Annotated in this window: 46 protein-coding genes and 1 tRNA gene; 17 read left to right on the forward strand and 30 right to left on the reverse strand. The window is 71.8% G+C overall.

The genetic code is table 11. The features are described from left to right. Positions 1–69: 69 nt before the first annotated feature. The 13 genes from katG to ACFT41_RS20685 form a co-directional block, all read right to left on the reverse strand. Positions 70–2,346: a catalase/peroxidase HPI gene (gene katG, locus ACFT41_RS20625; protein WP_377590282.1), complete on the reverse strand. Its 2,277-nt coding sequence runs from the start codon at positions 2,344–2,346 to the stop codon at positions 70–72. Then, positions 2,343–2,819, reverse strand: coding sequence for a Fur family transcriptional regulator (locus ACFT41_RS20630; RefSeq protein WP_377590280.1), 477 nt, complete (start codon positions 2,817–2,819; stop codon positions 2,343–2,345). The genes katG and ACFT41_RS20630 overlap by 4 nt, the downstream gene beginning before the upstream one ends. A gap of 160 nt (positions 2,820–2,979) precedes the next feature. Continuing rightward, positions 2,980–3,255: a hypothetical protein gene (locus ACFT41_RS20635; RefSeq protein WP_377590278.1), complete on the reverse strand. Its 276-nt coding sequence runs from the start codon at positions 3,253–3,255 to the stop codon at positions 2,980–2,982. Positions 3,256–3,489: 234 nt separating this feature from the next. After that, positions 3,490–6,954 carry a CHAT domain-containing protein gene (locus ACFT41_RS20640; RefSeq protein ID WP_377613953.1) on the reverse strand — a complete coding sequence of 1,155 codons (3,465 nt, stop codon included), beginning with the start codon at positions 6,952–6,954 and terminating at the stop codon, positions 3,490–3,492. Next, complete coding sequence (locus ACFT41_RS20645; RefSeq protein ID WP_377589417.1) at positions 6,951–7,103, reverse strand: hypothetical protein; 153 nt, start codon at positions 7,101–7,103, stop codon at positions 6,951–6,953. The genes ACFT41_RS20640 and ACFT41_RS20645 overlap by 4 nt, the downstream gene beginning before the upstream one ends. Before the next feature lie 66 nt (positions 7,104–7,169). Beyond that, entirely contained in the window at positions 7,170–8,798 is a 1,629-nt protein-coding gene (locus ACFT41_RS20650) for a hypothetical protein (protein WP_377589416.1), read from the reverse strand. Positions 8,799–8,801: 3 nt separating this feature from the next. Further along, positions 8,802–11,243 (reverse strand): GTPase-associated protein 1-related protein, encoded by a 2,442-nt coding sequence (locus tag ACFT41_RS20655; RefSeq protein WP_377589415.1) that lies wholly within the window; start codon positions 11,241–11,243, stop codon positions 8,802–8,804. Continuing rightward, a complete protein-coding gene (locus tag ACFT41_RS20660) occupies positions 11,240–12,457 on the reverse strand; it encodes a hypothetical protein (RefSeq protein ID WP_377589414.1) in 1,218 nt (405 codons plus the stop codon). Before ACFT41_RS20660 ends, ACFT41_RS20655 begins: the two co-directional genes overlap by 4 nt. 4 nt (positions 12,458–12,461) lie before the next feature. Next, positions 12,462–15,158 (reverse strand): hypothetical protein, encoded by a 2,697-nt coding sequence (locus tag ACFT41_RS20665; protein ID WP_377589413.1) that lies wholly within the window; start codon positions 15,156–15,158, stop codon positions 12,462–12,464. Between the two features lie 4 nt (positions 15,159–15,162). Then, positions 15,163–16,836 (reverse strand): Hsp70 family protein, encoded by a 1,674-nt coding sequence (locus ACFT41_RS20670; protein WP_377589412.1) that lies wholly within the window; start codon positions 16,834–16,836, stop codon positions 15,163–15,165. Positions 16,837–16,888: 52 nt separating this feature from the next. Beyond that, on the reverse strand, positions 16,889–17,596 hold the full coding sequence (grpE, locus tag ACFT41_RS20675) for a nucleotide exchange factor GrpE (RefSeq protein ID WP_377589411.1): 708 nt from the start codon (positions 17,594–17,596) through the stop codon (positions 16,889–16,891). Positions 17,597–17,651: 55 nt separating this feature from the next. After that, positions 17,652–19,232 (reverse strand): CATRA conflict system CASPASE/TPR repeat-associated protein, encoded by a 1,581-nt coding sequence (locus tag ACFT41_RS20680; protein ID WP_377589410.1) that lies wholly within the window; start codon positions 19,230–19,232, stop codon positions 17,652–17,654. Then, positions 19,210–19,560, reverse strand: coding sequence for a CATRA system-associated protein (locus ACFT41_RS20685; protein ID WP_377589409.1), 351 nt, complete (start codon positions 19,558–19,560; stop codon positions 19,210–19,212). Before ACFT41_RS20685 ends, ACFT41_RS20680 begins: the two co-directional genes overlap by 23 nt. Before the next feature lie 271 nt (positions 19,561–19,831). Here ACFT41_RS20685 and ACFT41_RS20690 point away from each other — a divergent pair, with 271 nt between their 5' ends. Further along, positions 19,832–21,055 (forward strand): macro domain-containing protein, encoded by a 1,224-nt coding sequence (locus ACFT41_RS20690; protein ID WP_377613954.1) that lies wholly within the window; start codon positions 19,832–19,834, stop codon positions 21,053–21,055. A gap of 104 nt (positions 21,056–21,159) precedes the next feature. Here the strand turns inward: ACFT41_RS20690 and ACFT41_RS20695 are convergent, their stop codons facing one another. Together ACFT41_RS20695 and ACFT41_RS20700 are read right to left on the reverse strand one after the other, a co-directional pair. Then, positions 21,160–22,932, reverse strand: coding sequence for a CATRA conflict system CASPASE/TPR repeat-associated protein (locus ACFT41_RS20695; RefSeq protein WP_377588014.1), 1,773 nt, complete (start codon positions 22,930–22,932; stop codon positions 21,160–21,162). Next, entirely contained in the window at positions 22,910–23,272 is a 363-nt protein-coding gene (locus ACFT41_RS20700) for a CATRA system-associated protein (protein WP_377588015.1), read from the reverse strand. The genes ACFT41_RS20695 and ACFT41_RS20700 overlap by 23 nt, the downstream gene beginning before the upstream one ends. Before the next feature lie 67 nt (positions 23,273–23,339). Here ACFT41_RS20700 and ACFT41_RS20705 point away from each other — a divergent pair, with 67 nt between their 5' ends. Next, entirely contained in the window at positions 23,340–23,540 is a 201-nt protein-coding gene (locus tag ACFT41_RS20705; protein WP_377588016.1) for a hypothetical protein, read from the forward strand. A gap of 46 nt (positions 23,541–23,586) precedes the next feature. Here ACFT41_RS20705 and ACFT41_RS20710 read toward each other — a convergent pair whose 3' ends face one another. After that, positions 23,587–24,702, reverse strand: coding sequence for a ricin-type beta-trefoil lectin domain protein (locus tag ACFT41_RS20710; protein ID WP_377588017.1), 1,116 nt, complete (start codon positions 24,700–24,702; stop codon positions 23,587–23,589). Positions 24,703–24,737: 35 nt separating this feature from the next. Beyond that, positions 24,738–26,054 carry a cellulose binding domain-containing protein gene (locus tag ACFT41_RS20715; protein WP_377588018.1) on the reverse strand — a complete coding sequence of 439 codons (1,317 nt, stop codon included), beginning with the start codon at positions 26,052–26,054 and terminating at the stop codon, positions 24,738–24,740. Between the two features lie 634 nt (positions 26,055–26,688). On the opposite strand from ACFT41_RS20715, the gene ACFT41_RS20720 reads away from it, so the two are divergent. Both ACFT41_RS20720 and ACFT41_RS20725 read left to right on the forward strand, forming a co-directional pair. Next, positions 26,689–27,942, forward strand: coding sequence for an alpha/beta fold hydrolase (locus ACFT41_RS20720; RefSeq protein WP_377588019.1), 1,254 nt, complete (start codon positions 26,689–26,691; stop codon positions 27,940–27,942). Between the two features lie 31 nt (positions 27,943–27,973). Further along, positions 27,974–29,206, forward strand: a complete 1,233-nt coding sequence (locus ACFT41_RS20725) for an alpha/beta fold hydrolase (RefSeq protein ID WP_377588020.1) — start codon at positions 27,974–27,976, stop codon at positions 29,204–29,206. Between the two features lie 194 nt (positions 29,207–29,400). Here ACFT41_RS20725 and ACFT41_RS20730 read toward each other — a convergent pair whose 3' ends face one another. From ACFT41_RS20730 to ACFT41_RS20740, 3 genes are read right to left on the reverse strand one after another with little or no spacing between them, the layout of a single operon-like run. Further along, the gene (locus ACFT41_RS20730; protein WP_377588021.1) at positions 29,401–29,649 is read right to left on the reverse strand and encodes a hypothetical protein; all 249 of its coding nucleotides are present in this window, start codon (positions 29,647–29,649) and stop codon (positions 29,401–29,403) included. 3 nt (positions 29,650–29,652) lie between these two features. Beyond that, complete coding sequence (locus ACFT41_RS20735) at positions 29,653–30,855, reverse strand: helix-turn-helix domain-containing protein (RefSeq protein ID WP_377588022.1); 1,203 nt, start codon at positions 30,853–30,855, stop codon at positions 29,653–29,655. Beyond that, entirely contained in the window at positions 30,842–31,036 is a 195-nt protein-coding gene (locus ACFT41_RS20740; RefSeq protein ID WP_377588023.1) for a hypothetical protein, read from the reverse strand. The genes ACFT41_RS20735 and ACFT41_RS20740 overlap by 14 nt, the downstream gene beginning before the upstream one ends. Positions 31,037–31,241: 205 nt before the next feature. On the opposite strand from ACFT41_RS20740, the gene ACFT41_RS20745 reads away from it, so the two are divergent. The 3 genes from ACFT41_RS20745 to ACFT41_RS20755 all read left to right on the forward strand — a co-directional run bounded on the left by ACFT41_RS20745 (position 31,242) and on the right by ACFT41_RS20755 (position 34,530). Next, complete coding sequence (locus ACFT41_RS20745; RefSeq protein WP_254909802.1) at positions 31,242–31,457, forward strand: winged helix-turn-helix domain-containing protein; 216 nt, start codon at positions 31,242–31,244, stop codon at positions 31,455–31,457. A gap of 76 nt (positions 31,458–31,533) precedes the next feature. Next, positions 31,534–33,363, forward strand: coding sequence for an ATP-dependent endonuclease (locus ACFT41_RS20750; protein ID WP_377588024.1), 1,830 nt, complete (start codon positions 31,534–31,536; stop codon positions 33,361–33,363). A gap of 272 nt (positions 33,364–33,635) precedes the next feature. After that, a protein-coding gene (locus ACFT41_RS20755) for an IS5 family transposase (RefSeq protein ID WP_377588025.1) occupies positions 33,636–34,530 on the forward strand; the annotation gives its coding sequence in 2 pieces (ribosomal slippage) (positions 33,636–34,208 and positions 34,210–34,530; 894 coding nt in all). Between the two features lie 560 nt (positions 34,531–35,090). On the opposite strand, the gene ACFT41_RS20760 is transcribed toward ACFT41_RS20755, so the two are convergent. Both ACFT41_RS20760 and ACFT41_RS20765 read right to left on the reverse strand, forming a co-directional pair. Next, positions 35,091–35,162 (reverse strand) — tRNA-Val (locus ACFT41_RS20760). A 50-nt stretch (positions 35,163–35,212) separates the two neighbouring features. Next, a complete protein-coding gene (locus ACFT41_RS20765; RefSeq protein WP_377588041.1) occupies positions 35,213–35,767 on the reverse strand; it encodes a TIGR02611 family protein in 555 nt (184 codons plus the stop codon). Between the two features lie 296 nt (positions 35,768–36,063). On the opposite strand from ACFT41_RS20765, the gene ACFT41_RS20770 reads away from it, so the two are divergent. Beyond that, on the forward strand, positions 36,064–36,495 hold the full coding sequence (locus ACFT41_RS20770; protein ID WP_007075525.1) for an SsgA family sporulation/cell division regulator: 432 nt from the start codon (positions 36,064–36,066) through the stop codon (positions 36,493–36,495). Positions 36,496–36,577: 82 nt separating this feature from the next. Here ACFT41_RS20770 and ACFT41_RS20775 read toward each other — a convergent pair whose 3' ends face one another. Continuing rightward, positions 36,578–37,354: a glucose 1-dehydrogenase gene (locus ACFT41_RS20775; RefSeq protein WP_377588026.1), complete on the reverse strand. Its 777-nt coding sequence runs from the start codon at positions 37,352–37,354 to the stop codon at positions 36,578–36,580. 152 nt (positions 37,355–37,506) lie between these two features. On the opposite strand from ACFT41_RS20775, the gene ACFT41_RS20780 reads away from it, so the two are divergent. The 4 genes from ACFT41_RS20780 (at position 37,507) to ACFT41_RS20795 (ending at position 40,105) form a co-directional block, all read left to right on the forward strand. Continuing rightward, positions 37,507–38,463 (forward strand): helix-turn-helix transcriptional regulator, encoded by a 957-nt coding sequence (locus tag ACFT41_RS20780; protein ID WP_377588027.1) that lies wholly within the window; start codon positions 37,507–37,509, stop codon positions 38,461–38,463. A gap of 21 nt (positions 38,464–38,484) precedes the next feature. Continuing rightward, complete coding sequence (locus tag ACFT41_RS20785) at positions 38,485–38,940, forward strand: RrF2 family transcriptional regulator (RefSeq protein WP_377588028.1); 456 nt, start codon at positions 38,485–38,487, stop codon at positions 38,938–38,940. Positions 38,941–39,306: 366 nt separating this feature from the next. Next, entirely contained in the window at positions 39,307–39,435 is a 129-nt protein-coding gene (locus tag ACFT41_RS20790) for a hypothetical protein (RefSeq protein ID WP_377588029.1), read from the forward strand. 184 nt (positions 39,436–39,619) lie between these two features. Further along, a complete protein-coding gene (locus tag ACFT41_RS20795) occupies positions 39,620–40,105 on the forward strand; it encodes a potassium channel family protein (protein ID WP_377588030.1) in 486 nt (161 codons plus the stop codon). On the opposite strand, the gene ACFT41_RS20800 is transcribed toward ACFT41_RS20795, so the two are convergent. Next, complete coding sequence (locus ACFT41_RS20800) at positions 40,071–41,003, reverse strand: hypothetical protein (protein WP_377588031.1); 933 nt, start codon at positions 41,001–41,003, stop codon at positions 40,071–40,073. The genes ACFT41_RS20795 and ACFT41_RS20800 overlap by 35 nt on opposite strands. Positions 41,004–41,071: 68 nt before the next feature. Next, entirely contained in the window at positions 41,072–41,593 is a 522-nt protein-coding gene (locus tag ACFT41_RS20805; protein WP_377588032.1) for a VOC family protein, read from the reverse strand. A 49-nt stretch (positions 41,594–41,642) separates the two neighbouring features. Here ACFT41_RS20805 and ACFT41_RS20810 point away from each other — a divergent pair, with 49 nt between their 5' ends. Both ACFT41_RS20810 and ACFT41_RS20815 read left to right on the forward strand, forming a co-directional pair. Continuing rightward, on the forward strand, positions 41,643–42,101 hold the full coding sequence (locus ACFT41_RS20810) for a MarR family winged helix-turn-helix transcriptional regulator (RefSeq protein WP_377588042.1): 459 nt from the start codon (positions 41,643–41,645) through the stop codon (positions 42,099–42,101). Positions 42,102–42,161: 60 nt separating this feature from the next. Beyond that, positions 42,162–43,964 (forward strand): tetratricopeptide repeat protein, encoded by a 1,803-nt coding sequence (locus ACFT41_RS20815; RefSeq protein WP_377588033.1) that lies wholly within the window; start codon positions 42,162–42,164, stop codon positions 43,962–43,964. A 6-nt stretch (positions 43,965–43,970) separates the two neighbouring features. On the opposite strand, the gene ACFT41_RS20820 is transcribed toward ACFT41_RS20815, so the two are convergent. Further along, positions 43,971–44,597 (reverse strand): SGNH/GDSL hydrolase family protein, encoded by a 627-nt coding sequence (locus ACFT41_RS20820; protein ID WP_377588034.1) that lies wholly within the window; start codon positions 44,595–44,597, stop codon positions 43,971–43,973. A 226-nt stretch (positions 44,598–44,823) separates the two neighbouring features. On the opposite strand from ACFT41_RS20820, the gene ACFT41_RS20825 reads away from it, so the two are divergent. Continuing rightward, a complete protein-coding gene (locus ACFT41_RS20825) occupies positions 44,824–47,040 on the forward strand; it encodes a HelD family protein (RefSeq protein WP_377588043.1) in 2,217 nt (738 codons plus the stop codon). A 142-nt stretch (positions 47,041–47,182) separates the two neighbouring features. Here the strand turns inward: ACFT41_RS20825 and ACFT41_RS20830 are convergent, their stop codons facing one another. After that, on the reverse strand, positions 47,183–47,590 hold the full coding sequence (locus ACFT41_RS20830) for a hypothetical protein (protein WP_377588035.1): 408 nt from the start codon (positions 47,588–47,590) through the stop codon (positions 47,183–47,185). 264 nt (positions 47,591–47,854) lie between these two features. Between ACFT41_RS20830 and ACFT41_RS20835 the strand changes: the two genes are divergently transcribed. After that, positions 47,855–48,250: a hypothetical protein gene (locus ACFT41_RS20835; protein ID WP_377588036.1), complete on the forward strand. Its 396-nt coding sequence runs from the start codon at positions 47,855–47,857 to the stop codon at positions 48,248–48,250. A 70-nt stretch (positions 48,251–48,320) separates the two neighbouring features. On the opposite strand, the gene ACFT41_RS20840 is transcribed toward ACFT41_RS20835, so the two are convergent. From ACFT41_RS20840 to ACFT41_RS20850, 3 genes are all read right to left on the reverse strand, one after another. Then, positions 48,321–49,319, reverse strand: a complete 999-nt coding sequence (locus tag ACFT41_RS20840) for a sporulation protein (protein WP_377588037.1) — start codon at positions 49,317–49,319, stop codon at positions 48,321–48,323. Between the two features lie 101 nt (positions 49,320–49,420). Continuing rightward, positions 49,421–50,194: a DeoR/GlpR family DNA-binding transcription regulator gene (locus tag ACFT41_RS20845; protein WP_377588038.1), complete on the reverse strand. Its 774-nt coding sequence runs from the start codon at positions 50,192–50,194 to the stop codon at positions 49,421–49,423. Further along, complete coding sequence (locus tag ACFT41_RS20850) at positions 50,160–52,199, reverse strand: beta-galactosidase (RefSeq protein WP_377588039.1); 2,040 nt, start codon at positions 52,197–52,199, stop codon at positions 50,160–50,162. Before ACFT41_RS20850 ends, ACFT41_RS20845 begins: the two co-directional genes overlap by 35 nt. Positions 52,200–52,485: 286 nt before the next feature. Here ACFT41_RS20850 and ACFT41_RS20855 point away from each other — a divergent pair, with 286 nt between their 5' ends. Further along, positions 52,486–53,817 carry an ABC transporter substrate-binding protein gene (locus tag ACFT41_RS20855; protein ID WP_377588040.1) on the forward strand — a complete coding sequence of 444 codons (1,332 nt, stop codon included), beginning with the start codon at positions 52,486–52,488 and terminating at the stop codon, positions 53,815–53,817. Positions 53,818–53,907 lie beyond the last annotated feature (90 nt).

Below are 53,907 nucleotides of genomic sequence, written 5' to 3' on the forward strand. Positions count from 1 at the left end.
CTGGCGATCGACCGGGGCCCGCCGGTTCGAGAACGGATCAGGCTCGGAGCAATTCAGGCTCGGAGCCGGTCAGGCGAGGTCGAACCGGTCGAGTTCCATCACCTTCGTCCAGGCCGCGACGAAGTCGACCACAAACTTCTCGCGCGCGTCCTCGCTGGCGTAGACCTCCGCGAGGGCCCGCAGCTGGGAGTTGGAGCCGAAGATGAGGTCGACCGCCGTGGCGGTCCACTTCACCTGGTCGGTGGCCAGATCCCGGATCTCGTAGACGTGCTCCTCGGACTCCGACGCCTTCCACCGGGTGCCCGGGGAGAGCAGGTTGGTGAAGAAGTCGTTGGTGAGCACGCCCGGCCGGTCGGTGAGCACGCCGTGCGCCGTGCCGCCCACGTTGTTGCCGAGGGCGCGCAGGCCGCCGACGAGGACGGTCATCTCCGGCGCGGTCAGGTCGAGCATGTAGGCGCGGTCGACGAGCAGCACCTCCGGCTGGGTCTTCTCGCCCGGGCGCAGGTAGTTGCGGAATCCGTCGGCGCGCGGCTCCATGACCCGGAACGACTCGACGTCGGTCTGCTCCTGCGAGGCGTCGGTGCGGCCCGGCCGGAACGGCACGGTCACCTCGACTCCGGCGTCCCGCGCCGCCTTCTCGACGGCCGCCGAGCCGGCCAGCACGATCAGGTCGGCGAGGGAGATCTTCGAGCCCCCGGCGGAGTTGAATTCCTGCTGGATGCCCTCCAGGGTCGCCAGGACCGTCGCGAGCTGCTCGGGCTGGTTGACCTCCCAGCCGCGCTGCGGCTCAAGCCGGATCCGCGCCCCGTTGGCGCCGCCGCGCTTGTCGGTGGAACGGAAGCTCGCGGCCGAGGCCCAGGCGGTGGAGACGAGCTGGGCGGTGGTGAGGCCGGACTCCAGGACCTTCGCCTTGAGGGCGGCCACATCGGCGTCGCCCACGAGGCCCTGGTCGACGGCCGGCACCGGGTCCTGCCACAGCTGGGCCTCCGGGACCCACGGCCCGAGGAAGCGGCTGACCGGGCCCATGTCGCGGTGCAGCAGCTTGTACCACGCCTTGGCGAACGCCAGCGCGAACTCGTCCGGGTCCTCCAGGAAGCGGCGCGAGATCTTCTCGTACGCCGGGTCGACGCGCAGCGACAGGTCGGTCGTGAGCATCGTCGGCTTGTGCTTCCTCGCCGGGTCGTGGGCGTCCGGGATGATCGCCTCGGCGTCCTTCGCGACCCACTGCTTCGCGCCGCCGGGGCTGGTGGTCAGCTCCCATTCGTAGCCGAACAGGATCTCGAAGAAGCGGTTGCTCCACTGCGTGGGCCGGTCGGTCCACGTCACCTCGAGACCGCTGGTGATCGCGTCCCCGCCCTTGCCGCTGCCGTGGGTGCTCAGCCAGCCCAGGCCCTGCGCCTCCAGCGGGGCGGCCTCGGGCTCGGGGCCCACGTGGTCGTCGGCGACGCCCGCGCCGTGCGTCTTGCCGAAGGTGTGGCCACCGGCGATGAGGGCGACGGTCTCCTCGTCGTTCATCGCCATCCGGGCGAAGGTCTCGCGAATGAAGTGCGCCGCCGCGGCCGGGTCCGCGTTGCCGCGGGGGCCCTCCGGGTTGACGTAGATGAGACCCATCTCGGTCGCACCGACGCCGGGCGTCATCTCTTTCTCGGAGGCGTAGCGCTCGTCACCGAGCCAGGTGTCCTCCGGGCCCCAGAAGATCTCCTCGGGCTCCCAGACGTCCTGGCGGCCGAAGCCGAAGCCGAAGGTCCTGAAGCCCATCGACTCCAGGGCCACGTTGCCGGCGAGCACGAGCAGGTCGGCCCACGAGACCTTCTGGCCGTACTTCTGCTTGACCGGCCAGAGCAGCCGGCGGGCCTTGTCGAGGTTGGCGTTGTCCGGCCAGCTGTTGAGCGGGGCGAACCGCTGGCCGCCGTCACCGGCGCCGCCACGACCGTCCTCGATGCGGTAGGTGCCCGCCGCGTGCCAGCTCATCCGGATCATCAGGCCGCCGTAGTGGCCGAAGTCGGCCGGCCACCAGTCCTGGGAGGTGGTGAGGACGTCGACGATGTCCCGCTTGAGGGCTTCGACGTCGAGCTTGGCGAACTCCCGGGCGTAGCTGAAGTCGGCCCCCAGCGGGTTACCCTTGGGCGACTGGGTGTGCAACACCGACAGGTCGAGCTGGTTGGGCCACCAGTCCCGGTTGGTGCGGGGACGACCGCCCGTCCTCGGCGTCGGCGAGTCGATCGCCGGGTTCTCGCTCTCGCTGCCCTGCGCGGTCACGGAGTCGTGCGCGACCGGGCAGCCGGCCGCCTCCTTCTTGTCCACGCCCTGCGCGCTGACGGGCGCGTTGTCCTGGGTGTCGCTCATCGGTTTCCTTCCGGACTGGCTGATCGCTGGGAGGTGCGTTCGGTTCGCGGGGAGGTGCGTTCGGCCGCACAGCCGGGGCAGGTGCCCCAGTAGACGACCTCCGCCTCGTCGACGGCGAAGCCGTGATCGTCGGAGGCGGTGAGGCAGGGAGCATGGCCGACGGCGCAGTCGACGTCGACGATCGCGCCGCAGGAGCGGCACACGACGTGGTGGTGGTTGTCCCCCACCCGGCACTCGTACCGGGCGGTCGCGCCGGCGGGCTGGATGCGCCGCACCAGGCCGGCATCGGTGAGCGCCCGGAGCACGTCGTAGACCGCCTGGTGGGAGACCGTGGGCTGGTCCGCCCGGACCAGGGCGATCACGGTGTCGGTGTCGACGTGCGGGTGGTCGCGCAGCGCGGCGAGCACCGCCAACCGGGGCCGGGTCACGCGCAACGAGACCGCCCGGAGCTGGGTCTCGAAGTCGGGCGTCACCCCCCGAACCTAGCCCACTCTTCTGGAATCAATCAAGTTTTCCGCAAACTCAACCCGCATAATTCGCCGCAGATCCATCCGCCGGCCACTCGCCCCGCCTCGACGCGCCCGGCGGCGTCGCCACTGCGGGAGCCGCCGTCGTGGATGTCGACGGCCCGGCTCACCGACCGCCGATGCCGTGCTGGCTGGCCAGGTGCCGGACGTAGACGAGCACCCCGGCCAAGAGCCCGATGTCGTCCAGGTAGATCGGATCCGGCAGCACGTCCAGCGGGCTCAGGGCGTAGATCACGCCGGTCCAGAAGGCGATCTTTCCCCTGACCGGCATCAGGTCGTTCCGGATCAGCGATCCGATCCGGACCAGCTTCACGAACAGCACTATCGACACGACCAGCAAGGTGATCAACGTGATCGCCAGCGCGATCAGCAGCAGCGCCATCGACGTCCGCACAGTCCCTCTCCCCTCGTGGGCTCTGTGACCATCCGATCCGACGCCCGGCTTCCCGCGAAAGGCACGCCATGCTGCGATTCCGCTTCCGGGCCGCTTCCGGTGGCCGGCGTGCCGGGTGCCGGATGCCGGGTGCCGGGTGCCCCGGAGCGTCCGCCCACGGACGGCGTCGACCGCCCCCGGCCGCCGAGCGGTCCTGCGCCGACCGGGCCCGGCGCTGCCGGCTCAGCCCGACGTGGCGCCCAGGTGGATGAAGCCCGACCAGGCGAACGGCTTGGCCCAGCGCGGTCGCATGCTCAGCTCGCGCAGCTTCGGGGGCATGGTGCTGGGGGCGAGACGGTCAGGGTCCAGCATCCACAGCTGGGTGGCCCGCAGCGCGGCGGCCGGGGGCAGTCCCCGGTCGCGGAGAAAGTGATGGATCATGAACATGGCGAGCGAGGTGGCGTCGTCGTAGACGGCCCAGAGGCTGCCGACCACCGACCGTGCGCCAGCCACCAGGAAGGCGGTGGCCAGGCTGAACGCCTCGTCGTAGTCGGCACCGGTGAGGCCGGTCTCGCAGGCGGCGAGCAGCACAACGTCGACCAGAGCCGTCCGGTCCCGGCCGAGATCGAGCAGTTGTCCCGCGGTGAGGTGCTCGCCGCCGGCCAACTGGAGCCGCGACTCCCACGGCCGTTCCGCCTCGACCGTGCCGTGACAGCCCAGGTGCAGCAGACGCCGCTGCCCGTCCGCCGGTCGGACCAGCCAGTCCCGCAGGCGGGCGACGGAGGCGTCCGGCCCCACGTGCAGCGGCAGACCCGGGTAGAAGGCGTCCCGGACGGCCCTTGCCTCCCCGCCGACGCCCTGGTCTCCACCCGGATCGCCGATCATCAGGGCATCGGGGACCCGACGGTGGTGACCACCGGTGATCGTCTCCGCGCCCTGGCACAGCAGGCGGGCCGAGGGGACGTAGGAGATCTCCAGATCCTGCACCGCGTAGTGCGGCACGCCCCGTTCGAAGCGGCGGGCGGCGTGCCAGGGCACCACCGCGAGCGGGCCCATCGGCACCAGACCGATCCGGGGCACCGGTCCGCCCCGCTGCCGGCGCAGGTGTCGCATCAGCGGGTCTATGGCGGCCCGCCACGCCCAGTCGCAGAGCAGCTCCAGGTGGTCCCGCCAACGGAGGGCCGCCTCGGCGCTTCGCTCCTCCGGTGCGCTCTGGCGTTCCGTCAGCGCTCGCAGATAGTCCCGCAGTTCCCCGGCACCGCTGCCCAGTTCCGCGCTGCGCAGCACCGTGACCGCGCCTTCCGCCGGCACCAGCACCATCAGCCCGGCCTGCCGGTCCTGCGCGGGGACGAGGTAGACCAGCAGGTCGAGCCGCTGCGCGCGCAGAGCAGCGCGGATCTCCGTCAGGGAAGGCGGGTCGAGCAGGGCCACGGCGGCGCCGGTCGCGGCGCCCGACCGGCGGGAACTGGCCACAGCCTCGCTCCCCGCCGGCTGCTGACCCGGCTCGATGCCGGTCAACACCCGTAGCACCTGGTGTCTCAGGTCGTCCGGAACGATCCCCGCGTCCAGCGCGCCCGCACCCACGACAGCGGCTGCCGCGTCGGTCGCCCGGTCCGCCTCGCCCCATCGCCGGGCCAGGTCGGTCCGGCCGGCCGCCCGCAGCATCGCCGGCACCGACCGCGCGGCGGTGCTGGCGTAGAGCACCAGACCTCGCCCGGCGTCCAGGGCCCGGACCGCGTCGTCGAGGGCGCCGTCGTGGACGCACTGCACCGCCGTGTACACCGCCTCCGCGGCAGCCCGCGCCGCGGCGGTGACGGCATGCTCGGTCCGCGACTGCAACAGGGTCTGCCAGGCGTACCCGCGCAGCACGGCCAGTCCCAGCTCCCGGGCCCGGCGTCGGTCCGCGTCGACCCCCCGGGAGCGCAGGCGCAACGCCTCGGCCAGCCGCCGGACGACGCCCGGCCAGCGGGCGGCGTACGGCCCGCCGACGACGGTGAGCGCCCGCTCGCTCTGGCGCACCGCTTCGGCGGCGTCGGCGCGACGCCGGGTGAGCCGGGCAAGGTCCAGCCGTATCTCGGCGAGAACCTCCACGGCCGGTTCGATCACCGCGGTGCCGGCGGTCGGTTGGTCGAGCAGCCGCTCCAGCTCGACGGCCAACTGCCGCAACGTGTCGGGGTCGTTGCGGTTGGCCATCCAGCGGCCGGCCAGCGACGAGAGGATCATCGCCTGGCCGAGTAGCGGCACGTCGAGTGCCGAGTACGGGCTGGCGGCCCCAGCTGGTCCCGGGCCGGCGACCGCCGGATCGGTGCCGACCGGCCGCGGCAGGCCGCCGCGTGCCGCCGACCCGCCCGGGTCCGAGGCGGCCCGCACCCCGTATGCGGGCAGCAACGACTCGAACATGTCGACCAACAACCGGATCAGTTCGTCGGCGGGATTCTGCTCCGCTAACCGCCGGACGTCGTCCAGGATCCGGCGGGCCGACTCGGGGCTCCGGCTCTGGTTGGCCCGGCGCGCGTCCGGCAGCATGGCACCCAGTTGACTGACGACCGGGTCGGCGCTGTCGGCCAGCGCCGCCTCGGCCCGGTGCAGCGCCGCCAGGTCGCCGGAGCGGTGGGCGTCCAGGAGGACCAGAAGCGGCAGCAGCTGTCCCGCCAGGCCGGAGAGATCCCGCCCGAGCTCGGCGGATCCGCCGGTGGCACCAGCCCGCACCAGACGGTCCAGATCGTCCGCGCCAGCGTACGGATCAGGATCGCCGGGGACGACGCCCATCGCATCGAGCAACCGCTGACCGGTAGCCAGGCCGAGCTGGGCGGTCCCCGGCAGACCCTTCGCCCGGCGGCCCTGCTCGTACAACTGCCGCCAGACCGACGGCGCGAACGGCGGACGCCCCGCGGACCAGGCCGGGAGGGCCGCCAGCGCCAGCACGGCGGCCAGCCAGTCGCGCGGATCGGACGGCTCGGCCGCCAGCCATGCCCGGTACGCCTCGGTGACCGCTTCCGGCCGGGCCCGCAGCAGCGTCTGCCAGTCGGGGCCCGAGAGCATGAGGGTGAGCCGCCAGAAGTGCAGCTCCAGGACGACCTGCGGCTCGACCCCGGCACCGGCCAGCCCGGCACCGGCCAGCCGGATACCGGCCTCCCGCAGCTCCGGTCGGCCGGTGCGGCCGTGGCGTTCGCCGCAGAGCTGGGCCATGAGCTGGGCGTACCGCACCCGTTCGGCCGGCTCGACCAGCATCAGGGCCCGGTCGACCGCAGCCAACAGCGTGGGGCCCTGCGGCGGAGCGCCGATCAGCACCAGCGCCCAGGCCAGCCGCGCAGCACCGAGGGCGACCACCGGCTCCGGTGGCAGGGACCAGACCGGGCCGGCCAGCAGCTCCACCGCCGGGCGCAGATCCTCCGGCCGGTCGCTCTCGGCCAGGACGAGCCCGAGGTGAAGGGCGGCGGTGTCCCGTTCGGGTCCGGCGGGCAGAGCGGCGCAGGCGCTGCGGTATCCGAGCAGCTCCGCGCGGAGCGCTGCGGCCTCGGTGGCGTTGTCGTCGGCCAGGGCGACGTAGCGGTGGAACAGGTCGACCACGCCGGCCAGGAGGGTGGGCCCGTCCTGAGCCGGGCCGGTCGCGCCCGAGCCGGTGGTGTCGCCGGGCGGTGGGGAGTCTTCGCTTGCTGTGGTGCCCAGCTCGATGCCGAGCGGGACGCCGGGGTCATATCCGGTCACGGCGTGCCCGCCGACGTGTCGGCGGACTGCACCACCTCGACGGCGAGCCAGGCGGTGAGCGCCACCAGGGCGAGCAGGGTGAGGACCTGGACGACGATGAGCACGGCCCGGCCGGCCCGGTAACCGGGTGGGATCGGTTCGGTGGACATGTCAGCTCCTGTGGTTGGTGCGGGTCGACCCTTGGTCGTCAGAGGCCGGGCCCGCGATGGTTTCCGTCAGGTCAGAGCGATCCGTTCCCGGCTCAGCAGCCAGCCGATCGGAGCCAGTGCTCCCTGCCGGCCCGTGTCCTTCCCGTTGATGCAGAAGTAGCGGACCTCGGCGAAGTCCCGTTCTGCGGTGAGCAGCAGGTTCTCCATCTGCCGGTCGACCAGCCAGCGGCGCACCGCGGCCGGGTCGTCGTGGCCCGGTTCGATGCCGGCACCGACCGGCAGCTTGGCCAACAGGTCGCCCTTGGTGAGCACGAACGCAATCCGCTGGCGCTCGGTGGCCACCCCGTAACGACGCAGTCGGTTGACCGTGCTGTTGTAGGAGTCCTCGGCATCGTGCTGGGACGCGTTGGCCTGCCGCTCGGTCTCCGGGAAGGAGGACAGTTGCTCGCCGACCTCCGGGATGGCGAACGGGTCGAGGACGAAGACCAGCGTGCGGGCGAAGTCCAGATAGCCGTACGCGGCGTTCCTGGTCGGGTCGGTCAGGTTCTCGCCCGCCGCGTCGAAGAGATGCAGCAGCGCGTCCCGTCCCCGGTGGCGCAGGAGCAGGGTGGTGGCGAAGGGCACCCAGTCGGTACTGGTCTTGTGCACTGCGGCCGTCCCGTTGACGATCTGGACGCTCTGTCGGTAGGTCCGCTCGCTGTCGCGATCGGCCAGTTCGACCACGGTGTCCCGGGTGCCGGAGAGCGCGGTGAGCCCGACCAGGGTGCTCGTCAACAGTTGGGTCTTGCCCGAGGAGGTGGCGCCGAAGACCGGGATCCGGACGTCGGTGATCGCCGCCGCCCCCCGGTGCAGCGGATGGCCGCAGAGCTGGCAGAGGGCCGTCAGCTGCTGGCTGGCCCGCCCCCGGGTGACCGGTAGCACGGTGCCGCAGTCGCAGGTGCGCCGCAGCAGTCCGAGCCGGCCGGGGCGCAGCGCTCGGTGCAGGTTGCCGCCCTGCGGATGCGTTCCGGGGCAACGGTAGGCCGGCAGCCGGGACACGTGGTAGCAGGCCGGGCAACTGGCGGCGGCGCGCAGCCGCAGCTGCCGAAGCCGCTCGTAGAGCCGCAGCAGCCCGGTGGTCACCACGCCGAGCAGCAGCATGACCGCGGTGGCGAGCAGGTTGACCGTCACGGCCAGCACCACCCCGAGCGTCATGCCGATCCCGATCCCGATCGCGCCGAAGATCGCGAAGAGGGGCCAGAGCAGCAGCAGCTTCTTGCGGTTGCGGACGTCGAGGCGTCGCCCGGTGAAGCGCATCAGCGGCAGCAGGTCCCGGACGACCCAGCGGATCGCCTCCCACTGGTCGATGAACACCTGGCCGACCCAGTAGCTGGGCCAGGCCGGGTCGACGGTGAGGTACGGCCTGCGCTGCCGACGCCGGGCGGAGCGGGCCGCCTCCCGATCCGGGGTGAAGATCGGCACTGGGCGTCGTCCCGCGAGCAACGTGATCGTGCGGATGATCGCCCAGCCGGCCCCGCCGGCCATCAGCACGGGTACGGCCACGGCGGTGAACTGGGACAGGGCGAGGAAGAGCAACGGTAGGCAGAAGAGCAGATAGACGCCGATCGCCGCGAGGATCATCAACCACTTGACGGTCTCCCCGTCGAGGAGCGGACGGCGGTAGAAGGGGTCATAGGGGTCGTGGTGGTAGCCCATCGGTCACCCTTTCCGATGCCAGAGTCGGGACAGCAGGCCCGGTTTGCGGGCGTCGGCGACCAACTGCTTCCACCGGCTGGTCAGCCGGTGGCGGCGCAGCCCCGTCACGAGTTCTTCGGCGGCGGCCAACGGCCGCTCCTCGGCCCTACCCAGCCAGCGCCGGACGCCCCGGGCCAACTGGAGCCGGAGATCGGGCTCCAGCTCGGGCAGCGCACCGGAGTCGGCAGCCAGCGCGAAGGCGACCGCCACGTGCCACGGCTCCCCGGGCCGGCGGACCAGGGCGAGCAGGCGCTGCGCGTAGGCCGCGGTCAACTCCGGCAGTGCCGTCAGGTGCTCCAGCACCCCGGCCGGGTGGCGGTTCGTCAGCAACGCGGAGAGCAGTTCGGTGTCGTGGGCACGGACCACGGCGCGGGGTAACGCGGCCAGTCGGGACCGCAGCCGCACGTCGGATCCGCGTGCTCGGGCCAGGGCAGCCGCCAGCTCGTCGACGGCCTGTTCGGCCTTCAACAGCTCGGCCAGCTTCGGATCCGGCGGCAACAGGCCTCGGCGCAGCAGCCGCTGCGCCAGCGCCAGTTCCTCGGTCGGCAGTCGTTGGGCGGTCAGCAGGCTCTCGCGCAGCCCGGCGACCGCCTCGGCCGGCAGCACGGTGCCTGGCGGCGCCTTGCGCGCCAGCAGCGCCAGTTCGTGCGGGTCCGCCGTCGCCCGCCGGAACAGTATCCGGGCCAGCCGTTCGACGGTGCCCGGTCCCCGATCTGCCGCGCCCCGGAGGAAGTGGTCGACCAGTTCGTGCCGCTGCGCCGCTGGCATGTGCCGGACGGCGGCGGTCACCACCGCCTCGTCCAGCCGGGTCTCGATCGCCGTCAACCTGGGTTCCAGCGTCCGCCACCAGGCGTCGCCGATCGCGTCGGCCCGGTCCGGGTCGCGCTCCACCCGATCGCGCAACACGTCGTTGCGAAGGTCCACCAGGAGCTCCCCGTCCGGCCAGCCGCCCGGGTCGTACCCGTGTTCGGGGTGCTCGGCCCAGTCGACGGCGAAGGCGTGGGCTGCCTGGCGAATCTCCGGCAACGGCACGGCGAGGCCGCAGCGTCGAGCCGCGCGCAACAACGCCTCGAAGGCCGTCGGGTCGGCCCGGCTCAGCTCCTCGGTCAGCAGCCGCTGGGCCGTTTTCTGATGTGCGCCGGTCCAGACCCGCGGCGGCAGCGGGTCGAGCTGGCCGCCGGGCACCTGCCCGGTGTCGACGGCCCGGCGCAGCTCGGCGGCGACCAGGGCCTGCCGGACGGCGGCGACCCGGTCGGCGGCCCACACCGGGCTGCCCGGGTCGGCCCGGTTCCCGGTGTGGGCGGTCTCGTCGAGCAGGACCAGCGCCTCCGCCGGCCAGCGGGTCACCTCGGCGGTGAGGGTGTCCAGCACCGGGCCGCCGTAGTCGCGTACCTGCCGGGTCGGGCCGCCGCGCAGCCAGCGGACCAGCGGTTCGGCCTCCTGCGGGGTCGGCGGCTGTCCCAGCACCGCCACGGCGGCGACCGCGGTGGCCTGCTCGGGCGGCAGCCCCGAGGCGGCGGCGGCCTCGACGGCGTCGACCACGTCGTACGGGTCCGCGGTGAGGAAGAGGTCGGCCCAGCGGCGGGCCGTCGGAGTCGCGTCGACCGGGGTACGGGTGTCGCGGGTCAGGTCCACCACCACGAAACCCTGGTCGTTGCCGACGGCGGGGTAGGGGTTCTCCCACTCCGGATGCACGGCGAGCACCGGTTGGTTGGCGTGCATCGGTCGGGTGGTGAAGACCTTGAAGCCGATCGTCAGCGCCACCCGCTGCGGCAGCAGCAGGGTGGCGGCCGTGATCCAGCCCAGCACCAGCGCCGGATCGGGGCAGACGAAGAGCACCCGGGCGGCGTCGGGTCGGTCGAGCCGGCCCAGGACGGTGACCAGGTCGGCGAGCAGGTCGCGCCCGCCGGGGGTGGCGCGGACCAGGTCCCGGACCCGGGCGGCGTCCAGCGGCCCCGGCTCCCAGTCGTCGCCAGGTGGCGCGCAGCTCGTGGTGGGGGCCGGCTGCCGGGTCCAGCAGGAGGCGCCGAACAGTTGGGCGGGACGTACCGGCCCGTAGGCGTCCGGGTCCGTCGTGAGCAGGGCGTGGGTGAGCTGGTTACCCTCCCGGTTCCCGTTGGCCTCCCGGCCGAGATAGCACCCGGCTGCCGTGGCGTAGCGGTGGCCGTCGTGCACGTGGGACAGGGACGGCGGGTACCGGTCGGCGGGGCGACGTTCCCCCATCCAGTTCGTCGGGGCCTCGTAGAGCAGGTTTCCCTCGACCAGGGCCATGTCCTGCTGGTCGGCTCCGGGGGAGCGGGCCTGGAACTGGAGTCCGGCGGTGCCCTGCAATCCCTGGCCGGGACGGCAGTCGGTGTAGACGAGGGCCTCGAAGCCGCTCTCCGGCGGCGGGGGGTCGGGGGTCATCGACGCCTCGCCTCGGGGCGGACCACGCCGAAGCGGCTCAGCAGCCACAGCAGCGGCTCGGCCACCCGGAAGGGGCGCACCCCGCCCGGGTCCACCTTCTGGTTGGCGTAGTCCGGCGGGGCGCCGAGCGCCGAGACCACGAAGTAGCGGAAGTTGGTGTAGTTGGTGCTCAGGTGGCTGTCGATCTCGTCCCCGCCGAACTCGTGCAGCAGCGCCCGGACCTGCTCGTGCGTGTCCCGGCCGGCGGTCTCGTCGTAGTGGGCGGTGGACTCGTCCGGGGCCTCGAAGAGCCGGTTGTCGCCGCCGAGCACGTCGAAGAACGCATCGATCTTGGCGAATGCCACCGCCACCGGCAGGCGGATCGGCTTGTCGCCGGGGATGCGCCGGCTCTCCCGCAGCGTGTCGGTCACGTTGCCGAGCACGGTGATGGCCGGTTCCCGGGTCCCTTCCTGGTCGTCGGGCGCGGTGATCCGGTCTGCCGCCTGCGGCAGGGTGAACGGGTCCAGGAGCACGATCAGCGCGTCGGCGGCGTCGAGGTACTTCAGGGTCCGGGACCGGCCCTGGCTGCTCAGGTCCTCACCGGCGGTGTCGTAGAAGGAGAGGTACGTGGTGCGGAAGCGCAGCCCGGTCAGGGTCCGCCGGCCTGCCTGCCGCCACTCGAAGACCAACGCCTCCTGCCGGCCGTCGCTGCCCGCCGAAGCGGTCTGCGCGAACAGCTGCCCCCGCTGGTAGACCTGGTTGACGTTCTTCTCCAGCCAGCGCAGCGGGGACTCGGCACCGCCCTGGGCGTCACCGGTGAACCGCACGTCGGCGTGGAAACGGCGGCGCAGCGTGGTGCGTAGCTCGTTGGCGAGCACGGTCAGGTAGACCGTCTTGCCGGTGTTCTTCGCCCCGATCATCGCGATCAGCGGGCTGCGGGACCGGTCGAAGCCGACCGGGAGCGGGGTGTGGCAGCGGGGGCAGACCCGGATGCCGGTCAGCGATCCGCAACCCGGGCAGCTGGCCTGGCGGGGGAAGACCGGCCGCACCCGGTGCCAGCCGGGGCGGAAGGACGGACGGACGATCCCCTTGAACCCGGTCCCGCTCTCCCGCGCCTCGTCACGGATGGCCGGACAGCCGGGGCGGTTCACCGAGCCACGGCCGTTGCACTGGTACCAGAACCGTTTGGCGGGGATCCGGTGGTAGCAGTAGGGGCAGGAGGTCTTCCGGCGCATCACGTCACACCTTCAACTGGTCGACCGGCGGGTCCCGCAGGACCGCGCCGGAGGGGGGATCGACGAAACACCTGATCCAGTACGGACGGGACAGCTCCCTGGGCAGGTCGAACTCGAACCGCCGGGTCTGCCCGGCCCCGAACTCCACATCGGAGACGCGCAGCAGTTCGCGGCCCTGGTCGGGCCGCACCGGCAGCACCGGACCGGCCCGCGCCACCACCACCAGGTGCGCCACGGCGCAGTCCCGCTCGGCGGTGACCGCGAGCGCCCGCCGCGGGGAGAACCGGTTGCGCAGCCCCGCCAGCCGCTCGACGGTGTACGCGAGCCGGCCGGGACGGCCCGGCACGTCGCAGCAGACCGCCGGGGACCGGGACTGTCCGGCCGGACCCACCGCGATGCCGACCACGGCGACCCGTCCGGGTCGATCGTCGGCGGTCAGCCGGCAACCCTTCTCGTGCAGGTAGCGGCTCCTGCTGACCTGGAACACCTCGTCCGGGGAGCCGTCGCGGGCGTGGGTCACCTCGGCCAGGCTCACCGCGTCCGGCCACACCCAAGAGATGCTCACCTGGTCGCCGGCACGCTGCGCACGCAGCCGCTCCACCGGCGCGGCCGTACCCTGGGTCACCGGCCGGCCGGCGAGCACCCCCTCCCCGCCGACGGCCAACGGCAGGTAGACGTGGAAGCCCTGGGGCACGTCGGCCTCCAGCACGCACCGTCCGTCGGCCTCGGTGGGAGCTCCGGTGACCTCGGCGCCGTATCCGTCGAGCGCCGGCTCGTGCACCGTGGCCCCGACCGGCCACGGTGGCGGGGTGCCGGCCCGGCGGATGCGGACCTGTATGCCGGGTTGGGACAGCCAGGAGATCCGGACCCGGACCCGGTTCCCGATCACCCGGACCGGTTCGACGGCGAGCGACTCGACCGGGCGGGCCCGGGGACGCGGTGCCGCGGTGACCACCACCATCGCTGAGGTGACCTGCTGGCCGGCCGGCCCCCGGTAGACCGCGACCAGGCTGTAGTGGTAGTCCCGGCCCTGTTGGACCGCGGCGTCGGTCAGCCCGGTCAGCTCGGCGCGGATGGGCGTGCCGTCGTCCGGGGAGCCGGGGCGTCGGGACTCGGTCCGCCGCACCCGCACCGCCACCGTCGCCGGGTGCGGACGCCAGGTGAGGGTGACCTGTTGCTGGGTCGCGAGCACCGTCACCTCCCCCACCGGTGGGGTGAGGACGGCGGTCGCGGTCACCGCCCGGGACCAGGCGCCCGACTCGCTCGCGGCGAAGACGGCGTAGCCGCAGCGGGTGCCGACCGGCGGCTCCGGGTCCGCCGCCGTCGGCTCGGTGGTTTCGGCGACCAGCGTTCCCGCCTGCGGGGTCTCGGGCGGGCTACCGTCGCCGCGGACCACCCGATAGCGCAGATCGGTGCGCTCGGTGGCCGGCCGTGCCCAGCTCAGCACAGTCGGCGCGCCCGGCCGCACCCGCAGGTCCTGCGGTGGCGGTGGCCGCAGCCGGCGCAGCCGGGAGTCGAGGGCGTCGTCGTCGGTGGCGGCGGCCAGCGCCTGCCGCAGGAGTTGCTCCGCCGCCTCCTCCCGGTCGGCGGCCAGCGCCTGGTCCACCTGATCCAGCAACTCGACGACCCGCTGTTCGGCGGCGGCGATCTCCCGGCGCAGCGTCTCCCGGTCCGCGTGCTCGGCCGGCACGGCGGCCAGCCGCTGCGCGGCGGTCCGCAGCTCACCCCGGCCGAGCAGCTCCCGTACCTGGTCGGCCGGGGTGGCCGCAGCGGCGACGGTGGCGGGCATGCTCAGCACCAGCAGCTCGGCGTCCTCCGGGGTCAGACCGAGATCGACGGCGGCGCGTACCAGCAGCCGGTCCGCCAGCCCGGCGGCCCGCCCCTGCCGCAGCTGCTCGGCCGCCTGGAACAGCGCGATGCTCGCCAGCGCGATGCCACGATCGGCGGCGGTGCGGAGCGCGACCAGCGCCGCCTTGCGGGCCCGCACCACCGGCGAGTCGGCGGCGGCGTTCTCGGCGACGCTGCGGGCCCGCACCACCTCGGCTGTCAGCGCCAGTTCGGGTCGGCCGGGCACGGCGAAGCCGGCGCAGAGCCGGAACGGCTGCCGCAGGTCGGGATGGAGCAGGTGCACGATGGTCTGCGCCCCGGCGATGCCCAGGTTCTCGGTGAGGGTGCGGTAGGCGGTCCGCTCCATCCCGCTGTCGGCGGGCAGTTCCACCGGCTCGACCACGACCAGCTTGGCCTGGCGGACCGCCTGGTCGAGCTGGTCGCGGTCGAACGTGGCCTGATGATGGGCGACGATGGCGGCGAGCTGCCCCGGGGTGACCCGGCCGGAGCCGCCGTAGGAATCGCGCAGGTCACGGACCAGCCCGTCGAGGGCGCCCCGGGCGCGCTGCCGGTACGCCGTCGCCTGCTGTTCCCACCAGGCCGGGTCGAGCATGGCGCTGCCGGCCGTGCGCTTGAGCTCCTCGTCGGCGGCGAGCAACCGCTTGCACACCCCGGTCGCCGCCTGCGCGGCCGGCCCACTGGCCTTCTGGTTCCAGTAGGTGCGCACCTTTCGCAGCCGCTGTTCGAGGGCCGCCCGGTCCATCCCCGGCTCGACGGCGTAGCGCACCCGAAGGTCACCGTCGGGCAGCCGGCCCCGGCGCCCGCGCAACGGGCCGATCACCTCCCGGTCGTACCGGGCGGGGTCGAATTCCATCGACTCAGGACCTCACCGAGATCGCCGACACCTTCGCCCGCAGTTGGGGGATCTCCTCCTCGGACAGGACGCTGACCCGGACGGCGATGGTCAGGTCCTTGCCGGAGGTGGGCTCGACGGCGTGCACGGTGAGCAGGCCGTTGTCGTCCACGGTCATGCTGATGTTGATCGCAGCGCCCTGCGGCATCGGCGGCAGCCCGGTGATGGTGCCCGCGCCACGGTCCACCGCCTTGTTGGCGAACAGCTCGGCGCTCTCCACCGTGCCGGCCTGTTCGTAGACCTCGATCTTCAGTTCCTGCTGGTTCTCCACCACGGTGCCGGCCACCAGGGGGTGCGGCCCGGAGGGCAGCGGGTCGTCGGCGTGCACTAGGTGCTCGACGTAGGAGGCGGCCTCGGTGTCCTCCTCCCAGCCGGGCTTGCTGGTGTCGACCAGCTTCACCCCGAACGCCTTGGGCAGCACGGTGGTGATCCGCTTGCGGGAGACCTCGGCGATGGACTCGGCGCTGAGCCCGGTCAGGTTGGCCAGTTCGTTGACCCGCTCGGCCCGTTCCTCGGCGGTCGGGGCGGACTCGGCCGCCGGGTCGGCCGACTGCCAGACCGCGCGGCTGAGCGCGTAGCGGGCCGCACCCTTGGCCACCGCCAGGTCCGGGTCGTGCAGTTGCGGACGCCAGCCGTAGGTCTCGGCGAGCCGGGCCGTCACGGCGGGCATCTTGGTCGAGCCACCGACCAGCAGCACCTCGTCGACGAGCTGTCGCGGATCGCCGCCGAGCTTGTCGCGGAGCTTGTCCAGCGTACGGTCGGTGATCGCGATCGTGTTGTCCAGCAGGTCCCGGGTGATCTCCTCGAAGGTCTGCCGGGTAATGGTGATCATCGCCGAGGCGCCGGCGAAGCGCAGCGGGACGGTTCGCGAGGTGGCCTGGGAAAGCTGCCGCTTGACCTGCTCGGCGGTGAGGTAGAGGTCCTGCATGAACTGGGCGTCCTCGGCCGGTTCCTCGGTCGGCCCGGCCGCGGCGACGAACTCCTGGAGCAGGTGCTGGGCCAGGCGGTCGTCCCAGTCGGCACCGCCGAGTTCCTGGTCACCGTCGGTGCAGATCACTTCCACGGCGTCCGCGCCGACCCGGATCACGGTGGTGTCGAAGGTGCCACCACCCAGGTCGTAGACGAGCACGGTCCGCTCGGCGGCGCCGTCCATCAGGTCGTACTGCAACGCGGCGGCCACCGGTTCCGGCACGATGCCGAGGACGTCCAGCCCGGCCAGCACCCCGGCGTTGCGGGTGGCGTCGCGTTCCAACATCCCGAAGTACGCCGGCACGGTGATCACCGCCTGTCGCACCTCACGCTGGGTGTACTCCTGGGCGTACTCGGCGAGTCGGCGCAGGATCAACGCGGAGATCGACTCGGGGGTGTGCGTCTCGCCGAAGAACTCCCACTGCCGTTCCCGGCCCATCTGGCGCTTGACCCGCTCGACGACGTGCTCGGGGTCGACCCGGGCCATGTTGCGCGCGTTCGCCCCGACCACCACGTTGTCGGCGCTTTCGAAGTAGACCACCGAGGGCATGGTGTCGCTCTCGGCGATGAGGTCCCGGATCACGGTCGGGCGGCCCGTCTCGTCGATGTAGGAGATCGCCGAGTAGGTGGTGCCCAGATCAATGCCAAAGTAGGTGAGCTGCTCAGTCATCTCTCTCCCCTTGTCCTCGAAGCCCTTCGTGCGGGCTGTTCGTTGGTCGACGTCAGTGCGTCGGGTCCACCGGGCCGGCCGGTGCCGGCGGCGTCGGGGTACGCACCGGCACCGGGGTGGCGGACCGGCGGCACACGACGACCGAGGCGGGCAGGAGCACCCGGTCCGAGACGACGTCCCGGTAGCCGTCGGCGACCGGCTCGGCCACCGTGCCGTCCTGTGCCGGATCGTCCGCGGGGACCACCCGGGCCACCCGATGGGTTCCCGGTTCGAAGGGGGCCCCGGCCGCTGCGCGCAGCACCCGGACCCCGGCGCGTTCCAGGGTCAGCTCGATGCTGTAGGCGAAGCTGCCCAGCAGCTCTGCCACGGTCGGCACCGCCAGGGGGGCACTCAGGGTGGCCGCCTGCCGCAGCAGGTCGTTGCGGAGGCTCTGCAGATCGGTGACGAGCGGCCGGGTCACCGACCGGTACTCGCCGGACCGTAGCCGTAGGTTCTCCTCGTGCAGCCGGTCGATGACCCGCTCCCGGGCCGCCGCCCGTTCGTTCTGTCGGGCGAGTTCGTGCTGGATCGCGGTGAGCGCCGCGCCGATCTCCCACAGCCGGTCCGCGGTGGCCTCGGCCGGCTCCCCGTCGGGCAGTTCCTCCTCCACCTCCTCCACCGACCGGATGTCCTCGTCGCCGCCGGCAGTCGCCTGGATGCCCGGCCTACCGCCGGCCGGTTCGTCCGCCGGGTCACTGCTGTCGTACGGGTCTCGCGTCATGGTCTCCACATCCGTCTCGGAGGCTTTCGTGGCCGGGTTGGCAGCCGGTCGGCGATCATTCCGTCGCGGACCGGCGGCCGGATTCGGCCCGTCGGCGCCGGTAGGCACGCCGGGTCGTCAGGGCGAATAACGTCGTCAGGAAGGCACCGGGCACCAACACGGCGCTCCACGCCCGGCCCATCGGCATGACGTTGGCGAGCCAGGCCAGCCCGACCCACAGGACGGTGGCGACCAGCGCGGCCAGGGCCAGGTACTCGACGAGTGTGGTGCCGCCCCGGCGGATCGAGGCCAGGCGGATGACGGCCAGGGGCAGGTAGAAGGCGACCGCCCCGAGGCCGACGACCACCGCCGGTTGGACCCGCGTCGGCAGCGGCACCTGATAGCGCAGGGCCTGGGTTGCGGTCAGCACCATCACGACCGCGCCGACGACTGCGGTCTGCACCAGGGTGTAGCGCTCCCGCCGGGCGGCCTCCCAACGCCGTACCGAGCGGTCGAGCAGCGCACCGATGCTGGTGGTACGCGCCAGCGTCGCCCGCAGGTAGGTGAGGTCGTCGTCGAGCTGTTGGTCGAACCAGGTGGTCAGTTCGTGGTCGTCGGCGAACGGGCCATCCCGGTGGGCGCCGGCCCCGGCCGATGACGGCACGAGCGTGGCCATGTTGGTGGCGGCTATCTGCACGGTGCGACGCAGGCCGCTCAGCTGGGCGACCGCGTCCAACAACCCCGCCTCGTCGGCGACCAGCCGGCCGAGCCGGCGGGCGTACCGGTCCCACTGCGCCGGATCGGGTCGGTCCTCCTCGGCGACCGCGTCCAGCAACGGCAGCAGCCGGGCCAGCCGCGCGTCGATCTGGTGTGGCAGCGACCGCGTCTGCCCGGCGGACCAGACCCGCAGTTCGTAGCGGACCATCGCCGTGTACAGCAGGTACCGGGTCAGCGACGCCGGTTCGGCCTGGCCGCTGCTCCAGACCCACGCGCTGAGCCGTTCCCCGGCGCCTTCCGGGGCGACGACCACGATCCGACGCAGCCGTCGATCGTCCGGCAACCGTGGCGCCTCCCAGACCACGAATCCTCCAGGCACGGCGGCCGCCCCCGGCGGTGGCCCGTCGGCACGCACCTGCGGTCGCCGGCCTGCCGAGCCTTCGACCGATCCGAACCGGTCCGGGGCGTCCAGTTCGGCGCGCAGCGACGCGTACGCCTGGGCGGTCGCGCGCCCGGAGCGCCAGCGGGATCGCCGGTGCTGGGCCAGGCGGAGCCGAACCTCGCCCAACACAGCCGGATGCTCCTCGCCCCGGGCCCTCGCCCAGTCGGCCTCCAGGGCCGGCCAGCTCGTCGCCTGCTCGGGTGCCAGCACGACCGAGAGGCAGAGCACGTCGTGCTGGCGGTGGGCGAACATCTGGTGGACACCCCCGCCGCCCCGCCGGGCCGCCGCGACCGGACCGTCACGCGGAGGTAGACCGTCGGCATCGCTCGGCAGGTCGGTCGACAGGCCGAGCGGGGTCGGCTCCACAATGGCCAACAACTCCTGGCAGCGCCGCCACACCTGGGCGAGATAGGTGTGCCCGTGCGGGTGGTGGGGCCCGGTGAGCGGAACGAAGACGTGTACCACCAGTTCGAGATCACTCAGTGGTGCGGGGCGCATCCACCCGACCCCCTTCGCCCTTGCCCCGGCCGCGCCACTGGTCCGCCCGGTGGATGAGGATGACGACCCGTTCGCGTAGCTGGTACGGTGCGGGCTGACTCGGCTGCGTGCCCAGCGGGGTGGCCCGCACGGCAAACGACGCTTCGATGAGGGCGGCATGCCGAGCGAGTTCGGTCAGGTCGCCACGGGACAGCGCCCGATCGGCAGCGATCACCAGCAACTCGATCCGCTGCCAACTGGCCATTGGTAGGAATTGTTTCAGCAGATCGGTCAACACCCCCTGGAGTTCGCATAGAATGTGCTCCTCGTCGCCCTCTCGACCCGCCACCACCGCGCACCTTTCCGGCCTGCCGACTCAGCCTTCCACCAGCAACATCAGCAGATCAGCAGCGTCGCTTCCGCAACAAGTGCCGGACTGCTGAAAGTCGGCTTACCGACCGCTTCCGGTTTGCTTCCGGTGAAGGCGTTTTCTACCGTGATGGCCTATCGAAAAATGGCCGGGGAGGGCGCGAATGGCAGTTCGGGTACGACTATTCGGGCGGACGACCGTCGAACTTGACGGCGTCGCCACGCCGCTTCCGCCCACTACCGCGACGGTGTTGATCCGGCTGTTGCTGGCCGGCGGCGAGCCGTTGACGGTGGACGAACTGTTCCGCGATGTCTGGGCGCCCCGAAGCGGACCGGTCGACAGAGCGGGCAAGATATTCGTACAAAAACGGATCCTCGAACTGCGAAAGCTCCTCGACCCGCTCCGCCCCGGTGAGCGGTCCGAGGTCCTGCGCACGGAGCGTGGCCGGACATCGGCCTACCGCCTGGTCATCGACCCGGACCAGGTCGACGTCTTCCGGTTCCGCCGGCTCGTCCACAGCTCGCACCACGCCGACCCGGCGACCGTGCTCGACACCCTCAACGACGCGCTCGCGCTCTGGTCCGGGCGTCCCCTCTTCGACGCGGAGAGCTACCCCTTCGCCCGGCGGACCATTCATCAGCTCAGGGAGGCCAGGGAGGCCGCCGAACGCGCCCTGCTGCGCGCCTACCGCGACGTCGGAATGTGGGACCGGGCGTTCGAGTTCGGACAGAGCCTGCTGGTCGAGCGCCCCGACGACGCCGAACTCGCCGAGCTGATGAACCGCATCCGGCGCGAGGCTCAGGCCCTGCCCCGCAACGTCGTCCAGCGGGTCTTCACGTCGCCCCGCACCACCGTACGGATCCTCACCGGTGACCTGTTCCGGCAGGAGGACGCGCATCTCGTGGTCGGTTTCAGCGACACCTTCGACACCTCGACCACCGACGACATCGTGATCAGCAGCGACAGCGTGCAGGGGCAGTTGCTGCGACGCGAGTACGGTGGTGACCGCGCCTGGCTGGATCGGGAGCTGCGGCGGGCACTCGCCGATGCGCCGAAGGTGACCACCGAGACCCGGGCGACCAAACGCCGGGGAAAGCTGATCCGCTATCCCGTCGGAACGGTGGCCGTGCTCCGCCAGCCCCGCCGACGGATCTTCGGCGTAGCGTACAGCCGGATGGGTAACGACCTGGTCGCCGAGTCGAGCCTCGCGGAGCTGCTCTCCAGCCTGGACCGGGTCTGGGACGCCGCCGAACGCCACGGGCAACTCGGCGTTCTCGCCATGCCGCTGATCGGCTCGGGGCTGGCCCGGCTCCCGCCGGTTGGCCGGGAGGAACTAATCAAGATCATTATGCGTTCCTATGTCGACCGGTCCCGGCAACGGCTGTTCTGCCCGGAGTTACGGATCGTGCTCCGGCCGGCCGATGTCAGCCAGGTCGACATCCTCGACGTGGCGGCTTTCCTCCGACAGATGTGAGCCCGCGCCCGGACGAGGCACCCGTCCGGGCTGCTGCCGCGCTCGCCCCGCGCGGCAGCAGCCCGGCGCGTCGCGCCCACCTGGGCGGCGTCGCGCGGCCCGGGTCACGACCGGACGTGCCGGGTGTACGCCTCCAGCCCGGCGAAGCGCCCGGAGGCCAGCCAGTCCGATCCTGTGTCGTCCACCGCGCAGCCCGCCTGCCGCAGCCTGGATGCGATCTTGCGCTGGCAGTCCGCGCTGTCGTTGAGCCGAATGAAGTTGAGCCCTCCGAGGTCGGCCACCGGTCGGGTTTCCCCCACCTGGATCACCAGGGTCCGGTCCGGATAGGTGGCCAACGCCATTCCCAGTTCCAGCAGCACGTTGGGGCGGGCTTGCAGGCCAGGCTGAGCCTCGGCGCCGGTGTCGGCGGGCAGTCTCAGATCCGGATGAAGGCTCACCTGGTCCTCGGGCGTCAGCAACACGACCGCCGCCTGCGCGTGGGCGACTCCCCAGCCGACCACGTCCCGCAGGTAGGGAGACGTGCTTCCGGTAGCGGTGACCAGCGGCTCCCACTCCATCGGACGCAGGTCCAGTGAGCGGAGAAAGTCGAACATCCGGTCGCGTACCTGATGGTCCCGGCCGTGCACGACGAAGACTCGGCGCGCCACCTCGAGTTCGGCGGCCGGGGGGACCGAAGCCGCGACGACCGGCGGCGTCGGTGGCCCGGACTCGGCCCGCAGCCCGACCGCGATCTCACCGACCCGGCGCGCCCGTTCGGCATCCGCGGTCAGATAGGCATCGTCGTCGGCGAGCTGCTCCGCGAACCAGCCCGCCAGCGCGAGATCGTCGGCGAACGGATCGTGCCCGTCGGCCCGCCCTCCGCCGAACCCGGGAACTCTGGTCATGTTCGCCGTTGCCACCTCCACCGTCCGGCGCATCTGCCGGAGCGCGGTGCTGGTCAACACCGCCTCCAACTCCTCGGACCGGACCGCCGTCAGCTCGGAGCGGGCCATGGCGCCGACCGACGCCGCGCCGCCTGCGGAATCCGGGAAGCCCAGCGTCCGCCGAAGCTCGCCGGCTGCGGCGGCCACCCCGTCCACCTGGTCGTGCGGGTGACGGTCCCGTCGCCACACCCGGAACTGATAGTGGATCTTGGTCGCGTGCAGCAGATAGCGGGCCAGCGGCGGAGTTCCCACCCCACCGTCGGACCAGAGCCAGGCGCTGAGTGAAGTCTGGGCCTGCTCGTCCGCGACGATCAGGAAGCGCCGCCGCACCCGCCCGTCCTCCCTCGGCGTCGTTTCCCAGACCACCAGCCCGTCGTCGACCAGCAGGCCGCTCGACCACCACCCAACGCCCTCACGCTCGGGCGGAAGATACGGCGCCAACTGACGGCCGAGCCGCTCGATGCCGGCCTCGCCCACCGGGACGGCTCCCGCGACGACCGCAGCGCAGAGCACCGCCTCGCCGAGCACCGTTCCGGACCGACCGGCACTCGCCAGATGCCAGCGCCGGTCCAGGTCAACCCACCAGAGCGCCGGATCATCCGCCGCCGTCGAATCGACGATGGCCCGCTCATCGGCGGCGACCACCCGCGGTGCCAGCGCCACCGACAGGTTGAGCACATCGTGGCAACGCCGCAGGATCGCCTGATAACCGCTGTCGGGCCGTTCCTGCGCGGCGAGTGCGGCCTCCCCGGGCACGCCGTGCCCAGCGGCCAGCTCCCCGGGCAGATGGGCCGGCAGGTTGGTGCCGTGAATCGGACCGGTCATCCCGAAGGACCGTCGGCAGGCAGCCCACAGCTCGCGCAACTCCTGGCCGGCGGCCTGGGCCTGCGGACCATCGGCCGGGAGGAAGCGGTGAATGACGAGATGCTGCTCAACGACGGGGTTGTCGGTCACCAGCGGCCCCTTCGGCACGGCCGCCGGCCTGCGGCGACAACTCGTGCACGAGGCGATTGAGTCGATCCCGTAGACGCGGCGGGACGGGTTGCGGCATCGACGCGCCTATCCGCGTGATTCGCACCTCCCCCGCAACTTCCAAAGTGTCGAGTACACGACGCAAAGCGGCGTTGTCCCCGTCAGCGAGGGCCTTCTCCAGGTCAGCGATTAGGCGGCCCACTTCCTGCCACTTCCCCTCGGTGAGCCGCCAGCCCTGCGCCTCCCGCAGCATCGAGATCAAATCTCTGATCATTCTTGGGCGGAGGCTCGCGGCGGACGCCTCCCGCTCTGGACCATCCATCACATCCCGATCCTAGTTCTCTCCCGCTCGGTCCAAAACGGGCAGTCTGGATCGGGAAATTCAATCGATGGAGCAGGGCGCGCTGCCGCAGTTGCACGCCGCCACCGCACCCGGCATGCGGAGCGGCCAGTTCTTCGGGCCGTCCCGGCTCTGGGAGACGTGGGGCCCGGTCACCGAGGCCCGGCTCGGCCACCAGGCCGCCGACCCGGCCGCCGGCAGACGGCTCTGGGCGGCGGCCGAGGAGCTGACCGGCGTCAGCTGTCTCTGAACCCGGCAGCCACTGCACTCCCCCGGAGGCCACCCGTCCCGTCCCGCTAGCGGCGGCTCCACTGCTGGTTGGTCTGGCCGGTGCAGGTCCACAGGACGAGCTTCGTGCCGTTGCCGGTGCCCACGTTGTACGGGTCGAGGCAGAGGCCGGACTGCACGCCGGTGATGGTGCCGTTGGCGTTGACGTTCCACTGCTGGTTCGCTCCGCCGTGGCAGTCGTAGATGGTGACCTGGGTGCCCGGGGAGGTGCCGTAGCCGGCGGCGTCGAGGCACTTGTTGCCGTAGACGGTCAGCGCCTTGCCGGAGGTGTAGGTCCACTGCTGGTTGGCGCCGCCGTGGCAGTCCCACAACTGCACCTGGGTGCCGTTCGTGGTGGTGGAGCCGGGGACGTCGACACACCGACCGGACAGGGTGCCCACGATCGCGGTGCCCTGGCCGCTGCCGCTGCCCGGGTCGCCGATGCTGCCGGGCACCGACTGCAACGCGCTGTACCAGCGGGCGGCCATCTTGTCGTAGCCGCCGGAGGTGGGGTGGATGCCGTCGATCAGGTCGGCGGTGGTGAGGGCGCTGTGCATGTCGACCAGGCGGACCCGTTTGCCGGCGTTCACCTTGCTCTGCACGATGCCGGGGATCGCCGCGTTGAAGGTGCGCACGGCCGCTTCCTGGTTGCTGTTGGACAACGGGATGAGCTGCGCGACGAACACGTCCGCGGTGGGCACCGTGTTGGTGATCTTGTCGATCAGGGTGGAGAGCCGGTTCGGGGCGGTGCTCACGTTGTAGTTCTGCAGGATGTCGTTGGTGCCGATGTGCAGCAGGACGGTCCGCGGCCGTTGCGTGTTCAGCCAGCCGACGATGTTCGCGTCGATCTGGTCGATGCGCCAGCCGGGATGCCCCTGGTGGTCGTGGTCACCCAGGCTGGCCGGCCCGTTGAACTGCGACCCGACGAAGTCGATGGTGTACCGGCCGCCGGCGAGGCGCTGCCAGAGCCCGATGCGGTAGCCGCCCGGCACCTGGGTGCCCTCGGTGATGGAGTCGCCCAGCGGCATCACGCGTACCCCGCCGTTGGACTCCGCGCTGGCGGGACCGGCCGGGACCGCCACCACCCCGGCGATCGCCACACCCAGTGCGGCGACCGCCGCGAGCAGCCTTGCCCTCGTTCGCATGGATTTCTCTCCCTTGGATCAATATCTGGCGTTGGTCACGGGCTGGTGCAGGTCGACGCCGGGACGGGTGGCGTTCCGGAGCCGAGGAAACCGAAACTCGTCGAGGTGGCGGCGGCGAGCGAGCCGTTGTAGGAGGCGTTGCGTACGGTCGCGGTCGAGCCGCTGGTGCTCAGGGTGCCGTTCCAGACCTGGCTGATGCTCTGGCCGCCGCTCAGGTCCAGGCGGACGGTCCACCCGTTGATGGCGGCGCTGCCGGCGGTCACGGTGACCTCACCCTGGAAGCCGCCGGACCACGAGTTGACGGTGCGGTAGGTCGCCGTGCAGGCGGCACCCGAGGGCGGCGGGGTGGTCACCGGCGGAGTCGTCGGCGGGCCGGAGGGCGGCGTCGTGGTGGTGGGCGGCGTCGTCGGCCCGCCCGGCGGCACCAGCGGGCAGGTGGAGTTGTAGCGCGAGACGCCGGTGCTGTCCGCCAGCGGGCAGAGGAACTGGGTGTAGCGCGTGTCGTTGTCCAGGAAGATCTTGAGCCAGGGGATCAGGAGCCGCATCTCGGTGGGGTTCGGCCTGGTGAAGGAGAGGTGGTCGTTGCCGGCCAGCTCCGCCCAGGCGTGCTCCACCGAGGCCGGCAGCGTGTTGTAGATGCCCTGCACGTAGGACGGCGTGACCGTGCCGTCGTTCTGCCCCGAGAGGAGCAGGGTGGGCACCTGGGTGGTGGACATGTTCAGGCTGTTGCCGGGCGCGCCGGGCGCGAGGCCGACCGCGGTCTTCAGCGACGGCCGTCGGAGGGCGGCGAGGAGGGTCCCGGCCCCGCCCGCGGAGTGGCCCATGACGCTCAGCCGGTCGGGGTCGACCCGGTCCCGCACCGGGCTGGAGCGGGTGAGATAGTCCAGCGCCGCGAGCAACTGGGTGGCGCGGGCGTCGGCACCGTCGGTGCGGCTGTTGGTCTCGACCCCGAGCACCACGAACCCGAAGGACGCCAGCCAGGGCCCCATCCAGGCTTCTTCGTCGGCGAACAGCGCGGAGTAGCCGGGGACGATCGCCACCGCGCCCCAGGTGCCCAGGCTGGTGTCGGTCGGATAGTAGACGTACCCGCCGTTGAAGCCGTTGCCCGGCGGCACGGTCGCCTGCGTCGTGGCGAACGGGCCCCGGGTGGCGGCCACGCTGGCCAGGGTCGGGTCCGGGCCCCGCTGGTACGGGTTGTCCGCGGCCGCCGCGTGCGGCGTGGTCATCGACATCGTCAGTCCGAGGACCAGCGCGAGCCCGGCCGTCAGCCACGTGACGATGCGCAGCCGGGACGCGGACGGCGCACGGCCCCTGACTTCCGACGTCGAGGGCGCGTCTGCTGGCAGCTCCACTGGTTCCTCCTTCGATCGGGCAAGGCCCGCACGCGGTGAGAGTGCGCCCGTCGAGGCCCGCCCCCATGAACGTTTCCCGGGGACGGGACGGACCGCAGCCCCGGCCGACGTTTCGAGCGAGCTCGCGATGTTATCGCTCACATTACGTCTGTGATTCATGTCGGTCAATTAGTTCGCACGGTTCCGGCGCGGGACGCCGGGCCTGCCCGGTGCGCGGTCCACGCGCGGGTTCCGCACCGGGAAACCCTGGCTGCCGGTGGTCGCGGCGAACGACGATGCCCCGCCAGGACCGCGCGGCACCCGCGACGGCCAGGAGGTCCGACAGCGGATACCGCAGCCCACGCTGGTCAGGGCGACCCGGGACCGCCGACAGGGCATGCATCAACCCACGCGCACTCACTCTCGGTGACCACAGGTGGTGTTGTGTCAGGGGTTCAGCCGGCGACGGTGGACAGTGCGGGGATCGGGCACGATGACATCGGCGGGTGAGGTCCCTCACGGGCGAGCTGAACCGCCGCGTCGCCGACGGGGCCGTCAGCACGGACCGTCCTCGGCTGACTCCCGACAGAAGCCGGACCGTCCCGGACCTTGATCTGATGACCGTCCCGGGCCGAGAAGTCGATACGCTGCGACGGTGGGCTCGGTGACGTACCGCTTCGGCCAGTTCGACCTTGATCCGAACCTGGGCCAGCTCTGCCACGACCAGCGGCCGATCCGCATCGAGCCCCGGGCCTTCGCCTTGCTCTGCTACCTGGTGGAGCACCGCGACCGGATCGTGTCCAAGAACGAACTGCTGGAAACGGTCTGGGATGGCGGGTTCGTCACCGCAGCCGCCCTTACCACCGGGCTGCGCACGGTTCGTCTGGCGATCGGCGACACAGGGCACCAGCAAGATCTCATCCGCACCGTGTACCGGCGCGGTTACCAGTTCGTGGCCCCGACCACCGCGTTGCCGACCGGATCCGCGACAGTCCAGGCGGCGGAGACAGCCGTCGCGCCGATCCCCACGGCAGCGGTCACTGCGTCCACCGGTTCCTACGACACGATCCGGGTCTGCCGGACGGTGGACGGCACGCGCATCGCCTGGGCCGCCACCGGCACCGGGCCACCGCTGGTCAAGACCGCCAACTGGCTGAGCCGGATCGACCTGGAACGAAACACGACCCTGTTCGCCCACTGGTTCGAGGGCCTGACCCGCGGTCGGCGACTGATCCGCTACGACGAGCGGGGTTCCGGCCTGTCCGACTCGGCGTCGGGTTTCACCCTGGACGAGTGGATCGAGGACCTGGACGCCGTCGTGGACGCGGCAGGGCTCGGCCGTTTCCCGCTGCTCGGCGTCGCCCAGGGCGGTCCCCTTGCGGTGGCGTACGCCGCGCGCCGACCCGAACGGGTCAGCCGGCTGGTCCTGAATGCGGCCTACGCCCGCGGCCTGCTCGCCCGGGCGAGCAACGCCGCCGAGCACGCCGAAGCGGATCTCGACATGAAACTCACCCTGACCGGGTGGAACGAGCAGAATCTCAGCTACCTCCGGTTCTTCGGCGCCCAATTCTTCGCAGACGGCCTGCCGCATCAATGGGACGAGTTCACCAACTACCAACGCCTGGCGGTCTCAACGGCCAACGGGGCCCGGTTCCTGGAGGAGCAGTCCCGCTTCGACGTCACCGATCTCGCCCGCCTGGTGTCCTGTCCGACGCTGATCGTGCACTCCCGCGAGGATCCCCGCATCCCCGTCTCGGAGGCGCTCGAACTGGCCGAGCTCATCCCCGACAGCCGGTTGGTCCTACTAACGGGTCGCAACCATCTGCTCACCGGCGACGAACCAGCCTGGCCCCGATTCCTGGACGAACTGTATGCCTTTCTGGCAGAAAAGGACCCCGGCCGCGGTTGAGCCCGACCTATAAGATCAGTAGGCTACGTCGGTGACTGGTAAAGCGTTCCGCTTCGGTGCGTACGAACTGAGCGTTGCTGGTCATCAGCTGCGGCGGGACGGCGAGTCGATCCATGTGGAGCCGCGGGCGTTCGATCTGCTCTGCTACCTGGTGGCGCACCGGAATCGGGTGGTCTCGAAGAATGAGCTGCTCGACGAGGTGTGGGGGGACCGTTTCGTCAGTGAGGCCGCGCTCACCACGGCGTTGCGGACCGCACGTCTGGCGATCGGGGACACCGGCGAGCGTCAGCAGCTGATCCGCACCGCACACCGACGCGGCTACCAGTTCGTGGCCCCGACCACGGCTGTCGAGCCCGCTCCTGCGGAATCCCTGAGGCACGGTTCCGGCGTCGAGGCGGCAGCGGCGGGAGGACCGATCGGTGCGGGCCATCAGGTGATCCGGTTCTGTCAGGCCGAGGACGGCACCCGCATCGCCTACGCCACCGTCGGCACGGGCCCGCCACTGCTCAAGGCGGCGAACTGGATGACCCACCTCGACTTGGAGTGGACCACCCCGGTGTGGTCGCACTGGCTCAACGGCCTCGCTCGGGGCCGCCAACTGATCCGGTACGACGAGCGGGGATGCGGCCTGTCGGACTGGGAGGTGCCCAGCTTCACGTTCGACGACTGGGTCGACGACCTGGAAACCATGGTCGACGCCGTCGGACTCGACCGGTTCGACCTGCTCGGTGTCTCGCAAGGCGGCGCGGTGGCGGTGGCGTACGCCGCGCGTCGGCCAGAACGGGTCCGCCGGTTGATCCTCGCCGGGGCATACGCCCGGGGTCGTCAGATCCGGGCCGGCGACGACGCCGAGCGTGACGCGGCCGCTGTCGACCTCGATCTGGCCCGGGTGGGGTGGAGCAATCAGGACCCTCGATTTCTGCAGGTCTTCGCCTCCCAGTTCCTGCCCGACGGCACCCCGCAGGACTGGGATGAATTCACCGCTTTCCAGCGGCGGACAACATCCCCGGCCAATGGCGTCCGATTCTTGGAAGAGTTCGCTTTGATCGATGTGTCCGACATCGCCCATCGGGTGGAGTGCCCGACGCTGATCCTGCACTCCCGTGACGACGCGCGTGTCCCGGCCGCACAGGCCAGCGAATTGGCCGCCCTTATTCCGGACAGCCGGCTGGTTCTGCTCGACAGCCGCAATCACCTACTCACCGCCACCGAACCGGCCTGGGCCGAGTTCCTGTCCCACATCGACGCGTTCCTGGCCGAGTGACCCACCCCCGGTGTCGTGTCGCCGAGCGGCCGGCAGACGGCCGCACCCGAGCCGACGGCTACTGTGTCTTCGGGGCGATCATCAGCTACCGGTGAACGCCGGGGCCATGGTCGGTGCCCACCGGCTGGCGGAAGGTGCGCGCCGGCCTGCCGAGGAGGTCGGCCACGGTGGACGTGCGCGCCCATGCTGGTGGATCATCCACCGTCATCGGCCTGGGGCGGGGCGTCCCGGTCGAGTTCGGTGGGCTGGGCTGCCGCGCTCCACAGGTGCACTTCGGTGGCTGCGCGCAGGACGTCGCGGGCGGCGGTGGCCACCGGGCAGCCTGCTGTCCGACAGGTCGGGCAGCGTCCGTCGGGGCCGGGTTGGTGCTCGCGCAGGGCCCAGCGGGCGGTGAGGATCAGCCGGTTGCGGATCTGCGCCAGGGACAGGAACGGTGCGGTCACGGTTCAGGTCACCCCGAGGACGGCGGCGAGCTGGACGATCGTGGCCGGGGCGTGTGGGTCGCGGGCGACCTGGGCGACGATGTCGCGGGCGGCGGGGCGCTGGCGTACCTCCGCCGGTGCGGTGCGGTCGGCCTCGATCAACGCGCGGGCGGCGTTGGTGGGGTCGTCGGCGTGCAGGTAGGCGCGGGCGGCGTCGAGCAGGTGCGCGCCCCGATGTTCGGCGGGCAGCCACCGCCAGCCGTCGCGCGCGATGGTCTTCTCGTGCCAGGCGACCGCGTCGTGGGCGTGGCCCAGGTCGAGGGCGGCAGCGGCACGGGCCAGGTCCACGGCGGTCGGCCCGAACGCGGTCCGGTGGTGGTCGTGGCCGTCGCCGACGCGGGCGGCCATCGCGGCAGCCTCGTCGAGCAGGTCGGCGACCGTGCGATCGTCGCCGTGTCGGGCGGCGGCCAGGGCCGCCTGCACCAGCAGCGTCCCGCACAGCGACAACTCCGCCGGTGACGCGTCGTCGGGGTCGGGCGGGGCGATCCGGTACGCGGCGGCCAGCGCCGTCGACAACGCCGCCCGCACCCGCCCCGAGGCGCGCAACACCTGGCCGAGCTGTACGGTGGCGGCGGCTACCCGGATCGGGTCGCCGGTCGCGGTGAGCATCGCCCGGTCGGCGGCCAGCCAGGCAAGCTCGGCCTCGCCCAGCTTCACCAGCAGCGACGCGGTGAGCCGATACGCCTCCACCAACGTCGCCCGCCCCTGCCCGGGATCGTCGGCGTGGGCGCGCTGCGCGCCGGCCAGCAGCTCCGGCAGCAGCTCGGCCACCCGCGGATACCGGGCGTACTGGAAGGTCATCCAGGCATGCGCGACATCCCGCGCCACCCGGTCCGCCGGCAACCCCGGGCGGCAGACCACCGGGCGTCCCACCGCGATGTCGTACGTCGACAGCGCCTCCCGGATCCGCTCCACGCCCTCGACCCGCCCGGTCACGTCGGCGGGCCGGGCGTCGCGGCCGAGCAGCACCGCCGCCTCGATCCGCAGCACGGCGGCGATCTCGTGGAGGATGGAGACCCTGTCGAGGGAGCGGACGCCCCGCTCGACCTTGTCCACCCAGCTCTTCGACTTGCCCAGCCGATCGGCGAACACCTGCTGCGACAACCTCCGCCGCCCCCGCCAGTACGCCACCCGGCGGCCGACCGGCAGCGACTCAAGGCTGTCCACGACGCCACCGCCGGTCGGGTACGGCCTTGGTGGTCTCCTCGGCCGGTATCCGTTCGGCCTCGGCCTGCGCGAGAAGCCGTTGCTTGGCAGCTTCGTGCTCGGCCGCCTGGATCTGCTCACCCCGACTCTGCGCCGGTTCGCGCTGCGCGCCGTTCAACTGCTCCTCCTTGGGGGTGCTCATCGGGTCCAGCCGAGGAATCGTTGGTACAGGTGGCCGGAGGCGTGGATGCCCGGTCGCGGGGCTGCGCCGGACATCCACGCCAGCGAGGACGGCCCACAGCGCCAACCGGGGGAAACGACCTCCTCCGCAACCTCCCATAGGTACCGTTGGGTAGTCAAGGGCTGGCGTAGGTGCTCTACTCGTGTTGCCAACCGAGGGGAACACAGTGCCACCGCGTTACCGCTACGAGCAGATTGCCGACGACCTCGCCGAACGCATCGCGACCGGCGAGTTCCCGCCGGGCGCCAAGCTGCCCAGCCGGCGAGAGTTGATCGAGCACTACGGCGTCACGGAGCCCGTGATCGACCGAGCCATGCAGGTGCTGCGGATCAAGGGGATGACCGAGACACTGCCGGGCGTGGGCGTCTTCGTCGCGGAGTAGGCCCGCCGGGACTTCCGGCCCACGACGGCCATCACCCGGAGGAGTGATGATCAAATTGATCATCCATCATGAGTAGATGACCAGCGAGCAGGTTACGCCATCCGAAATTACAAAGATCACCAAGGCGACCCTCACAAGCGGTGAAGCTATTTCTATTGCAGAGGGGTTGACCGTTCTAGTCGGCCCAAACAATGCTGGAAAGAGTCAACTCTTACGAGAAATTCAGCAACGATTGAGTGGAAGCGCCAACTCGGCCAACTATCACCCAAAGGTCATCTCGGCACTCGATTTTGAGAAACGGTGCTCACCGGAGCAACTCATAGTATGGATGAAAGGTAATTACAGATTCCTACGCTCCGGAGGACACCTCCCTGGCGCATTCCCAGAGGAGCGCTTCCCACTTCCCAAGCAAGATAGCGCCCTCTCGGCAACTCAGATCAAACAGATCTGGGGCGAAACCTATCCACACATGCACCAAGTCGCCGACTTTCTGATGGCATACATGCCTGCTGGAAGCCAGGCCAACACCGCTGGATCGACCGGCACGTACCACGTTGGGCGAGAGGTTCCCTCAAACCCCGTCCAGAAACTCTTCTCAGATAGAAGCATGGAACAAAAGGTTAGCGACGAAATGCGGCGAGTTTTCGGCGAGGAACTAGTCGTACATCGGTACGCTGGAAGTCGAATTAGCCTCCATATCGGCAAAGTTAGCTCTCAGGAAACCACAATGCCGGCATCAGAAGAGTATCTGAGAGAAATCGAAGCCCTACCCTTGCTTGAGGAGCAAGGTGACGGCGTGCGTTCATTCATGGGAGTGGTGCTAGCGCTCACTACTGCCAGCTACCCGATCGTACTAATCGACGAACCAGAAACCTTTCTCCATCCACCACAGGCATACATGCTAGGACAGTTTCTTGCGCGGCAGCATGACAATGGAACCCAGGTTGTTGTAGCAACGCACAGCGATGACGTCCTTCGCGGAATTGTTTCCATTAAAGGCAACGAAGCAGCCGTAACGGTTGTGCGCCTGACCCGCTCCCGCCAGGGAAATCATGCAGCTCAGGTGCACGTCCAGGACGTGCAGAAACTCTACGAGGACCCATTGATAAAGTACTACGGCATCCTCGACGGGCTCTTCTTCCACGGCGTCATATTATGCGAAGCAGACTCCGACTGCACTTACTATCGAGCCGTTCTTGAGTCCACTGTCGATTCACTAGACGGAGGCCACCCGGCTACAGCTCTGAGCTTGCACTTCGCCCATTCCGGGGGAAAGTCCAGGATGCCCCATGCAGTGCGCGCCCTTCGGGCATCCAAGGTTCCTGTCGCCTGCGCAGTCGACATTGATTTCTTGCAAATGACCCGAGACTTCGACGAATTGGTGAAGGCTTGCGGCGGCGATCCGACTACGCTCGAACGGCACCGGAGGGTCGTAACATCCGCCATCGATGCGCGCGCGGAGAAGGTAGACAAGACTATCGCAAAAGTTAAGATTGAGCAGGTTTTCGAAGCAAGAAGAGATAGCACCTTGACCTCGGGCGACATCAATCGCATCAAGGGAGCCCTTGCGCCTCAAAGCGGCTGGAAGATTTTCAAGGCTGCCGCAGACACCATTCTGCGCGGCGATGCCGCTACCGCCTACCAGGAGCTGAATGCCGCCTTGAGGAAACTAGGAATCTTCCTTGTCCCCGTAGGGGAGTTAGAAGGTTTCCACAAGTCTATACCCGCAGAAAACAAGGGAGCATGGCTGAGAGAGGCACTGGGAAGCTTCGCTTACAAAAGCTCACCTGAAGCCACCTCATACGTAAAGAGCATGGCTAACTTTATCTGGAATAATCAAGATCAAGCAGCAAACATTAGAGGGCATCTTGTAGGCGAGAAGGACAGCACCCAAACGGACCAGTAGAGCAATGTCCATGCCGGACACCTTAGGCAAACCGGGGCCTGACTAGTTGATCTTTCCCAAGCTGGTCTGCAGCTCAGGGCGGGTACGGTGGGCCGCCGAAGTGCCACGGTGCCTGGCCAATCCTTGTACGGCGCAGCGCTAGGGCCTGTGTCGAAGTCGGTGTCAGGGCTTGAGGTGTTGGGTGAGGGTCGTGGCGTGTTGGTGTTCGAGCTGTAGCGAGGTCTCCGGTTTCTGGTTCAGCGACGAAGCAGAACCCGAACACCGGAGACCTCGTGGCCACTGTAGCGGTGACGAGGCGGCATGACCTGACCGACGCACAGTGGGTGGCGCTGGAGCCGTTGCTGCCTGTGGGGCGTAGGCCGGGTCGGCCGTCGAGATGGACGAAACGGCAGCTCATTGATGGGATTCGGTGGCGGATACGGGTCGGTGCCCCGTGGCGGGACGTCCCGGAGTGCTACGGGTCCTGGGCTGCTGTGTACGCGTTGTTTCGGCGTTGGCAGCGTGACGAGACCTGGGCGAAGATCCTGACCGCCTTGCAGGCCCTGGCTGACGGGGTCGGACGCGTCGTGTGGGATGTGTCGGTGGACTCGACGGTCGCCCGAGCGCACCAGCACGCCGCTGGGGCGCGTAGGAAGGGGGATCTGAGGGCCGAGCCGCCGGGCGGTGTCACGGTGGAGCCGGCCGATCACACGCTCGGGCGGTCGCGGGGTGGTTTGACCACGAAGGTGCACTTGGCGTGTGAGCAGGGGCAGAAGCCGTTGTCGATCGTGTTGACCGCTGGGCAGCGCGGGGACAGCCCGCAGTTCGTTGCGGTGCTTGACGGGATCCGGGTGCCCCGTCTCGGTGGGGGGGCGGCCCCGGACCCGCCCGGACCGGGTCCTGGCTGACAAGGCGTACACGTCGAGGGCTAACCGCCGCTACCTGCGTCGACGTGGGATCGCCGCGACGATTCCGTCGAAGGCTGACCAGGACGCGAACCGGCGTAGGAAGCAGTCGAAGGGCGGCCGGCCGCCGGCCTTCGACCCGCAGCGGTACAAGCAGCGCCATGCCGTGGAGTGCGGCATCAACCGACTCAAACGCCACCGTGCCGTAGCGACCCGCTTCGACAAACTCGCCGTCCGCTACGAAGCCACCGTGCACATCGCCGCCATCAACGAATGGCTGTGACCGACTTCGACACAGGCCCTAGGGCTCAAGCTACCATCCTGTTCGCCGTCGGCCCGCCCTCCTGGAGAGCGGGCCGCCCGCCCGGCCCGCCAAATCAAGACGGCCTTGACGGCTCGTACGGACGCTGGCGGGTCGGGCGGTGGTCTGCTTGGCTCGCCAGCGACGACGGCTGGCGGGATGGCATCCATCGCCACCACCCACGGACCGCGAACCGCCGAGGGATCCGGCGTCCGATCCTCTACGCCGCGCGGGCTCGTGGCCGCGCGGCCCGGCCGGCTGCTGGCCCCACAGGCAAGGGCCTGTCGTCATCCGGCAACCCACCGGGCTTTCCGCCCTCCGCGCCAGCCGTCGGCCGTGTTGCGTGACCGGAGTCGGAGCGCCAGCGCGGCGACGGACACGCGCCCTGATGGCAGCACGGGCCGACAGCGTCAGCCACCTACGTTCGCCTACGCGCGCACTCAAGCTCGTGACTCATGGATGACTCATGATCTCCACGAAGGACAGCAGTAAGGCCAGGTCCGATGTCTCGGATCCTGGCCTTGACCTCGCCGTATTCAGTGTGGGCGATACTGGGATCGAACCAGTGACCTCTTCGGTGTGAACGAAGCGCTCTCCCGCTGAGCTAATCGCCCTCAGCGACGATGACTCTACCTGATCGAGGGACCGGACCGCGAATCCGGGGTCAGTGCGTCGCGAGGTAGTGCAGCGCCCCGGCCACCACGTCGATGCCGAGGCTGTACTTGAGCGACAGCCAGACCACCGTGGCGACGAAGACGAGGCCCACGGACCCGAGGACGAGGCGCACGGGCAGTGACCGGCTGGTGGCCCACCTGGTCCAGGCGTGCACGTGCCGGCGGGTGAAGGCGAGCAGCCGGCGGGCCCAGTGGAACTCGACGGCCCAGACGCCCAGCCCGGCGATGACGAGCAGCCAGCCGGGGCCGGGCAGCGGGATGAGCGCGATGCCGACGGTGACGACGATCGCACCGGCGACGGAGATGAATATCTTGAGGGCCACCCGGCCGGTGGGGTTGGCGCGGATCAGGTCGAGGGTGGTGCCGATCCGTTGCCGCAGGCGCCCGCCGCGCCGTTCGGCGACGGCCGTTCCGCCTCCGGTCGCCGCGTCGCCGGGACCTCCCCGGCCGCGCCGGCCATGCTGCTGCTTCGGCACTGCGTACCCCCGCCTTTCGGCTGCCCGGGCCCCATTCTGCGGGTTTCCGGACCGGGCCGTGACATCCACTGAGGATCGGTTCGTGGTCATTTCGTCCCCCAGTGTCGCTGCGGCCCGTCACTCCATCGGACCACTGGACGTTACCGGAGTAAGTCGACGTCTGAACCAACCCCGACGCCAGGCGGGATCAAGCATTGGGCAAAACCGGATATCGTACAAGAATTTTCACATTCTAGCGGCGTTTCCGACCCTCTTCCCACCACAGGGTGAAGTCAGCGTATGGCGGAGCGTAGCCAGAGGTAGCACCTGAGTATGGGGAAAGCGGGACACGCGCGTTCCGCAGCGGTGCCGGGGGGAGAACGTCCATGAGTGTCATCCGACCGACGACCGTAGAGGTCGAGACGTCGCTAAGGCTCGTCGCGCCTGACGCCACCGCCTTGCCGGTGCGTGCCAGCCTGCGTTACGACCCTGCTGACCCGTATGCGGTCCATGTCCTGTTCCATGCCGAATCGGCCGGCGGCGAGGCGGTGAGCTGGTCGTTCGCCCGCGAGCTGCTGGTCACCGGCCTCGACGAGCCGGCCGGCATCGGCGACGTGCGGGTCTGGCCGTGGGCCACCCCGCGCGGGGACTTCGTCGCGCTGGCGCTGTCGTCCCCGGACGGCAACGCCCTGTTCGAGGTGCCGCGCAGCGTCCTGGTGCGCTTCCTGCGGCGCACCTACGTCGTCGTCCCGCGCGGCCGGGAGGCCGACCACCTGGACGTCGACACGGCGGTGACCCGGCTGCTCGCCGGTCGCTGACCACGCCACACCCGGGGCCGCGCGGATCTGCCGAGTCCGCGCCGCCCCGGGCCGTCACCACCATCGGGTACGCGCTGCGCGTTCAGCCGTGCGTCGTGATCCCGCCGTCGACGGGGATCACCGCGCCGGTCAGGTACGCCCCGGCTCGCGACGACAGGTAGATGGCCGCGCCGGCCATGTCGTCGGGGCGTCCGATCCGCCCCAGCGGGATCTGCTTCTCGATGGCCGACCGCGCCTCCGGGTCGTCCAGCGCGAACGCCATCATCTTGCTCTCGAACGGCCCGGGGGCGATCGCGTTCACGGTGATGTGTTCGCCGGCGAGCTGGTGGGCGAGGCTGCGGGTGAGCATGTGCACGGCCGCCTTCGTCGCCGAGTACGCGTAGACCTCCAGCCACGGCACCCGGATCCCGTCGATCGAGCCGATGTTGATCACGCGGGCCGGGTCGTCGGCGTCGGCCGCCGCCCGCAGGGCGGGCAGCAGGGCGGTGGTGAGCCGGAAGACGGCCTTGACGTTGACGGCCCACAGCTTGTCGAAGGCGCTCTCCGGGTACGCCTCCAGCGGCGCGCCCCAGGTCGCCCCCGCATTGTTGACCAGCACGTCGAGCCGGTCCACCCGCTCGCGCACGGCGGCGGCCAGGCCGAGCGCACCCTCGTCGTGGCCGAGGTCGGCGGGGATCGCCGCGCAGCGGCCCTCGGCGGAGAGCTCCTTCGCGACGGCCTCGCACACATCCGCCTTGCGGGACGAGATGATCACGTGCGCGCCGGCCCGTACGAAGCCCCGGGCGATCATCAGGCCGATCCCCCGCGATCCGCCCGTGACCAGGACCGTCTTGCCTTCGACCGAGAACAGATCCGTCATGCCGTCCCCTCGCTGTTCGGCGGGTCGCCGGTGGCCCGCCGGACCCGGGCAACTACTGATCGGTAACGTAGTCCTCCGGCCGCACCCCGACAAGCCACCGGGCGGTCCTGCTGGGATGCGACCGTCCCGCGCGCGGGATACCGTCGCAGGCGATGGTCCCCTCCGGTCAGCTTTCCCCGGCACCCCGCACCGACGCTCCCCCGCCCCGGCCCGACGACATCACCACGCTCACCCTCGGCGGCCTCGGCGGCCTCGCCGACGGCACCGACGGCACCGACTGGCGACGCCCGGTCCTGCTCGACGCGGATCTGGTCGTCCTCGTCACCGGCGGCCACGGCACCGCCGAGCTGGACTTTCGGCCGCTGCCCTGCCGCCCCGGCACGCTGCTACGGGTCCGCCCCGGTCAGGCGCTGCGGTGCGAGGGCACCCGGCTCGGTGCCGTGGTGGTCCGCTGGTCGGCCACGGCCCTGCGGGGCCTCGACGTCGAGGCCGCCGACGACGTGCCCGCCCACCGGCAGCTCGCCGGCGAGGACGCCGACGCGGTGCTCAACGAGGTGACCCAGCTGGTGGTGGACTGCCGGCGGCACCCGGACGTGCCCGCAGCCCGCGCGCTGCTGCGCCACCAGCTCGCCGTGCTGCTGCTGCGGCTCGCGCTGCTGCCACCGACTCCGGCGGACTCTGACGCGGCCGGGGTCGGAGCCGGAGTCGCGGCCGGGGTCGGAGTCGGAGTCGGAGTCGAGCGGCGCGCCGAGAGCGCCACGTTCCGCCGGCTCCGCCACGAGGTCGAGCGCGGCTACCAGCACACCCGGCGGGTGGAGGACTATGCGGCCCGGATCGGCTGCTCGGTGCGTACCCTCACCCGGGCCTGCCTGGCGGTGACCGGGCGCAGCGCGAAACAGGTGATCGACGACCGGGTGGCGCTGGAGGCCAGCCGGCTGCTCGCCGCCACCGACGAGCCGATCGCCCGGATCGGCCGCCGGCTCGGGTTCCCGGAGCCGACGAACTTCGGCCGGTTCTTCACCCGCGAGATGGGTCTGAGCCCCGGCGCGTTCCGGTCGTCGCGGGGCGGGCCACCCGGCAACGGCCGCCCACCGGCCCAACGGGGATGACAGGGCGGGCATGATGAGTGGGTGCAGATCTCCGCGCGCGGCGACTACGCGGTACGGGCGGCCCTGAGCCTGGCCACCGCGTACCCTTCCCTGCTGTCGACCCAGGCCATCGCGACGGAGCAGGACATGCCCCGCAAGTTCCTGGAGGCGGTCCTGGCCGACCTGCGCCGGGCCGGGCTGGTCCGGGCCCAGCGGGGTGCCGAGGGCGGCTACACGCTGGCCCGGCCGCCGAAGGAGATCACCATAGGGGCGATCCTGCGCGCGGTCGACGGCCCCCTGGCCGGGGTGCGGGGCATGCGCCCCGAGGAGACCACCTACGACGGGGCGGCGGAGAACCTGCCCCGGCTCTGGGTGGCCGTGCGGGCGGCGGTACGGCAGGTGGTCGACGAGGTGAACCTCGCGGAGATGGCCAGCGGGCGGCTGCCGGGCCACGTCCGGCGGCTGATCGCCCGCCCCGATGCCTGGGAGCCCCGCTGACCCCGACGCCGGGGCCCCGCTGACCCCGCCGGGGTCACCCGGGGCGGGCTTCCGCAGGGCGTCCTCCGCCGGGTCGACCTACCCTTCTGCGTCTCCTAGCGAGCTGCCCCGTTTGTGCTACCGGCGCAGGCGGGGACGCGGAGACGCGGGGACGGGAGCGTAGACGGGGCAGCTCGCTAGCAAGGGGCCGAAGGGCATGTCCCGGCGGGGCGGAGCCGACGGCATCGGCCAGGCGGTCGCGACCGGGCCCCGGCGCAGGGCAGGCTCCGGTGAGCAACACCGATGCCGGGCCCCCGCGACATTGCCGCGGCCCTGCGATGGCGTCCAGTGCGGACGGAGGCGGGTTCCCGAATCGACGCTTCGGGCATGTTCGGGTTCGACACGGCAGGGAACGGTCACGAAGGGAGCCCCGCGATGGGCCTGATGTTCCGCAAGCGCAAGAAGTACGGCCCGATCATCCTGAACTTCACCATCTACAGCCGGCTCGGCATCTGATCCGAGCGGGAGTGCGCGGGTCCCGGGCGTGACGCCCGAAGGGCGGGCCGGGTTGGCCGAATCCCCGCCCTGGCCCGGGAAGGCGGCGGAGAATCGCCGCATGACGGGGGACAGGTCGCCGGGACGGACAGGGGACGGGTCGCCGGGACGGACGGGGGACGGGTCGCCGAGCCGCCAACGCCGGGTGTCGACGCTGGCGTGCCTGTTGCTGCTCGGGGCGTACTTCGTGGTGCCGGTCGAGCAGGACCCGAACGGGCTGCGGCTCGCGGCGCGCAGCGCCGCGACGGTCGCGCTGGTGGTCGCCGTGGCGTGGCTGGTCACCCGCCTGGTCCACCGGCAGCTCGCCGTGGCCGACGACCCCGAGCAGGTGCAGATCCGCTCACTCCTGCAACTCACGGTCGCCCTCGTCGCGGGCCTGCTCGCGTTCGCCCTCGCCGACTTGGTGATCGCCCGCAGTGCCCCGGGCGAGTTCGTCAACCTGACCACCCGGATCGACGCGCTCTATTTCACGCTGGCCACCCTCACCACCGTCGGCTACGGCGACGTGCACGCGCAGGGTCAGTTCGCCCGGGTCGCGGTCTGCCTCCAGATGGTCTTCAGCATCGGCGTGGTCGCCACGGGGGTGTCCATCGTGGTCAAGCAGTTGATCCGCCAGTCCCGGGGGCGCTGATCAGCACGTCCCCACCGAGCCGGCCGTGCTCCGGGTCGCGGGCCACCGCGCCCGTGTCGAGCAGGTCGCCCAGCGCCCGGTTCGCGTCCGCCGCCCGGTAGAGGGTCGAGGTGAGGGCGTGCCGGCGCAGCTCGGTCACCGTACGGGGGCCGTGGCGGGCGAGCTCGGCGAGGAGTTCCCGGCGCAGCGGGCCCGGGTCCGCCTCCGGCGCGACGTCGAGGGCCCGCCCCTGCGGATCGGCCGGGTCGCGGTAGCGGACGCCGGTGGCCCCGACCGCCCAGAGGGCGTCCTTGAATGCCTGGAGGCTCCGGTCCGACCCGGTCGCGAACGCCAGCCGCAGCCCCTCGGTCTCCCCGGGGCCCGCCTGCCACAGGCCCGCCTCCCCCGGCGCGGCGAGCAGGTCGACCTCGGCCACCAGCGGGAAACCGGCCGCGTCCAGCGCCGGCCGCAGGGGCGCGTCGAGCGCGGTGGCCAGCAGCAGGTCGGCCGGGCGGCCGGACCGGGCGGCGGTCAGTAGCGCCGGTGTCGGGGCCGCGCCGTGGGCCAGGGTCAGCAGCGGCGCGCCGGCCGCGCCCGCCGCCTTCAGGGCCACGGGCAGCCGCGCCGGGTCGCCGGGCACCACGTGCACGGCCACCTCGGCGGGCAGCGTCGCCTCGGCCGCGCCGAGGCGGGCCGGGAGGGTCTCGTCGCCCTCGGCGAGCACCAGGACGGTCAGCCGGAACCCGCGGAGCCGGTCGGCGAACTCCCCCACCACGCGCAGCGCGGCGTCCGCGCCGCCGGCGTCGGTCCCGGCGTACGCCAGAGCGAGGGTGGCCCGCCGCGAACGGTGCAGCGCTGCGGGCAACCAGGCGTCGAGCTGTCGGACGAGCAGCTCGCGGAGGACGGCGTCGGTCGGCATCCTGTCGTTCTACCGCACCGCCCACCGCGCGGGCACGGCGCTCCCCGCCCGGGCTCGCCCCGCGGCGGTCACGCCGGGACGGAGATGCCCACGCCGCCCCGGGTCTGCCCGCCGTAGCGCTGCCGCTCGCGGTCGAGGTCGAGGCGACCGATCCGCTTGCGGGCGGTGAGCGCGGCGTCGTCGAGGCGGTCGGCCGGGACCAGCCAGACGATCTCGAACTCCAGCCCGTCCGGGTCCTTGCCGTAGAGGCTCTTCGTGGTGCCGTGGTCGGAGCTGCCGGCCAGCGCGCCGGTGGCGGCCAGCCGCTGGGCGGTGACGGCGAGCTCGTCGAGGGTGTCGACCTCCCAGGCCAGGTGGTAGAGGCCGACGGTGGCCCGGCCGGCGGTGGAGCGCCCGGCGCCCCGGCCGATCTCGAACAGGCCGAGGTCGTGGTCGTTGGTGGAGCCGGCGGCTTGGAGGAAGGCGGCGCCCCGGAACCCGTCGGGGGTCATCGGGATGACCCGGAAGCCGAGGACGTCGCGGTAGAAGGCGACGCTGCGCTCCAGGTCGCTGACGTAGAGGACGGCGTGGTTGAGGCGGTGGATTCCCATGACCCCACGGTAGCGCGATTTAGTTGAGCGTTCAACAATGGCCGCTATGATGGCGGTCATGACCCGCTGGCTGAACCCCGACGAACAGCGCACCTGGCGGGCGTACCTGGCCGCCTCGCGGGCGCTGATGGAGAAGCTCGACCGCGAGCTGCAACGCGACGCCGGGATGCCGCACGCCTACTACGAGATCCTGGTCCGGCTCTCCGAGGCCCCCGAGCGGCGGCTGCGGATGAGCGACCTGGCCGACGCGACCGGCTCCTCGCGCAGCCGGCTGTCGCACGCCGCCGCCCGGCTGGAGGCATCCGGCTGGATCCGGCGGGAGGACTGCCCGACCGACCGACGCGGGCAGGTCGCCGTGCTCACCGACGCCGGGTTCGCCGTGCTGGCCGCCGCCGCGCCCGGCCACGTCGAGGGGGTACGCCGGCACCTCTTCGACGCGCTCAGCCCCGCCCAGGTCGACCAGCTGCGCCGCATCAGCGAGACGATGGTGGACCACCTGACCGGATGATGACCGAATCGCGATCGTCGGGGGGTTGTACTTATTGTCGCGGTGCGGCCACGATGGGGCGTGTCCCCCGCCTTCGGTGAATTGACCGGCCAGGCGCACCAGCTGGTGTCCGCCGGCGACCTGGCCGGCGCGCAACAGCTGCTCTCCGACGCGCTGAGCGACGCCGACCCCCGCCCCGACCATGCCTCGCCCGAGCTGGCCGAGGCCGCCGGCCTCCAGGCCCGCGTGCTGGTCGCACTCGGCGAGCCGCACTCCGCGCGCGGCTGGGCCGCCTTCGCGTACGCGGCGGCGACCCGGCTGCACGGCCGCTCCGACCCGCGCACCGTGGCAACGGCGGCGACCCTCGCGGCGGTGCTGCACCGGGTCGGCAGCTATGCCCGCGCCGCCCGGCTCTACTCCGACGTCATCATCGAGCTGACCGCGTCCGACGGGCCCGAGTCGCTGCGGGTGCTGGCCGCGCACGCCGACCTCGCCACCGTGGAATACGCGCGGGGTCAGTGCGAGGTGGCCCGCGAGCGCCTCCAGGACGCCTGGGAGCTGCACCGCGAGGTATACGGCGACGGGCACCCCAGCGGCATCAAGATGCTGGCGCGGCTCGGGTCGATGCAGCGCGACTGCGGAGAGTTCGCCGAGTCCCACGACACCCTGACCCTGGCCCGGGAGCTGTGCCGACAGCACCTCGCCGCCGAGGACCCCCTCGCCGGGCAGGTGACGGCCCTGGCCCGGGCCGCCGCCAACCCCGGCCACGTCTGCGGCCGCACGCCCTCCGTCGAGCGGGAGACGCCGGCCGTCGAGCCCCAGGCGCCCGTCGCGCCCACGGTGCCGGCGGCCCGGGTGGCGACGCCCGCCGAGGGGCCCCCGACGTACGAGCGGGCGTGGCCCCCGCAGGAGGAGCCCCGCCCGGTCACGTGGCCCTCCTACGAGGAGCCCCACCCGGCCGACGATGCCCCGGCGTACCGGTCGGCCTGGCCGGCGGAGGACGAGCCCGCCCCGCCCGTGGTGCCCTCCCCACGGCTCCCCCCGGACGACGACCGGTGGTCGGGCGGGGAAGCCGGGCCCTGGGCCGACGACGACCCGTGGATCCGGCAGTACGCCGCCCGCCCCGACCCGGCGTACGCCGAGCCGGGGCCGGTCCAGGCCGATCCGGCGCCGGCCCAGGCCGAACGGGACGACCGGTGGCCGCGCGAGACGGCCCGGCCGGCGGAGGGCCCGGTGCCGCCGGCGGTGCTCGGCCTCACCGGCGCGGGCGCCGACGCCCCGGCCGGGGTGCGGGCCCTGAGCCCACCCCCGCCCCCGCAGGACCGCTCCCGGCTGCTGCCGGTGCTGGTCCCCCGCCCGCCCGCGCCACCGCCGCGCCGGCTCACCCCGCTCGTGGTGCTCGCCGGGGTGACCGTGGTGGTGCTGGGCACGGCGGCGGTGGTCGCCGGCGTCGCCCGGGTCGGCGGCACGGAGCCGGCGCCCGGCCCGTCGCCCTCGGCGACCGCCCCGCCGGGCCCCGGCCCGTCCGGCGCGGGGCCCTCGGGCGGTTCCCCCGGCGCGAAGCCGTCCGGCGGCCGGTCGGCCAGCCCACGGGCCGCCGCCTCCCCCGGCAGCCCGCCGGACGGGGTGAGCCTGCGGGACAACCGGGACAACATCGCCCTGCGCTGGACGTACCCGGCCGGGGCCAGCGGGCCCGTCGTGCTCGCCGGTGCACCGTCCGGGCGGCAGCCGAACGCGTTCGAGACGCTGCCGGCGGGCACCACGAGCTTCCTGGTGCACGGGCTGGACCGCACCAGCGACTACTGCTTCACGGTCGCGGTGGTGTGGTCGGCGGACACGGTCGGCCGCAGCCGCCAGGTCTGCACCCGCAGGGCCGGGCGATAGCGGGGATCAGGCGCCGAGGGCGTTCAGGAAGGCGTCGGCGATCACCGCGTGGCCCGGCAGTCCCGGGTGGACCCGGTCGTCGGCCCAGCGGCTCGACGGGCTGTGCGCCAGCACCCGGTCGAAGGCCGCCTGGGTGGCCACGTGCACCGCGTCGAAGTCCCTGGCGGCGGCGGCCACCACCGCCGCGTACCGGTCGGTCTCAGCGCGCTGCGGCTCGTCCACGTCCGCCTCGATGAGGAACGGGTCGGCCAGCACCAGCCGGCAGCCGGTGGCCGCCACGGCCCGGCGCAGCAGGGCGCGCAGGGTGCGCTCGTATTCGTCGATCGGCACGGCCTCGGCCTCCTGGCCGGGGCTGAACGCGCGCCAGATGTCGTTGATGCCGATCATCACCGAGAGCCAGTCGGGGCGCTCGGCGACGGCGTCGGCGTCCCAGCGGGCGGCGAGGTCGCGCACGGTGTCGCCGCCGACGCCCCGGTTGACCCAGGTCAGCCCGAGCTCCGGGTGCCGGGCGTCGACGAACGCGCGGACGAGGCTCGCGTAGCCGTCGCCGAAGGGGGCGGCGCTGTCGCGCCGGCCGCAGTCGGTGATGCTGTCCCCGATGAACACGACCCGTTGACCGGCACCCAGCAGCATGCGTGCGACTCCGTCCCGACCCGTGGCGCGGCCCACCCCGATCGCTTGGCCGGAGGGGTCGCCGCGCGGTATCTTTGACAATTCAGGCACAAAAAAGGAACGGCGCGCGAAATGCCGTTCCTGACGCAATTCTAATTATTAGGGAGAAGGCTTGTCAAGGCACTCCGCGGGTCCCGACGAGCTGCGCCACGACGACGAGATCGGCCACGAGCAGGAGTACGTCTGGATGCTCTACGGCCGGCTGGACGGCCTGCGGGAACAGTCCGCCCGGCGGCTCGCCGAACAGCTCCGCGCCACCGGCGGCACCCAGCAGGCCCGGTCCCAGCGCGACAGCGCCGTGAAGATGTACGCCGAGCAGGTCGAGCAGTTCTCCGCCGTGGAGAACGGGCTGTGCTTCGGCCGGCTGGACACCGACGACGACGCCCGCCACTACATCGGCCGGATCGGGATCTTCGACACCGGCGGCGACTACGACCCGCTGCTGATGGACTGGCGGGCCCCCGCCGCCCGCGCCTTCTACCTGGCCACCGCCGCCAACCCGCAGGGCGTACGGCGGCGCCGGCACCTGCGCACCCGGCAGCGGAAGGTGGTCGCCCTCAACGACGAGGTGCTCGACCTGGCCACCGCCTCCCCCACCGCCCACGAGGAGCTGACCGGCGAGGCGTCCCTGCTCGCCGCGCTCAACGCCGGCCGCACCGGCCGGATGCGCGACATCGTGGAGACCATCCAGGCCGAGCAGGACCGGATCATCCGCGCCGACCTGCCCGGGACCCTGGTCGTGCAGGGCGGCCCCGGCACCGGCAAGACGGCTGTCGCGCTGCACCGGGCGGCGTACCTGCTCTACACCCACCGGCGGGAGCTGGCCACCCGGGGCGTGCTGCTGGTCGGCCCGAACGAGACGTTCCTGCGCTACATCTCCCAGGTGCTGCCGGCGCTGGCCGAGACGGGCGTGCTGCTGCGTACCCCCGGCGACCTGTTCCCCGGCGTCAGCGCCCGGCGGGCGGAGCCGGCGCGGACGGCGGCGCTCAAGGGCCGGGCGGAGATGGCGCAGGTGCTGGCCGCGGCCGTGCGGGACCGGCAGTGGGTGCCCGACGAGCCGCTGGAGATCGAGGTCGAGCGGGAGGTGCTACCGCTGGCCCCGGAGACCGTCCGCGCGGCCCGGGACCGGGCCCGCCACTCCGGCCGGCCGCACAACCTGGCCCGGGCGGTCTTCGACGTCGAGGTCGTGCACGCCCTCGCCGCCCAGGTCGCCGACCGCATCGGCGCGGACCCGCTCGGCGGGGACAACCTGCTCGACGAGGCCGACGTCGCGGAGATCCGCCGGGAACTGCGCGAGGAGCCCGGGGTACGGGCCGCCCTGGACCAGCTCTGGCCGGTGCTCACCCCGCAGCGCCTGCTCGCCGACCTGTACGCCGACCCGGGCCGCATCGCCGCCGTCACGCCCGACTGGACCGACGCCGAGCGGGCGTCGCTGCGCCGCGAGCCGGGCGGCTGGGCTCCGGCCGACGTGCCGCTGCTGGACGAGGCCGCCGAACTGCTCGGCGAGGACGACCGGGCCGCCGAAGCCCGCCGGGAACGCATCCGCGCCCTGCAACGCGAGTACGCCGAGGGCGTGCTGGAGATCGCCCGGGGTTCCCGGTCGATCGACGTGGAGGACGAAGCGGAGGGCGGCGAGATCCTCGGGGTGACCGACCTGCTGGACGCCGACCGGCTGCTGGAACGGCAGCAGTCCGACGACGGGCTGACCACCGCCCAGCGGGCCGCCGCCGACCGGAACTGGGCGTTCGGGCACGTGATCGTCGACGAGGCGCAGGAGCTGTCGCCGATGGCCTGGCGGCTGCTGATGCGCCGCTGCCCCAGCCGGTCCATGACGATCGTCGGGGACGTGGCGCAGACCGGCGCGCTCTCCGGCACCCCGTCGTGGGCCGAGGCGCTGGAGCCGTACGTGGCGCAGCGGTGGCGGCTGGAGGAGCTGACCGTCAGCTACCGCACCCCCGCCGAGATCATGTCGGTGGCGGCCGGGGTGCTGGCCGAGATCGACCCGCACCTGCGCCCGCCCCGCTCGGTGCGGGAGAGCGGGGTGCCGCCGTGGGACCGCGTGGTCGCCGAGGACCGGCTGACCGACGAGCTGGCCGACGTCGCGGTCACCGAGGCGGCGGGCCTGGCCGACGGGCGGCTCGGGGTCATCGTGCCCGCCGGGCGCGTCGACGCGCTGGGGACGGCCCTGGTCGCGGCGCTGCCCGAGGCGGCCGTCGGCGACCACCCGGAGCTGGAGAGCCGGGTGGTGCTGCTGACGGTGGCCCAGGCCAAGGGGCTGGAGTTCGACACCGTCCTGGTGGTCGACCCGGACAGGATCGTCGCCGAGTCGCCGCGCGGGCACAGCGACCTCTACGTCGCGCTCACCCGCGCCACCCAGCGCCTGGGCGTCCTCCGCCCCACCTGACCCAGGCCCACCCGATTCCCCGACCCCACCCGATTCCCCGGCCCGCCCGGGCCTTGGCCCCGCCCGGATCTTGGACAGTTGCTGTCTACAGCGGACGGTAACTGTCCAAGATTGGCGTGGTCGAGGCGCTTTCGGCGCGGCGTCACTCCTCGGTGAAGTTGCCGACCTGGCTGGCGCTGCTGGACTGGTCGCTGGTCGCGCCGCCGGCCGGGGTGCTCAGCCCGCCCGTGGTGGCGTCGCCGGTGGTGGTCGGGGCGACCTTCCCCGGGTGCCGCTCCGGCTGCCGGGCCAGCCGACGGGTGCTCGCCGGCCCGGCCGTGCCGCCGGTCGTCGTGATCGCGCCCTGGCCTCGGGTGGGGCCCCCGTCGCGCAGCACCGCCGGGTCGATCCGGACGTGCGCCGGGTCGTCCGGATCCTCGTCCTGGATGACCCGCTGCACGTCGGTCTGCGGCACGGTGACCTCGTCGAGGGCCCCCTCGCCGTAGACGCCGCTGGCGATCCGTTCCTCGCTCTTGCGGGCGGACTCCCGCATCGTGTCGTCCTCACGCACGTCCATCACCTCGCAGAAGTGTCGGAATCTCCCTGCGTGCCCCACCAGCGGGCGACCAAACACGCCCCGACCACGGGGCGGCCGGACGCGCCCCGACGGCGCGGGTGACCGTGCTGCTATTCGGGGCCCGGCGGGTGTTACCTCGGCGGGCCGCCGGGTAGTCGGGGGGTGCCCCCGCCACGAACGTGAACCGTGCCGTGGCCGAAACGCGGTAGCGGGGCGAGGGAGCGCAGTAGGGACTCATCGCATCCTGAGGAGGACAAGATGAGCACGCAGGCTGCATCCACCAGGCCGATGAACCGCACGCAGGAAGCCCCGAACCGGGCGATGAACGACGTGCCGAACCGCGCGATGCAGGAGGCACCCACCCGGCCGATGCCGATGATGCACGACGGGCACCGGGAGCCGATGATGGCGCCGGGCACGGAGACCAAGCCGTCGTTCGCGACGACGGAGTTCTGGGTCTACGTCGCCTCGGTGATCGGCGTGCTGGCCGCGTCGTACCTGGTCGGCAAGAACTCGGTCGGCGTGGACATCTTCCGCGCGCCGCAGGCCTGGTTCTTCATCACGCTGCTGACCATCGGTTACCTCGGTAGCCGGGGCCTGGCCAAGGCCGGCAGCAACTTCCGCAGCGGCGCGGAGCGCAAGGCCCGGCACTGACGCCGGACCAGCTCCGAGCAGCACGGTGGCCCTCCGGGATTCCCGGGGGGCCACCGTCGCACGTGCGGTTCTACTCCTCGCCGAAGCCCCAGTCCTCGGCGAAGTCACCCTCGACGGCGTCCTCGATCATCTCGCCGGCGACCATCCCGCCGACCGCGCCGAGCGCCGCCCCGGCGACGATCCCGCCCATCCCGGGGCCCCGGCCGTGACCGTGGCCGTGACCGTGCTGCATCGGGTAGCCGTGCTGCGGCGGGTAGCCCTGCGGGGCCCCGAAGCCCTGGGCGCGCAGGCCGCCGTAGCGGGACGTCGTCTCCCGCAGCCAGCCGTCGACCACCTGCGCCCAGTCGACCCGGTCGGCGTCGGCGTGCGAGACGGCGTAGCGGCCGAAGACGTCGTGGCCGGCGCTGAGGAAGCCGCCCCGCTTGTCGCACTCCAGGATCACGTCGATGCCCTGCTGGCTGGTGACGAACGTCAACTCGACCTCGTTGATGGCCTGCGCGTACTGCGGCGCGGCGAAGAACTCGATCTCCTGGTAGAACGGCAGCGTCTGGCGTACGCCATGGATGTGGCCGCGCTCCAGGTCGGCGCCCTTGAAGCGGAAGCCGAGCCGGGCGAACGCCTCCAGGATGCGCTCCTGCACCGGCAACGGGTGCACCGCGACCTGGTCGAGGTCGCTCTTGTCGACGGCCCGGGCCACCGCCACCTCGGTGCGCAGGCCCATGGTCATGCCGTGCAGGCGCTGACCGTACACGTCGGTGATCGGCGTCTCCCACGGCACCGGGAGCTGGAACGGGATCGACAGCTGCTGCTTCGGGGCGAGCTCGAAGGCGCCGCTGACCGGCATCCGGTGGAACTCCATGATGCCCGCGTACTCGCTGTCGCCGCCCTCGATCTCGACCCGGGTGACCAGGCCGACGGCGATCTGTTCGATGGCGGCCGGCGCTTCCCCGCCGACCAGGTTGACCTGGCCGTCGAGGGCCAGGCCGGGCCGGGTGTTCGGGTTCGCCAGGACGGTGTCCACCGTCGGACCGCCCACCCCGAACGCGCTCAACATCTTCTTGAAGACCATCGCCACTCCCGCAGGTGCGCGCTCCACCCTGGAGCGTCGCAGCTCACCCGACCGACCCTAGCCGGCACCCCTGTGAGATGCCTGGGAACACGCCGCGCGCCTCACACCTGCACCACCAGCAGGTCGCCCACCTGCTCGGCGAGCTGGGCGCGGGCGGCCGGGTCGAGCCCCGCGTCGGTGATCAGCACGTCCGCGTCGGCCAGCGGCGCGATGGTGGCGATGCCGATCGTCTCCCACTTGGTGTGGTCGGCCAGCACCACCAGCCGCCGGGCGGCGTGCACGAGCCGCCGGTTGATGCCGGCCTCCAGCAGGTTGGGGGTGGTGAAGCCGGTGCGGGGGCTCATCCCGTGCACGCCGAGGAAGAGCACGTCGACGTTGAGCGTGCTGACCGCGGCCTCGGCCACCGGCCCGGTCAGCGCGTCCGACGGGGTGCGGATGCCGCCGGTGAGCACGACCGTGCGGTCGGCGCGCGGGTCCTCGTAGAGCGCGTCGGCGACGGGGATCGAGTTGGTCACCACGGTCAGCCCACGCACGTCGGCGAGCAGGGTCGCCAGGGCTGCCGTGGTGGTGCCGGCGGACAACGCGATGGCCATGCCGGGCTCGACCAGGGTGGCGGCCCGCTCGGCGATGGCCCGCTTCTCGTCGCGCTGGCGGATCGACTTGGCGGCGAAGCCGGGCTCCTCGGCCGAGCTGGGCCCGGCCAGGGTCGCCCCGCCGTGCACCTTGTCGACCAGGCCCCGCTCGGCAAGCACCTCCAGGTCCCGGCGGATGGTCATGTCGGAGACGCCGAAGCGGCTCACCAGGTGGCTGACCCGCACCCCGCCGCGCTGCCGGATCAGCTCAAGGATGGCGCTCTGCCGTTGCTGGGCGAGCATCGAACCCCTCCTCCCGGACCACGGCCACCTCGCCCGGGGCGACCACCAGCTCCCCGGTGCAGCGGGCGCCGGCGAGCAGCTCGGTGCCGGCGGCGGCGATGCGGGCCGGCCGGTCGGTGTGGTTGACGACGAACAGCCAGCTCCGCCCGTCGCCCCGGCGGCGCACCACCTCCACCCCGGGCGGGGCGTCGGCGGCCGGCCGGACCCCGGCCTCGGCCAGCAGGCGGGCCACCAGGCGGTCGGTGGCGGCGTCGTCCAGCCGGGTGCCCGCATACCAGGCCGCGCCCGCGCCCACCGGGTGCCGGGTCAGCGCCGGGACCCCGGGCAGCGGCCCGTCGGCGTACGAGGCGACGACCTCCGCACCGGCCGGGTGCAGCCACTCGGTCCACACGTCGGCGGCGGAGCCGTCGTCGAGGGTGACCCGCTCGCCCTCGCGCAGCGGGAAGAACTCCTCGGTACGGATGCCGAGCAGCTCCCGGAACGCGCCGGGGTAGCCGCCGAGGCGGATGTGGTCGTGCTCGTCGACGATGCCACTGAAGTACGTCACCAGGGCGGTGCCGCCGGCGGAGACGTACCGGTGCAGGGCCTCGGCGTCGGCGTCGCGGACCAGGTAGAGCGTCGGCGCCAGGACGAGGCGGTAGCGGGACAGGTCGGTCGACGGGTGCACCACGTCGGCGGTGACGCCGGCCCGCCACAGCGCGCCGTACAGGGCGGTGAGCCGATCGGTGTAGGTGACGTCGACGCTGGGGTGGGAGTCCAGCTCGACACCCCACCACGCCTCGTAGTCGAACAGGATCGCCACGTCGGCGTCGACCCGGCTGCCGCGTACCTCGGCGAGTGCCTTGAGGTCGGCGCCGAGCCGGCAGACCTCGCGGAAGACCTTGGTGTCCGCCCCGGCGTGCGGGACGAGCGCCGAATGGTACTTCTCCGCCCCGGCGCGGGACGCCCGCCACTGGAAGAACAGCACCCCGTCGGCGCCCCGGGCCACATGGGCGAGGCTGTTGCGGCGCAGCTGCCCGGGGGCCTTCGCCACGTTGCGGGGCTGCCAGTTCACGGCGCTGGTGGAGTGCTCCATGAGCAGCCACGGCGCGCCCCCGGCGACGCCCCGGGTGTGGTCGGCCGCCAGGGCCAGCCCGACGTGCGACTGCGGGTCGGCGGCGGTGAGGTAGTGGTCGTTGGCGACCAGGTCCACGTCGGCGGCCCAGGAGTGGTAGTCCATGTGCTTGGTGCCCATGCCGATCATGAAGTTGGTGGTGACCGGCTGGCCGACCAGCCGCTTGAGCAGCTCGCGCTCGGCGCGCAGCTGGGCCCGCTGCTCGTCGGAGGAGAAACGCAGGAAGTCGAGCTGCTGGGTGGGGTTGGCGAAGGCCGGTGCGGTGCGCGGGGGGTTGATCTCGGCCCAGTCGCCGTACCGCTGGCTCCAGAAGGTGGTGCCCCAGGCGTCGTTGAGGGCGGCTAGGTCGCCGTAGCGCTCGCGCAGCCAGCCCCGGAACGCCGCCGCGCTGACGTCGCAGTAGCAGTGCACGTTGTGGCAGCCCAGCTCGTTGGAGACGTGCCACATCACCACGGCGGGGTGGTCGGCGTACCGGGTGGCGACGGCCTCGACGAGGGCGAGCGAGCGCTCGCGGAACACCGGCGAGCTGGGGCAGTATGCCTGCCGGCCGCCCGGCCAGAGGATGGTGCCGTCGGCGCGCCGGGGCAGCGTCTCGGGGTGGGCGTGGGCCAGCCACGGCGGCGGGCTGGCGGTGGCGGTGGCGAGGTCGACCTGGATCCCCCCGGCGTGCAGCGTGTCGAGGGCGCGGTCGAGCCAGTCGAAGTCGTACCGGCCGGGGGCCGGCTCCAGCAGGGCCCAGGAGAAGATGCCGGCGGAGACCAGGTTGACCCCGGCGCGGCGCATGAGCTCCACGTCCTCGGCCCAGGTCTGCTCGGGCCACTGCTCGGGGTTGTAGTCGGCGCCGTAGAAGATGCCGTCGCCCTGCCAGCCGCTGTCCTGTCGATCCCGCATGAGGGCACAGCGTGCCCGGCATCCCCAAACCAAGTCAACACTTTTCAACATCGGACTTCTTTACAACGTTTACCTCATCGATCCCCTTGTCACGGCCCGGTTTCGATCGACAGATCGGCTCTTGACAGCGCCGGGCGGACGAGTAGCTTGAGGCGCCTATGGCCGTTCGTGTTCGCTGATGTGGGTTCACGGTGGATCCGCTGTGGCATTCCCGAACGCCCTACCGCCTCACCACCCCCACCCCTCCCCCGGGTGCCGCACACCTTCTTCGTTCGCAGGAGGCACCATGTCCCGTCCCCGTAACCAGGCCGAGTACCTCGCCCGGCTCGTACCCCCCTCTGTCGCCGGCCTGCGCCGGCGCTCGCTGCTGGCCGGCGCGGCCGGCACGGGCGCCCTGCTCGGCACCGGCCTGCTCGCCGGCTGCGGCTCGGACTCCGGGTCCAGCAGCACGGAGTCGAAGACGGTGTCGCTCGGCTCGAACCAGTCCGACCCCAACCCCAAGGACGTGATCGCCAAGGTCATGGCCGGGTTCCAGACCGCCTCCGGCATCCAGGTCGCGATCAACACGGTCGACCACAACACGTTCCAGGAGAACATCAACAACTACCTGCAGGGCAAGCCGGACGACGTCTACACCTGGTTCGCCGGCTACCGCATGCGGTTCTTCGCGGCGAAGGGCCTGGCCGGCGACATCAGCGACGTGTGGGGCAAGCTCTCCGGCTACTCCGACGCGTTCAAGAAGGCGTCGACCGGCGACGACGGCAAGCAGTACTTCGTGCCGGCGTCGTACTACCCGTGGGCGGTGTTCTACCGCAAGTCGGTCTGGCAGCAGCACGGGTACCAGGTGCCGAAGACCCTGGACGAGCTGAACGCCCTCGGCGCGCAGATGAAGAAGGACGGCCTCAGCCCGATCGCCTTCGGCGACAAGGACGGCTGGCCGGCGATGGGCACCTTCGACATCCTCAACCTGCGGATCAACGGCTACCAGTTCCACGTCGACCTGATGGCCGGCAAGGAGGCCTGGACCTCCGACAAGGTGAAGAAGGTCTTCGACACCTGGGCCGGCCTGCTGCCGCTGCACCAGCCCGACAGCCTCGGCCGGACCTGGCAGGAGGCGGCCCAGTCGTTGCAGCAGAAGAAGTCCGGCATGTATCTTCTCGGCCTCTTCGTCGCCCAGCAGTTCGCCGACAACGAGCAGGACGACCTGGACTTCTTCACCTTCCCGGAGATCGACCCGGCGATCGGTGCGAAGGCCCTGGACGCGCCGATCGACGGCTACATGATGGCCCGCAAGCCGAAGTCCGAGGCCAACGCCAAGAAGCTGCTGGAGTATCTCGGCTCGAAGGACGCGGCCGACGTCACCGTCAAGAACGACCCGAGCACCCTGGTCGCCAACGGCGGTGCCGACACCGGCGGCTACACCGCGCTGCAGAAGAAGGCCGCCGAGCTGGTCGGCTCGGCCACCGAGATCGCCCAGTTCCTCGACCGGGACACCCGGCCCGACTTCGCCTCCACGGTGATGATCCCTGCCCTCCAGCAGTTCATCAAGGACCCGAAGGACATCAGCGGGCTGCTCACCAGCATCGAGAACCAGAAGAAGTCGATCTTCACCGACTGACGACGGCGAGAGGCGAGGACACGTGTCCGACCTGCCCCTGATCCAAGCGGATCCCGCCGTGTCGTCGCCGGCCGCGACCACCCGCAAGGG

The organism is Micromonospora sp. NPDC057141 (assembly GCF_042670805.1).
In the GTDB taxonomy this organism is placed as follows: domain Bacteria; phylum Actinomycetota; class Actinomycetes; order Mycobacteriales; family Micromonosporaceae; genus Micromonospora.

Excerpts from the sequence above, each read along its gene's own strand:
- ACFT41_RS20840 (WP_377588037.1), bottom strand. The coding sequence starts at position 49,319 with ATGGTCTTCAAGAAGATGTTGAGCGCGTTCGGGGTGGGCGGTCCGACG.
- ACFT41_RS20740 (WP_377588023.1), bottom strand. The coding sequence starts at position 31,036 with ATGAGCACCCCCAAGGAGGAGCAGTTGAACGGCGCGCAGCGCGAACCG.
- ACFT41_RS20855 (WP_377588040.1), top strand. The coding sequence starts at position 52,486 with ATGTCCCGTCCCCGTAACCAGGCCGAGTACCTCGCCCGGCTCGTACCC.
- ACFT41_RS20810 (WP_377588042.1), top strand. The coding sequence starts at position 41,643 with ATGGCGGTCATGACCCGCTGGCTGAACCCCGACGAACAGCGCACCTGG.
- ACFT41_RS20780 (WP_377588027.1), top strand. The coding sequence starts at position 37,507 with ATGGTCCCCTCCGGTCAGCTTTCCCCGGCACCCCGCACCGACGCTCCC.
- ACFT41_RS20770 (WP_007075525.1), top strand. The coding sequence starts at position 36,064 with ATGAGTGTCATCCGACCGACGACCGTAGAGGTCGAGACGTCGCTAAGG.
- ACFT41_RS20775 (WP_377588026.1), bottom strand. The coding sequence starts at position 37,354 with ATGACGGATCTGTTCTCGGTCGAAGGCAAGACGGTCCTGGTCACGGGC.
- ACFT41_RS20645 (WP_377589417.1), bottom strand. The coding sequence starts at position 7,103 with ATGTCCACCGAACCGATCCCACCCGGTTACCGGGCCGGCCGGGCCGTG.
- katG (WP_377590282.1), bottom strand. The coding sequence starts at position 2,346 with ATGAGCGACACCCAGGACAACGCGCCCGTCAGCGCGCAGGGCGTGGAC.
- ACFT41_RS20680 (WP_377589410.1), bottom strand. The coding sequence starts at position 19,232 with ATGCGCCCCGCACCACTGAGTGATCTCGAACTGGTGGTACACGTCTTC.
- ACFT41_RS20660 (WP_377589414.1), bottom strand. The coding sequence starts at position 12,457 with ATGCGCCGGAAGACCTCCTGCCCCTACTGCTACCACCGGATCCCCGCC.
- ACFT41_RS20800 (WP_377588031.1), bottom strand. The coding sequence starts at position 41,003 with ATGCCGACCGACGCCGTCCTCCGCGAGCTGCTCGTCCGACAGCTCGAC.
- grpE (WP_377589411.1), bottom strand. The coding sequence starts at position 17,596 with ATGACGCGAGACCCGTACGACAGCAGTGACCCGGCGGACGAACCGGCC.
- ACFT41_RS20650 (WP_377589416.1), bottom strand. The coding sequence starts at position 8,798 with ATGGGCTACCACCACGACCCCTATGACCCCTTCTACCGCCGTCCGCTC.
- ACFT41_RS20805 (WP_377588032.1), bottom strand. The coding sequence starts at position 41,593 with ATGGGAATCCACCGCCTCAACCACGCCGTCCTCTACGTCAGCGACCTG.
- ACFT41_RS20835 (WP_377588036.1), top strand. The coding sequence starts at position 47,855 with ATGAGCACGCAGGCTGCATCCACCAGGCCGATGAACCGCACGCAGGAA.
- ACFT41_RS20705 (WP_377588016.1), top strand. The coding sequence starts at position 23,340 with ATGGAGCAGGGCGCGCTGCCGCAGTTGCACGCCGCCACCGCACCCGGC.
- ACFT41_RS20820 (WP_377588034.1), bottom strand. The coding sequence starts at position 44,597 with ATGCTGCTGGGTGCCGGTCAACGGGTCGTGTTCATCGGGGACAGCATC.
- ACFT41_RS20845 (WP_377588038.1), bottom strand. The coding sequence starts at position 50,194 with ATGCTCGCCCAGCAACGGCAGAGCGCCATCCTTGAGCTGATCCGGCAG.
- ACFT41_RS20790 (WP_377588029.1), top strand. The coding sequence starts at position 39,307 with ATGTTCGGGTTCGACACGGCAGGGAACGGTCACGAAGGGAGCCCCGCG.
- ACFT41_RS20710 (WP_377588017.1), bottom strand. The coding sequence starts at position 24,702 with ATGCGAACGAGGGCAAGGCTGCTCGCGGCGGTCGCCGCACTGGGTGTG.
- ACFT41_RS20825 (WP_377588043.1), top strand. The coding sequence starts at position 44,824 with ATGCTCTACGGCCGGCTGGACGGCCTGCGGGAACAGTCCGCCCGGCGG.
- ACFT41_RS20635 (WP_377590278.1), bottom strand. The coding sequence starts at position 3,255 with ATGGCGCTGCTGCTGATCGCGCTGGCGATCACGTTGATCACCTTGCTG.
- ACFT41_RS20750 (WP_377588024.1), top strand. The coding sequence starts at position 31,534 with ATGACCAGCGAGCAGGTTACGCCATCCGAAATTACAAAGATCACCAAG.
- ACFT41_RS20665 (WP_377589413.1), bottom strand. The coding sequence starts at position 15,158 with ATGGAATTCGACCCCGCCCGGTACGACCGGGAGGTGATCGGCCCGTTG.
- ACFT41_RS20655 (WP_377589415.1), bottom strand. The coding sequence starts at position 11,243 with ATGACCCCCGACCCCCCGCCGCCGGAGAGCGGCTTCGAGGCCCTCGTC.
- ACFT41_RS20670 (WP_377589412.1), bottom strand. The coding sequence starts at position 16,836 with ATGACTGAGCAGCTCACCTACTTTGGCATTGATCTGGGCACCACCTAC.
- ACFT41_RS20700 (WP_377588015.1), bottom strand. The coding sequence starts at position 23,272 with ATGGATGGTCCAGAGCGGGAGGCGTCCGCCGCGAGCCTCCGCCCAAGA.
- ACFT41_RS20850 (WP_377588039.1), bottom strand. The coding sequence starts at position 52,199 with ATGCGGGATCGACAGGACAGCGGCTGGCAGGGCGACGGCATCTTCTAC.